The 57,671-nt window shown below is 45.4% G+C and carries 45 protein-coding genes and 3 pseudogenes; 25 read left to right on the top strand and 23 right to left on the bottom strand.

Annotated features, from left to right (window positions below; genetic code table 11):
* The first annotated feature begins 199 nt into the window (after positions 1-199).
* Positions 200-787: a leucyl/phenylalanyl-tRNA--protein transferase gene (aat, locus tag ACLGGO_RS14495; RefSeq protein ID WP_446419832.1), complete on the top strand. Its 588-nt coding sequence runs from the start codon at positions 200-202 to the stop codon at positions 785-787.
* Positions 768-956: a hypothetical protein gene (locus tag ACLGGO_RS14490; RefSeq protein ID WP_446336853.1), complete on the top strand. Its 189-nt coding sequence runs from the start codon at positions 768-770 to the stop codon at positions 954-956. Before aat ends, ACLGGO_RS14490 begins: the two co-directional genes overlap by 20 nt.
* Positions 957-1,168: 212 nt before the next feature.
* Here ACLGGO_RS14490 and ACLGGO_RS14485 read toward each other — a convergent pair whose 3' ends face one another.
* A complete protein-coding gene (locus ACLGGO_RS14485) occupies positions 1,169-3,316 on the bottom strand; it encodes a polyribonucleotide nucleotidyltransferase (protein WP_446336854.1) in 2,148 nt (715 codons plus the stop codon).
* A 325-nt stretch (positions 3,317-3,641) separates the two neighbouring features.
* On the opposite strand from ACLGGO_RS14485, the gene ACLGGO_RS14480 reads away from it, so the two are divergent.
* Entirely contained in the window at positions 3,642-8,273 is a 4,632-nt protein-coding gene (locus ACLGGO_RS14480) for an SNF2-related protein (RefSeq protein WP_446419831.1), read from the top strand.
* A gap of 233 nt (positions 8,274-8,506) precedes the next feature.
* Positions 8,507-9,784 carry an FAD-dependent hydroxylase gene (locus ACLGGO_RS14475; RefSeq protein WP_446419830.1) on the top strand — a complete coding sequence of 426 codons (1,278 nt, stop codon included), beginning with the start codon at positions 8,507-8,509 and terminating at the stop codon, positions 9,782-9,784.
* A 72-nt stretch (positions 9,785-9,856) separates the two neighbouring features.
* Here the strand turns inward: ACLGGO_RS14475 and ACLGGO_RS14470 are convergent, their stop codons facing one another.
* From ACLGGO_RS14470 to ACLGGO_RS14460, 3 genes are all read right to left on the bottom strand, one after another.
* Positions 9,857-10,792, bottom strand: coding sequence for a circadian clock KaiB family protein (locus ACLGGO_RS14470; protein WP_446419829.1), 936 nt, complete (start codon positions 10,790-10,792; stop codon positions 9,857-9,859).
* A 117-nt stretch (positions 10,793-10,909) separates the two neighbouring features.
* On the bottom strand, positions 10,910-12,235 hold the full coding sequence (locus ACLGGO_RS14465; RefSeq protein ID WP_446419828.1) for a PilT/PilU family type 4a pilus ATPase: 1,326 nt from the start codon (positions 12,233-12,235) through the stop codon (positions 10,910-10,912).
* Positions 12,236-12,377: 142 nt separating this feature from the next.
* Positions 12,378-14,912: a DNA gyrase/topoisomerase IV subunit A gene (locus ACLGGO_RS14460; protein WP_446419827.1), complete on the bottom strand. Its 2,535-nt coding sequence runs from the start codon at positions 14,910-14,912 to the stop codon at positions 12,378-12,380.
* A gap of 135 nt (positions 14,913-15,047) precedes the next feature.
* On the opposite strand from ACLGGO_RS14460, the gene ACLGGO_RS14455 reads away from it, so the two are divergent.
* Complete coding sequence (locus ACLGGO_RS14455; protein ID WP_446336864.1) at positions 15,048-15,449, top strand: response regulator; 402 nt, start codon at positions 15,048-15,050, stop codon at positions 15,447-15,449.
* Between the two features lie 875 nt (positions 15,450-16,324).
* A pseudogene (locus tag ACLGGO_RS14450) lies at positions 16,325-16,414 on the top strand (response regulator); the annotation flags it as partial.
* A 144-nt stretch (positions 16,415-16,558) separates the two neighbouring features.
* Here ACLGGO_RS14450 and ACLGGO_RS14445 read toward each other — a convergent pair.
* From ACLGGO_RS14445 to ACLGGO_RS14435, 3 genes and pseudogenes are all read right to left on the bottom strand, one after another.
* Complete coding sequence (locus ACLGGO_RS14445; protein WP_446419826.1) at positions 16,559-17,452, bottom strand: tetratricopeptide repeat protein; 894 nt, start codon at positions 17,450-17,452, stop codon at positions 16,559-16,561.
* Between the two features lie 34 nt (positions 17,453-17,486).
* Positions 17,487-17,996: pseudogene (locus ACLGGO_RS14440) on the bottom strand (RNA-guided endonuclease InsQ/TnpB family protein); the annotation flags it as partial.
* 70 nt (positions 17,997-18,066) lie between these two features.
* On the bottom strand, positions 18,067-18,327 hold the full coding sequence (locus tag ACLGGO_RS14435; RefSeq protein WP_446419825.1) for a hypothetical protein: 261 nt from the start codon (positions 18,325-18,327) through the stop codon (positions 18,067-18,069).
* Between ACLGGO_RS14435 and ACLGGO_RS14430 the strand changes: the two genes are divergently transcribed.
* Both ACLGGO_RS14430 and ACLGGO_RS14425 read left to right on the top strand, forming a co-directional pair.
* Positions 18,314-19,756, top strand: a complete 1,443-nt coding sequence (locus ACLGGO_RS14430) for an efflux RND transporter periplasmic adaptor subunit (protein ID WP_446419824.1) — start codon at positions 18,314-18,316, stop codon at positions 19,754-19,756. The genes ACLGGO_RS14435 and ACLGGO_RS14430 overlap by 14 nt on opposite strands.
* A 310-nt stretch (positions 19,757-20,066) precedes the next feature.
* Positions 20,067-21,284: an ABC transporter permease gene (locus ACLGGO_RS14425; protein ID WP_446336868.1), complete on the top strand. Its 1,218-nt coding sequence runs from the start codon at positions 20,067-20,069 to the stop codon at positions 21,282-21,284.
* An 8-nt stretch (positions 21,285-21,292) separates the two neighbouring features.
* On the opposite strand, the gene ACLGGO_RS14420 is transcribed toward ACLGGO_RS14425, so the two are convergent.
* The gene (locus ACLGGO_RS14420) at positions 21,293-21,649 is read right to left on the bottom strand and encodes a hypothetical protein (RefSeq protein ID WP_446336869.1); all 357 of its coding nucleotides are present in this window, start codon (positions 21,647-21,649) and stop codon (positions 21,293-21,295) included.
* Between the two features lie 243 nt (positions 21,650-21,892).
* On the opposite strand from ACLGGO_RS14420, the gene ACLGGO_RS14415 reads away from it, so the two are divergent.
* Positions 21,893-22,657 (top strand): ABC transporter ATP-binding protein, encoded by a 765-nt coding sequence (locus ACLGGO_RS14415; protein WP_446336870.1) that lies wholly within the window; start codon positions 21,893-21,895, stop codon positions 22,655-22,657.
* A gap of 117 nt (positions 22,658-22,774) precedes the next feature.
* On the opposite strand, the gene ACLGGO_RS14410 is transcribed toward ACLGGO_RS14415, so the two are convergent.
* From ACLGGO_RS14410 to ACLGGO_RS14390, 5 genes are all read right to left on the bottom strand, one after another.
* Positions 22,775-23,641, bottom strand: coding sequence for a DUF4388 domain-containing protein (locus ACLGGO_RS14410; RefSeq protein ID WP_446419823.1), 867 nt, complete (start codon positions 23,639-23,641; stop codon positions 22,775-22,777).
* Positions 23,642-24,014: 373 nt separating this feature from the next.
* The gene (locus ACLGGO_RS14405; protein WP_446419839.1) at positions 24,015-24,554 is read right to left on the bottom strand and encodes a GTP-binding protein; all 540 of its coding nucleotides are present in this window, start codon (positions 24,552-24,554) and stop codon (positions 24,015-24,017) included.
* A gap of 11 nt (positions 24,555-24,565) precedes the next feature.
* Entirely contained in the window at positions 24,566-25,432 is an 867-nt protein-coding gene (locus ACLGGO_RS14400; protein WP_446360737.1) for a DUF4388 domain-containing protein, read from the bottom strand.
* 471 nt (positions 25,433-25,903) lie between these two features.
* A complete protein-coding gene (locus ACLGGO_RS14395; protein WP_446336873.1) occupies positions 25,904-26,326 on the bottom strand; it encodes a roadblock/LC7 domain-containing protein in 423 nt (140 codons plus the stop codon).
* Positions 26,327-26,559: 233 nt separating this feature from the next.
* A complete protein-coding gene (locus ACLGGO_RS14390; RefSeq protein WP_446419822.1) occupies positions 26,560-27,090 on the bottom strand; it encodes an orange carotenoid protein N-terminal domain-containing protein in 531 nt (176 codons plus the stop codon).
* A gap of 255 nt (positions 27,091-27,345) precedes the next feature.
* On the opposite strand from ACLGGO_RS14390, the gene aspS reads away from it, so the two are divergent.
* Positions 27,346-29,154, top strand: a complete 1,809-nt coding sequence (aspS, locus tag ACLGGO_RS14385; RefSeq protein WP_446419821.1) for an aspartate--tRNA ligase — start codon at positions 27,346-27,348, stop codon at positions 29,152-29,154.
* Between the two features lie 271 nt (positions 29,155-29,425).
* Here aspS and ACLGGO_RS14380 read toward each other — a convergent pair whose 3' ends face one another.
* The 4 genes from ACLGGO_RS14380 to ACLGGO_RS14365 form a co-directional block, all read right to left on the bottom strand.
* A complete protein-coding gene (locus tag ACLGGO_RS14380) occupies positions 29,426-30,730 on the bottom strand; it encodes a hypothetical protein (RefSeq protein ID WP_446336876.1) in 1,305 nt (434 codons plus the stop codon).
* Positions 30,717-30,869: a tetratricopeptide repeat protein gene (locus ACLGGO_RS14375; protein WP_446336877.1), complete on the bottom strand. Its 153-nt coding sequence runs from the start codon at positions 30,867-30,869 to the stop codon at positions 30,717-30,719. Before ACLGGO_RS14375 ends, ACLGGO_RS14380 begins: the two co-directional genes overlap by 14 nt.
* Positions 30,866-32,365: a thioredoxin-like domain-containing protein gene (locus ACLGGO_RS14370; protein WP_446419820.1), complete on the bottom strand. Its 1,500-nt coding sequence runs from the start codon at positions 32,363-32,365 to the stop codon at positions 30,866-30,868. The genes ACLGGO_RS14375 and ACLGGO_RS14370 overlap by 4 nt, the downstream gene beginning before the upstream one ends.
* A gap of 250 nt (positions 32,366-32,615) precedes the next feature.
* A complete protein-coding gene (locus ACLGGO_RS14365; protein WP_446419819.1) occupies positions 32,616-34,565 on the bottom strand; it encodes a hypothetical protein in 1,950 nt (649 codons plus the stop codon).
* 212 nt (positions 34,566-34,777) lie between these two features.
* Between ACLGGO_RS14365 and ACLGGO_RS14360 the strand changes: the two genes are divergently transcribed.
* The 4 genes from ACLGGO_RS14360 to ACLGGO_RS14345 all read left to right on the top strand — a co-directional run bounded on the left by ACLGGO_RS14360 (position 34,778) and on the right by ACLGGO_RS14345 (position 40,729).
* Positions 34,778-35,053, top strand: a complete 276-nt coding sequence (locus ACLGGO_RS14360; protein WP_446336880.1) for a hypothetical protein — start codon at positions 34,778-34,780, stop codon at positions 35,051-35,053.
* A 12-nt stretch (positions 35,054-35,065) separates the two neighbouring features.
* Positions 35,066-37,321 (top strand): photosystem I core protein PsaA, encoded by a 2,256-nt coding sequence (gene psaA / locus ACLGGO_RS14355; RefSeq protein WP_446336881.1) that lies wholly within the window; start codon positions 35,066-35,068, stop codon positions 37,319-37,321.
* A gap of 155 nt (positions 37,322-37,476) precedes the next feature.
* Positions 37,477-39,705 carry a photosystem I core protein PsaB gene (gene psaB / locus ACLGGO_RS14350; RefSeq protein WP_446336882.1) on the top strand — a complete coding sequence of 743 codons (2,229 nt, stop codon included), beginning with the start codon at positions 37,477-37,479 and terminating at the stop codon, positions 39,703-39,705.
* Positions 39,706-39,850: 145 nt separating this feature from the next.
* A complete protein-coding gene (locus tag ACLGGO_RS14345; protein WP_446419818.1) occupies positions 39,851-40,729 on the top strand; it encodes a hypothetical protein in 879 nt (292 codons plus the stop codon).
* A 17-nt stretch (positions 40,730-40,746) separates the two neighbouring features.
* Here ACLGGO_RS14345 and ACLGGO_RS14340 read toward each other — a convergent pair whose 3' ends face one another.
* Positions 40,747-40,959 (bottom strand): helix-turn-helix domain-containing protein, encoded by a 213-nt coding sequence (locus tag ACLGGO_RS14340; protein ID WP_446342930.1) that lies wholly within the window; start codon positions 40,957-40,959, stop codon positions 40,747-40,749.
* Positions 40,960-41,094: 135 nt separating this feature from the next.
* Between ACLGGO_RS14340 and ACLGGO_RS14335 the strand changes: the two genes are divergently transcribed.
* The 3 genes from ACLGGO_RS14335 to ACLGGO_RS14325 all read left to right on the top strand — a co-directional run bounded on the left by ACLGGO_RS14335 (position 41,095) and on the right by ACLGGO_RS14325 (position 43,722).
* A complete protein-coding gene (locus ACLGGO_RS14335) occupies positions 41,095-41,718 on the top strand; it encodes a Uma2 family endonuclease (RefSeq protein WP_446336884.1) in 624 nt (207 codons plus the stop codon).
* 253 nt (positions 41,719-41,971) lie between these two features.
* Entirely contained in the window at positions 41,972-43,063 is a 1,092-nt protein-coding gene (locus ACLGGO_RS14330) for an AAA family ATPase (RefSeq protein WP_446419817.1), read from the top strand.
* Positions 43,063-43,722 (top strand): DUF3226 domain-containing protein, encoded by a 660-nt coding sequence (locus tag ACLGGO_RS14325; protein WP_446336886.1) that lies wholly within the window; start codon positions 43,063-43,065, stop codon positions 43,720-43,722. The genes ACLGGO_RS14330 and ACLGGO_RS14325 overlap by 1 nt, the downstream gene beginning before the upstream one ends.
* Positions 43,723-43,759: 37 nt before the next feature.
* Here the strand turns inward: ACLGGO_RS14325 and ACLGGO_RS14320 are convergent, their stop codons facing one another.
* A complete protein-coding gene (locus tag ACLGGO_RS14320; protein ID WP_446419816.1) occupies positions 43,760-45,052 on the bottom strand; it encodes a hypothetical protein in 1,293 nt (430 codons plus the stop codon).
* A 237-nt stretch (positions 45,053-45,289) separates the two neighbouring features.
* Between ACLGGO_RS14320 and ACLGGO_RS14315 the strand changes: the two genes are divergently transcribed.
* The 5 genes from ACLGGO_RS14315 (at position 45,290) to ACLGGO_RS14295 (ending at position 50,262) form a co-directional block, all read left to right on the top strand.
* Positions 45,290-46,750, top strand: coding sequence for a hypothetical protein (locus tag ACLGGO_RS14315; RefSeq protein WP_446419815.1), 1,461 nt, complete (start codon positions 45,290-45,292; stop codon positions 46,748-46,750).
* Positions 46,731-48,635, top strand: a complete 1,905-nt coding sequence (locus tag ACLGGO_RS14310; RefSeq protein ID WP_446419814.1) for a dynamin family protein — start codon at positions 46,731-46,733, stop codon at positions 48,633-48,635. The genes ACLGGO_RS14315 and ACLGGO_RS14310 overlap by 20 nt, the downstream gene beginning before the upstream one ends.
* Positions 48,625-48,861 carry a hypothetical protein gene (locus ACLGGO_RS14305; protein ID WP_446419813.1) on the top strand — a complete coding sequence of 79 codons (237 nt, stop codon included), beginning with the start codon at positions 48,625-48,627 and terminating at the stop codon, positions 48,859-48,861. Before ACLGGO_RS14310 ends, ACLGGO_RS14305 begins: the two co-directional genes overlap by 11 nt.
* Positions 48,862-48,873: 12 nt before the next feature.
* Positions 48,874-49,524, top strand: a complete 651-nt coding sequence (locus ACLGGO_RS14300) for a hypothetical protein (RefSeq protein ID WP_446419812.1) — start codon at positions 48,874-48,876, stop codon at positions 49,522-49,524.
* A 105-nt stretch (positions 49,525-49,629) separates the two neighbouring features.
* On the top strand, positions 49,630-50,262 hold the full coding sequence (locus ACLGGO_RS14295; protein ID WP_446419811.1) for a Uma2 family endonuclease: 633 nt from the start codon (positions 49,630-49,632) through the stop codon (positions 50,260-50,262).
* 21 nt (positions 50,263-50,283) lie between these two features.
* Here the strand turns inward: ACLGGO_RS14295 and ACLGGO_RS14290 are convergent, their stop codons facing one another.
* Positions 50,284-50,496: a helix-turn-helix domain-containing protein gene (locus ACLGGO_RS14290; protein WP_446336892.1), complete on the bottom strand. Its 213-nt coding sequence runs from the start codon at positions 50,494-50,496 to the stop codon at positions 50,284-50,286.
* 128 nt (positions 50,497-50,624) lie between these two features.
* Here ACLGGO_RS14290 and ACLGGO_RS14285 point away from each other — a divergent pair, with 128 nt between their 5' ends.
* Together ACLGGO_RS14285 and ACLGGO_RS14280 are read left to right on the top strand one after the other, a co-directional pair.
* Complete coding sequence (locus tag ACLGGO_RS14285) at positions 50,625-51,095, top strand: hypothetical protein (protein ID WP_446419810.1); 471 nt, start codon at positions 50,625-50,627, stop codon at positions 51,093-51,095.
* Between the two features lie 224 nt (positions 51,096-51,319).
* Positions 51,320-52,078: a phosphoadenylyl-sulfate reductase gene (locus tag ACLGGO_RS14280; protein ID WP_446336894.1), complete on the top strand. Its 759-nt coding sequence runs from the start codon at positions 51,320-51,322 to the stop codon at positions 52,076-52,078.
* 309 nt (positions 52,079-52,387) lie between these two features.
* Here ACLGGO_RS14280 and ACLGGO_RS14275 read toward each other — a convergent pair whose 3' ends face one another.
* The 3 genes from ACLGGO_RS14275 to ACLGGO_RS14265 form a co-directional block, all read right to left on the bottom strand.
* Positions 52,388-53,116, bottom strand: coding sequence for a PEP-CTERM sorting domain-containing protein (locus tag ACLGGO_RS14275; protein ID WP_446419809.1), 729 nt, complete (start codon positions 53,114-53,116; stop codon positions 52,388-52,390).
* 192 nt (positions 53,117-53,308) lie between these two features.
* Positions 53,309-54,634: a DnaJ domain-containing protein gene (locus ACLGGO_RS14270; protein WP_446419808.1), complete on the bottom strand. Its 1,326-nt coding sequence runs from the start codon at positions 54,632-54,634 to the stop codon at positions 53,309-53,311.
* Positions 54,635-54,872: 238 nt separating this feature from the next.
* A complete protein-coding gene (locus tag ACLGGO_RS14265; RefSeq protein WP_446419807.1) occupies positions 54,873-56,774 on the bottom strand; it encodes a S9 family peptidase in 1,902 nt (633 codons plus the stop codon).
* Positions 56,775-57,437: 663 nt separating this feature from the next.
* On the opposite strand from ACLGGO_RS14265, the pseudogene ACLGGO_RS14260 reads away from it, so the two are divergent.
* Positions 57,438-57,593 (top strand): annotated as a pseudogene (locus ACLGGO_RS14260) (NF041680 family putative transposase); the annotation flags it as partial.
* Between the last annotated feature and the right edge of the window lie 78 nt (positions 57,594-57,671).

Here is a 57,671-nt window from a genome sequence, read left to right as displayed (position 1 = left end):
TACAGTACGGTGAATCACAACTTGCTATTAAGCAAACATAAATTGTTTAATTTGTCAACCTCAAAAGAGATGATGTGAGGAGCATCATTGAAAAATATTATTTTATTTTTAAGCATAGCGAAATTATGTCCGATCAGGAAAATTTTAAACTGAAGTTTAGCGGTTCAAGAACAGGGACTCTCAATCGAGTTCGATCACCATGGAGTTAAATATTCCGACAATAATCCAAGGATATGCTCAAGGCTATTTTTTGATGGCGGATGAAACCCGATCATTAGGGTGGTACTCCAGTCGCCAGCGAGCAATCATTCCCTTAGACGAGCGGTTTCGCTATCCCAAATCACTACAGCGGGTTTTAAATCAGAAGCGGTTTAGCACGACAATTAACCGAGACTTTAAAGGCGTTGTTGCCGGTTGTGCCAATCGGGAAAGTACCTGGATTTCTGCGGAACTCCAGGAAATTTATTGGTTACTTTATCAGGAAGGTTGGGCGTATAGCTTTGAAACCTGGCAAGGAAATGAGCTAGCGGGTGGGGTTTTAGGGATTGTAATTGGCGGCGCGTTTATTGGCGAATCCATGTTTTACCGGATTCCGGAAGGCTCAAAGGTGGCGTTAGTTAAGTTAGTCGAGCGGTTGCGATCGCGCGGCTTTTTGTTGTTTGATGTTCAAATGATGAATCCTCACTTATCTCGCTTTGGCGCTTGTACGATAGAGGAGCAGGAATATCAGGTGCTACTGCGACAGGCGTTGCGACGGCGATGTTATTTTGATCGGATTCCGGTGTGAATTTTCAGGGTATCGAGAATCGGAAACAGGGAACCGGAATCGGTTATTTAATCAAGGAAAACAGCTAGAGGCGTTAATCGAAGGATTACGGGCGGGGATACCACTCAAGCCGGTGAATGAAGCTAAAGCGGATACATGGATAAAGGTTTTAACGGTACTGACTGGATAAGAGTTTTAGTCCATTTTAATGGACTTAAGCTGGATGCTGCTGACTTAAGGTTGGTGGGCAATGCCCACCCTACTCAAGTCAGAATCGAGCTGACTGGATAAAAGTTTTAGTCCATTTTAATGGACTTAAGCTTTCAGCCAAGAACTTGAGTTCTTGGCGGATGCTGCGGCTTGCTGACAATTGATTTAACGTTCAGCTAACTCCAAAACCATCTAAGTTGTCGCTGCTGCACGCGCTGCGGCTGCTTCATCGGGATGAATTCCCAAACGAGTCAGATTAATCCGACCTTTATTGTCAATTTCTCGCACTTTGACAATCACTTCATCGCCAACAGCAACCTCATCTTCGACCTTACCCACACGATAATCTGCCAGTTGGGAAATGTGAATCATTCCCTCTTTCCCTGGTAACACTTCCACAAACGCACCAATGGGAATAATCCGAGTCACGCGACCGGCATAAACATCCCCTTCTTCTAAGCGACGAGTCATCCCTTGAATCAGGGTAATGGCTTTCTTTGCCTTTTCTCCTTCAACAGCAGAAACCGTAATCGTGCCATCATCATCAATATCGATTTTGGCACCAGTTTGTTCCGTAATTCCTTTAATCGTCTTACCGCCAGGACCAATCACCAACCCAATCAGGTCAGGATCAATCTTCATCGTCAGTAAGCGTGGGGCAAAAGTAGAAAGATCGGGGCGGGGTTTGTCAATCACCGCTAGCATCTTTTCTAAAATGTGCAGTCGCGCCGGTTTAGCTTGTTCAATCGCTTTGGCAATGGTTTCCATGGGCAGACCGGTGATTTTCATGTCCATTTGTAAGGCAGTAATCCCAGTATCTGTTCCCGCGACTTTAAAGTCCATATCGCCCAAAAAGTCTTCAATCCCTTGAATATCGGTGAGAATCCGGACTTCCGTGCCTTCTTTAATCAATCCCATCGCCGCACCACTGACGGGTTTGGTAATCGGAACCCCTGCATCCATTAACGCTAGCGTCGATCCACAAACCGAACCCATCGAGGTTGAACCATTGGACGAGAGCACCTCCGATACCACCCGAATCACATAAGGAAACTCATTTTGCGGCGGTAATATGGGAATAATCGCCCGTTCCGCTAACGCCCCATGACCGATTTCCCGGCGTCCCGGCGATCGCATGGGTTTGGTTTCCCCCACGGAAAAGGGCGGGAAGTTATAGTGGTGCAGGTAACGCTTCTCTTCTTCTGGATTGAGATCATCCAACATTTGAGCATCCCCAGGCGTTCCCAAGGTCACCGTAGACAGCACTTGAGTCAAGCCTCGGTTAAATAAACCACTCCCATGGACACGGGCGGGTAATAAACCCACCTTACAAGACACCGGACGTACCTCATCCAGTTTACGCCCATCAACACGCACACCGTCTTCGACAATTTGCGATCGCATCAGCTTCTTGGTCAAGCCTTTGAATACACTACTGAGCAATTGAGAATCAGCGGCGGCGACGCGCAAGGGGTCATCTTCTGGACGTTGTGCGATCGCACTCAGAATTTCCTTTTCCTTAATCTCGTCCAAGGCTTCGTCGCGACCGTGCTTATCTAAGTCAAACTGAGACAATACCTGCTTAATCTGTTTCGTGGCGCGATCGCGGATAAACTCTTCCAGTTCCGATGAGGTTTCTGGCGCTTGTACTTGGGTCATCTCAATCCCCAACTCTTTGAGCAGGTTTTGCTGAGCTGCAATTAAATCCTGCACCGCTTCGTAGCCAAATTCAATCGCCTCAATAATATCCCGTTCTGGCAGTTGATTCGCCCCGGCTTCCACCATAATCACGCCTTGGGGAGAACCCGCGACCACCAAATCTAGATCACCGTTGTCGATTTCGCGGTAAGTTGGATTAATAATGAAATCATCTCCAACTAGCCCCACCCGTACTGCTGCCATGGGACCATAGAATGGAATTTTCGCTTGCAGTACCGCTACTGATGCCCCAGTTACCGCCAACACATCCGGTGGCACTTGTTCATCCATGGACAAGGTTGTTGCTACGATCTGAATATCATCGCGCAGCCAACTGGGAAACAAGGGGCGCAACGGGCGGTCAATCAGACGGCTGGTAAGTGTTACTTTTTCCGGAGGACGCCCTTCTCGCCGCAGAAAGCCACCTGGAATTCGACCGGCTGCATACAGTCTTTCCTCGTAGTCCACTAATAAGGGGAGAAAATCGATGCCTTCTCGACCCGCTGAGCGAGTCGCCGTGACTAAAACCGCTGTATCTCCTGATTCAATTAGTACAGTTCCCCCAGCTTGGGGTGCTAGTAGACCGACTCTTAGCCGAATATCCCGTCCATCAAAGGATATTGATTTGTCTAACTCTACCATTTGGTTCGTTACCCTTCTCTGTTTATCATGTTTTTTTCTCTGTCGCAATCCTAGCATTTATGGAATAATGCTGCTTTGATAAGGGTTTTGAGTTTTGAATTTTGAGTTTTGAATGTCCCAGATGTGCCATAGCCCGTCTGAGTTTTGAGTTCAGTAGGGGAGGGTTTCACTATTATCGTTTTTTCCCTCACAAGAGATTCGACTAAACCCGCCCTGACTGAGTGCGAGAGTGGTGAGTGCGAGAATTGCTGCCTCACACCCATCCTTTAAAATTGGACAAGTAGCAATTGATAGTATTGGATTCTATTTTCATTTTTCTATAAACATGGCAATTTTACATGGTAGTTGGATTACTCGCGAATCTAATAATTATTTATTTATTTGGGGAGAACGGTGGCGTCCTTTAGCCTCCGTGGACTCTGCTGCCAAGAATCAGATTATGCCCCATCCCTTTGGGATGACACAGGCGGAGTTAAGGGAATTTTTACGCGATCGCAGCCTAACCATTCCTGAACCAGAAACGGGAAAAAGCCAAGCCGACGCTGAGAGTGCGATCGCTTCTTGGCAAACCCACCTGCTAGTTTTACCCACTCACCCCACAGCTTCTAAGACATCAGCCTACCCGCTTCTTTCTGCCCAACTCCCCCCTACAGACGAGACAGACTCCTCATCCCTAGAACTGCAAAAATGGTCTGTCAGTGGATACCGTCTCACCCCCTCCGCCGCCCTACCCTTTCTTCAATCTCTACCCTTAGGAGGATTCAACGTCTCCGATAATTACGTCGGATCAGACTTACGGTTTTGGACTCATGTCTATCGCTGGAGTTTAGACTTACTAACTCGGTGTAAATTTGTACCAGGACTCTATCGTCAGCCCAACGACGAAGCCATCGCTTACTGGCAACCCCTCCTCGACAGTGCTACCGATCAAACTCGCTTAGCCGAGTTTACCCAATCCATGCCCTTAGCTTGTCAAGCGTATGAGGATAATGTAGAGACGTTGCATGCAACGTCTCTACATCCCCAATCCCTAATTCTGAACTTTTTACGAGACGCCATTAATACTCAGGTGAAAAATTGGGTAGAGTCGCTATCACCCCCAACCGCTACCTCACCCCTACCCGAATGGCTGCAAGCCCTCTGTAGCGACAAGGATAGCCTAAAAGTCGAACCGATGGCGATCGCACGTTTGGATACTGCATTGTCCACTTGGACAACATCTATCCAACAGCACCTGGTTACCCCCACCACCCAAGATTTAACCCAAAATCTCTTTCGCACATGCTTAGTATTACAACCCCCTGAACCCGATGAAACAAACTGGCGGCTTGACTATTGCTTGCAAGCCATGGATGATGCTGACTTATTAGTCGATGCCAAAACAATTTGGCGGCATCCTGTCGAACAATTAGACTATCACGGGCGAACCATTGAACAGCCCCAGGAAACCTTACTTAAAGGATTAGGGTTAGCCTCTCGCCTCTATCCCCCCCTAGAAGCCAGCTTACACGAACGCTGTCCCCAGTTTTGTGAACTCAACCCCGTCCAAGTATATGAATTTATCAAAGCCAGTGCATGGCGACTGCAAGACAGTGGCTTGGGCATTATCTTACCCCCAGGATTAGCCCCCGGATCAGGGGAAAAACGCCTCGGTATTAGTATTACCGCAGAAGCGCCTAAATCGAAGAAAGAGGAACGTTTGGGTTTACAAAGCCTGCTTAAATTTAAGTGGGATTTGGCAATTGGTGATACTAAACTCTCCAAATCAGAATTCCAGCGCCTGATGTCACTCAAATCCCCGTTAGTTGAAGTCAATGGGGAATGGATTGCTCTACAACCTGCGGATGCGCGGGCGGCGCACACCATTCTGACAGCATCAAAGGAAGATATGAGTCTGTCAGTAGAAGACGCCTTGCGACTGGCGACAGGAGATACCAAAACATTAGGAAAACTGCCTGTTGTTCACTTTGAAGCATCCGGGGCGCTGCAAGAATTAATTACCAATCTCACCGGAAATCGCACGATTGAACCCATTGAAGTTCCCCAAGACTTTAACGGCACATTACGCCCGTATCAACTCCGAGGAGCCAGTTGGCTTGCATTTTTAGAACGCTGGGGGTTAGGTGCTTGTTTAGCGGACGATATGGGATTGGGAAAATGCGTCGCGCCTAGTACATTAATTTCCGTCAATGGAACAGTTATCCAAGCTGAAGATATTTGGAAACAGTATGCAACAGAAGCGGAATTTGATGGGGAGGGATTTTGGAGTCAGCCAACAGAGTCGTTACTGATTAATGCCATTGACTCACAAACCCATAAAATGACCACCGCTCCCATTCAGCGTCTCTATCGCCAGCGAGTGCAGGAAAAACTACGCACCGTTAAGCTTAAAGATGGAAGCCAAATTACGATTACCTATCGTCATAAACTCTTAACCAATCACGGTTGGACGACTAATTTTCAGGTGGGGGATTACGTCTGTGTACCTGCCAAAATGATTTGGCAGGGGCAACCCGAAGATCCGGATTTTGTCAAGTTTCTGGCTTGGCAAATTGCCGAAGGATGTGAAGGATGTGAGCAATCGGATCGAGCAAGGGTCAACATTTCGCACAAAGACAAAGACTGTTTACAAGACTTACTCCAGATCTTCCAAAAAATCGGTCAGCGGTACAACATAAAAATCAATAACCCTAGCATTTGTACCTACCCGAATCGAGTGCCAGATCTGCGAATCGATAGCCAAGCCTACCGAGAATTCTTACAAACCAAAGGATACAGTTGGGGGATGCGATCCGATAGTAAATCTATCCCAGATTTTATTATGCAGGCAGATCTAGATACGGTGAAGATCTTCCTCCAAAACTATTTCGATGCGGAAGCGTCTGTTATTTCTCAGATGCGGAGTATTGAAATCAGTACAGCTTCCCCTTTACTGATTCAACAACTCTCTGTATTACTACGGCGCTTGGGAATTTGGTTGCAGATTACACCACAACACAAACGAGAAACCAATGGCAAATCTCTTCTTCACACTGACTCTAACGATTCCCAAACCGATGAAGTACAGATGACCGTAGGGACACCATCCTTGCGCCCTGACAAATCTACTATATCAGACAGAAAATCCGTATATATTTGTACAATTGGTGGAAATTCAGTACGTCGATTCTTACAAGTAATTGGATTTAATTGTCCAGAAAAACAGCGGAAACTGGAAGAAATCTGTAAACCAGAAACCTGGCGACTGGAAGTCGCAGCTACACAAACAAAGTCCGCCTACGCGGACTGGATTATAGAGGTAGATAACCAGAATTTAGTCTCACAACCCTTTTCACGGGCTAGTCGAGAACGAGTGATATCAAGTCTTTCTGAACAGTTCTCATTGACTTCTACCTTGCCACCTTCCTCCTTACCTTCTGCCTTCTGCCCTCTGCCCTCTGCCTTCAAAAAGCTTTCTGCTTTATTCTCATCAGAATACTTACAAAATATCCTGGATCAAGACGTTTTCTACTGTCAGATTCAGGACATCGAGGATATCGACTATGAGGGATGGGTGTATGATTTTGAAGTCAGCCACCATCACAACTTTGTGGCAAATAACATTCTTTGTCATAACACAATTCAAACCATTGCCTTTCTGCTTCATTTAAAAGAACAAGATGTTCTGGAATCGCCTACATTATTGGTGTGTCCCACATCGGTACTGGGGAACTGGGAACGGGAAGTGAAAAAATTTGCTCCTACTCTCAAAGCCATGGTTCACCACGGTGATAAACGGTCAAAAGGCAAGACATTTGCTAAAGCGGTTAAGAATCAGGATTTAGTGATTACCAGTTATCCATTGGTGTATCGAGATGCCACAACTCTAGAAGCTGTATCTTGGCAAGGTGTCGTATTAGATGAAGCGCAGAATATCAAAAATCCAGGGGCGAAACAGTCGCAAGCCGTGCGAAAACTACCGACGGAATTTCGCATTGCCTTAACGGGGACACCTGTGGAGAACAGATTGTCGGAGTTGTGGTCAATTTTAGATTTTCTCAATCCCCAATATTTAGGCGATCGCCAATTTTTCCAGCGGCGGTTTGCTATGCCGATTGAGAAGTTTGGCGACAGGGGTTCGTTGCAAACTTTGCGATCGTTAGTGCAACCTTTTATTCTTCGCCGTCTGAAAACTGATAAGACGATTATTCAGGATTTACCGGAAAAACAGGAGATGACGGTATTCTGTGGACTTGCAGCAGAACAGGCAACCCTTTATCAGAAATTGGTGGATGAATCATTGGTAGAAATTGAAGCGGCAGAGGGAATTAAGCGCAAAGGGTTAATTTTAACCTTGCTGATGCGACTCAAGCAAGTCTGTAATCATCCTGCCCAATTATTAAAAGAGAAAACCTTAAAAGATGCTAAGCGTTCTGGGAAATTACTGCGTTTACAGGAAATGTTAGACGAAGCAATTTCTGAAGGCGATCGCGCTTTAATTTTCACCCAGTTTGCTGAATGGGGTAAGCTGTTGCAACCTTATTTGGCAAAACAATTTGATCAGGAAATCTTGTTCCTCTATGGCGCAACCCGCAAGAATCAACGAGAGGAAATGATTGACCGTTTTCAAAATGACCCCGAAGGACCCCCGATTCTGATTCTTTCATTAAAAGCGGGGGGAACTGGACTGAATCTGACCCGGGCAAATCACGTTTTTCACATCGATCGCTGGTGGAATCCGGCGGTGGAGAATCAGGCGACAGATCGGGCGTTTAGAATTGGTCAAACTCGTAATGTGCAGGTGCATAAGTTTGTCTGTACAGGGACGTTGGAAGAACGGATTAATGACATGATTGAAAGTAAGAAGCAGTTGGCAGAACAGACAGTAGAAGCGGGTGAAAACTGGGTCACGGATATGGATACTGATCAGTTGAGATCGCTGCTATTGCTTGACCGCACAGCGGTAATTGATGAGTAGGAGAGGTGTGCGATCGCGCGTTGTCGGATAAGTAACCCTACTGGATCACATCCTGGTAGAATCACAATGTGACCTATTAGGTTTACATTTTGCCGCAACTAAACCGACGAAAGTCGGGGCGGGTTTAGTCACTTATGGGTGCAACCGAAACGATAATGGTGAAACCCGCCCCGACAAATGCACCCGCAACTTGCCCTCTTCAGCTATCCGCGTCAAAATGAAGAAAAGTAAAAATGCTTATCATTTCGATACATTCTCTGAAAATGACGCAAGAACAGGCATACAATCAAACCTTTGACTACGATCTGGTCATCGTTGGCGGCGGTATTGTCGGCGCAACCTTCGCCTGTGCGTTGAAAAATTCCGGGTTGCGGATTGGATTGATTGAGGCAAAACCCAAGTCAGTCGCCGTAGCCAGACGGCAAGCTTACGCCCTCTCGCTGCTTTCTGGGCGCATTTTCCAAGGAATTGGGGTTTGGCAGACTATTCAGCCGCAAATTGCCACCTATCGGCAAATTCGCCTCTGTGATGGCGATTATCCCAAATTTGTGCAATTTCACCCCACCGATTTAGGTACCCAGGATTTGGGGTATGTGGGCGAACATCGTCCCCTGCTTACGTCGCTGTATGAGTTTTTGGCAGATTGTCCGACTGTAAGCTGGTTGTCTCCAGCGGAAGTGGTTGATGTCAAGTATCAAGCCTCTGGGGTAGAGGTTACGGTAAACGTGGATGGAATATCTCAGCAGTTGCGATCGCGCTTAGTTGTCGCCGCTGATGGTTCGCGATCGCGTATTCGTACAGCCGCCGGAATCGGGACAAAAGGTTGGAAATATTGGCAATCCTGCGTCACCGCCCGCATTAAAACCGAGAAATCCCATAATGATACCGCCTTTGAACGTTTTTGGGAGAGTGGTCCGATGGGTGTACTTCCTCTGGCTGAAAATCGCTGTCAGGTGGTATGGACAGCCCCTCACGCCGAAGCCCAACAGTTAAAAGACTTAAATGAAAAGGAATTCCTCGAACTTCTAGAATACCGCACGGGCGGACTTTTGGGGCATTTAGAATTAGATAGCGATCGCATTGTCTTTCCCGTACAGTTAATGCAAAGCGATCGCTACACCCAGCACCGCCTCGCCCTCATTGGCGACGCCGCCCATTGTTGCCATCCTGTGGGTGGACAAGGGCTAAATATGGGCATCCGAGATGCCGCAGCCCTTGCCCAAGTCATACAGGAAGCCCATCAACAGGGTGAAGATATCGGAGACGAACAGATCCTCAAGCGCTACGAACAGTGGCGCAAAAGTGAAAATCTAGTCATTTTAGGCTTTACTGATTTCTTAGATCGAATGTTTTCTAATAACTGGTTGCCTATCGTTACCCTACGTCGCCTGGGATTATGGATGTTGCGTCATCTGTATCCCGTTAAATGTTATGCTCTGCAATTAATGACAGGTTTAAAGGGACGCACTCCTCAAGTGGCTAATCTTAAATCTGGGTCAACTTCAGTTTAATCAATAAAAATAAAAACCAAGAACGTATTGTGAATTAGCTTAACTATGTTTCTCTCACACAAAATTCAGTTTTTATAGTTTAGCTTCTGGAGCAATAAGTACACGTAAAATACTTTCCAAGTTATTCAAATCTCCAACAATACGTCGGACAGGGGGGGGCCAAACTCTCAGCAGTGTGGGAGTCGCTGAAATTTGATTGGCTTCCGCTTGTTCAGGATGTTTAAATACATCAATCACTTTTAGAGTGTAAGGATGTTGTAGGGATTGCTCGATTAACTGATGTAGTTTTTTCAGGATATGTTCAGTTGATCCACTGTGTCCAGATACAAATAAGCGCAAGACATAACTAGGGGTAGTTAAGGGTGTAGATTGAGATTCACTAGGATTCGATTCCCTATCTGATTTAGAGGATAAGAGAGGATCAATCCCTGTAGACGGTGGGTGGGAGGATTCTTGCCACGACGTTTGTTGAATCGTCCAACGTTCTGGTATAGACCAAGCATAACTCTGAGGAGATTTGATCAGGCTTGAATCGTGATCATGCCTAGAATTAGCATCAGACAACTGTTGTGTACATTGCTCCGGGCGATCGCAACGGATAATCAAATCGTGATCTTGCCACAGTTGGGGAAAGCGATCGCGATATGTCTCCAAAACTATTGGATCACAGCACTCTTCCCGCCAAGGCGCAACTTGCCACACCACGTTCCTGACACCAAACACAGCATTCAGCAATGCCTGATGATGCTGGATGGGCGGATAAAGTTCTGCTGACGTTCGCATCTGTTGGGTATAAGGATCGAGCCAGCGATCAATTGTGCCAGTATATCCCGGCACTAAAAAATGGGGCGGTTCCGGTAATCCGAGCATTTCTTGCAAACTCGCACACAGATGCAAATGCCAATGCTCTTGTTTACTCGGATCAATGCCATAAATTAAATCTCCCCCTGGTGTAAACAGAGCAATACCCTTAAATAACTGAGAAAACGAGCGTTGAATCTCGTTCATTGTTGATTGTTGATTTTAAATTATGGGCAGGTAAAGGCAGCGGATAAGATGAGAGTTGCTTTCCCCTGCCTTGTCCTGACATATAACAAATGCCAAATGATAAATGGCAAATGATAATTAAACACGACCCCGTAACATCATCGCCATTTCGTTTTGAGTCGGCGACATTTCTAGGGCAGTTTCTTCGGTGATACGCCCTTCCTGATAAAGGTTAAACAAGGACTTATTCATCGTCATCATGCCGTCAAATTCATTAGCCGCCATCAGTTCGTGAACTTCCTCATATTCACCCTTGCGGATATAATCCCGAATCGCTTCTGTATTAATCAGAATGTCGTGGAAGGCGGCACGTTTACCATCAGTGGTGCGACATAACCCTTGGGCAATGATTGCCACCATTGATTCAGCAAAAGCGATACGGATGGCGTGTTGTTCTTCTGGATTATAAAGATTGAGAATCCGTTCAATGGTCTTCACCGCACTGTTCGTGTGCAGCGTTCCCATAACCAAGTGACCCGTCTGAGCGGCTTTCAGCGCTGTGTTAACGGTACCTCTATCCCGCATTTCCCCCACCAGAATCACATCCGGATCTTCCCGCAAGGAGGCTTTTAAAGCGTTGTCAAATTGGAGGGTATGAGCGCCGACTTCCCGCTGTTTAATTAGGGCTTTTTGGCTTTTGTGAACAAATTCAATCGGGTCTTCAATCGTAATGATATGCTTCGGCATCTCCTTGTTCATGTAGTCAATCATCGCAGCTAGCGTCGTTGACTTACCTGAACCGGTTGGACCTGTGACCAAAATCAGACCCTTGTGGTAATGACAGACATCCCTGAGAATTGGAGGGAGTCGCAACTGCTCCATTGTCAGAATCTTGAGTGGAATCAAGCGCATGACTATTGCAGGTCCAGTCAGGGAGTCGAAGATATTAATCCGCACCCGGGCAAAGTCATACTGTGCTGCACCATCAAACTCGAGTTCGTTTTGGAAACGGCGAATTTCTTCATCCGTGAGGATTTCCCGCAACCAACTCATAAACGTCGCTTGATCAGTTACAGGATACTCTGTATGTTCCATTTCCCCTCGGTTTCGCATCCGAGGGACTTCACCCACACCAACGTGAACGTCAGAAAATCCCTTGTCATAAGCCTCGCGGATAAGCTGGGCTAATGTTGGCTGTCCGGGAGCAAGTCCCGCACTCGGTGGTGGTGTCCGGGGTTTAGCGCCGGGTGAAGCTTGACGAGAACTGGGTGCTGTTTTAACGGCGGTAGGAGCTGATGCAGATTGACCCGCTTTGGGCGGCATCGGCATCGTTTGAGAGGGCATCGCTTGCGTCGCACCTGGGGGAGCTTGCCGGGGAACTGCCCCCCTTGGCGGTGGCGGTGGGGCTGGAGGAACGCGGGGTGGGGGGGGTGGCGCAATCGGAGGTCGTTTTTGATCGGTCATGGTTGGACTACCACTCTACAACTTAAGTTGAATTTTCTATACTGGTGCTGACAGCTATTTACCCCCTACTATAGAACTATATCTAGCCGATCGAAAAGTTTTCTGTTGTTAACCCTTGAGACACAGAAGAAGCAGTGGACTTTCACGGGAGGATTTCTGTCACGGTGATAATTGTTTCGTCGGACTTGAGTTTAACCAAGCGATCGCCACACCCATCTTTGCCGGACAACTTTACAGATTTTAACGATACATTCATGACTTGATTATCACTGGTTAGCAAAACAGCCGTCTCTGTTTGAGAGGCGTTGACTAATCCGATCAACCGATCCGTCGATGTTTTAAACTGAAGGGCTTGAGTGCCGAGATCCCCGCGTTTGATGCGCCTGACTACATTGAGTCCTAGGCGTTTGCCATAGCCTTGCTCAGATACCAGTAAAAGATTCTCGTTGGGAGCGATCGCCACACATCCAACTAATTGCTCCCGACGCCGCAGTCGCAACCCTTGATTTCCTTGGGCTGTACGCCCCATAATCGGCAAATTTTCGTCGTTAATTTCAAAGCGTAATAAGCGCCCACTACTGGTGGCAATAATCAGATCATCATTGGGTCGAGCAAGGCTAACATAGGCAAGAGAATCCTCCTCTTTGAGTTTGATCAGCGTTAAACCCCGTGCCGTTAGGTTAAGTAACTCTGTAGCGGGAAGACGCTTAACTCGCCCCTGTTGCGTGAGCAAAATCAGGCTGAGAGATTCGGTGAGTTCTAGGGGTCGAAAATGGGCAATAACAGTTTCGGATTGAGCCGCATCGGGGAGAAGACGAGTCAAGGGGATGCCTTGCTTGCGTCCGGCGGCTGGCGGGATATCTTGCACTTTCAAGGGGTAGGCTTTCCCCCCACTGGTTAGGGTGGCAAATTCTGACTGGGTGGTAGTTTGCTGCGTCTGAACCACAAAATCGTTCCCATCTTTTATCGAGGGTTGGGATTTGGGATCAGGTGCCGAACGCAGTCGCTGTACATGTCCTTGATAGGTAAACTCCAGAACCGTTTGTTCGGCTTCCGTGTCGCTAGGACTCGGCGATGGGGATTTTGAGGTAGAGGTTTTAGGGTTCTGTGACGTTTGGCTTCCCTTACTGGTCTGTTTTTCCGATTTTGGCTGTTTTGGTTCTTTGAGAGATTTCGGCGATCGGATCTTGGTGCGACGTGGATCAGCGTATTTGCGTTTGAGCGATCGCAACTCTTTTTTCAGGGCTTTGAGTAATTCATTTCGGCTACTGAGTAATCCCTGGAGGGTTTCAATTCGGGTGGTGAGTTCCTCAAATTCAGTCTGAAGTTTTTGCCGTTCTAACCCCGTGAGGCGGCGCATCGGCATGGCGAGGATGGCATCAGCTTGACTCTCACTCAGGTTTAACTGCTCTTGAAAACGAGTTTTGGCGGTTGTGCCATCAGCCGCATGGGTGAGGATTTCAATAACGCGATTGAGTTGTTTCAAGCAGATCAATAACCCTTCCACCAGATGACGCCGTTGTTGTTTCTGGTCAAGTTCATAAGTATATTGCCGAGTCAGGGTTTGTTCACGGAACCTTAAAAATTCTTCCAGACATTGCCGTAGGGGTAGCTGGCGGGGCTGTCCATTGACCAATGCCAGCATAATTGCGCCAAAGTTACTTTGTAGGGGAGTTTGTTTATAGAGGTGTTTGAGAACATCCCCAGGATGAGCGTCCCGTTTGAGTTCCACAACCACCCGCATCCCCCGGCGATCGCTTTCATCGCGCAAATCGGCAATTCCCTCTAAGCGTCCATGGTTGACCAGATCGGCAATTTTTTCAATCCAAGCCGCCTTATTTACTTGGTAGGGTAATTCGGTGACAATGAGCGCCGTGCGGCGATGACGGCGAGTGCGACCCACTTGAATCTCTTCCACTTTAGCGATTCCCCGCACTGGAATAATGCCCCGCCCACTGCTATAGGCATCCCGAATTCCCGACGTATCGATAATTTCACCCCCCGTGGGAAAATCCGGTCCTGGAATTAATTTCCACAATTTCTCATCCGCCAGATCCGGGCGATCAATCAAAGCGATTAGCCCATCCACAATCTCGCCCAGATTATGAGGAGGAATATTGGTTGCCATGCCAACCGCGATGCCAGAGCAACCATTGAGCAGTAAAATGGGTAGTTGAGCGGGTAAAACCACTGGCTCTTGTTGAGAGCCGTCGAAATTATCGATAAAATCAACGGTTGCCTCGCCAATTTCTGATAGGAGGGCTTCATGACTAATGGGAGACAGCCGCGTCTCTGTGTAACGCATGGCAGCCGGTGGGTCGTTATCCACCGACCCAAAATTGCCATGACCCCCCAATAGTGGATAGCGAGTGGAAAAGTCTTGGACCAAGCGCACCATAGCATCGTATACAGCTTGATCCCCGTGGGGATGATATTTCCCCAAAACATCACCCACTACGCGAGCGCACTTGCGGTAGGGTCTATCGGGTGTTAAACCCAATTCGTACATGGCATACAAGATACGCCGATGCACGGGCTTTAGACCGTCGCAAACGTCTGGCAGGGCACGCCCAACGATGACACTCATGGCATATTCAAGATATGACTGTTGCATCTCTGCATGGAGGGGCGTGGGAATAACTTGACCAGTCGCCAGCAGATTCAACTGTTTTGCCATGAGTTCTGTTTCCTAATTTCTAACCACAACGAGATGAAAATTTGATTTTTTTGGTGGCAACATTGCCCAGTCCCTGTCAGACTGATGATTAAACCGCACTTTTGTTGAAAAGACGACTTTCTTGATGCAACGCCCATGAAAACCGTTCTGATTGTAGAAGACGATCCCATTAATCTTCGCGTTTTTTCTAAAATTCTCACGAAGCGGGGTGGCTTGAATGTCAAGGGAACCGAAGATGTAGAGGAGGTCATGAAAATTGCCCACGCGGGAGATGCAGATATTATCTTGATGGATGTTTCCCTGGCTCACAGTGTTTACCAGGGTAAGCCAGTGGACGGCATCAAGATTACCCAGATGCTCAAAGCTGATGCTCAAACCAGCAATCTGCCCATTATATTAGTCACGGCTCATGCTATGGAAGGCGATCGCGAAAACTTCCTTAAGCAAAGTGGTGCTGATGGTTATATCTCTAAACCTGTTGTGGATCATCAACAGTTTGTCGATCAAATCCTGGCACTTCTGCCTAAAGATGATTAGTCAAACCTGAGTGAAAGCGACGCCTCCAATAACCAATCTTCGGATCGGGACATCAATCCTCTGTAACTGGGTGCTGACATTGCCGAAAAACTGGAGTCTTACTAAAGTACGTATGTACTGTACCACAACAGTTTCGGCAAAATACAGAGGATGAGAAAGTTTAGCTTTTTTGCCGGAAGCCCCACACCATACCTGTAATCAGGTTGGCGTTGGGATGGATAGGCGGTCAATCGATGGGGTTCAATACCCCGGAGATTGACAACTTTCAGATCAGTTCACGGTAACATCTGACTGGGTTCTCTATGTTGCTTTGCAAAATCTAGCTAGGTGTTCATATTCCCTGTCTGATACTCGTGTTGTCACTTGGTGCATAGTTGTCAATCTGATTTCAAGATGCTACTATATCATTGTACAGGTTAATCAATCACAGCTAACCGCTGCCTGTACACCGAACCAAGACAACCACCGAATATGGGGTTGGGTTCAGAAACAAGCTACTCGTAGTTGCATCTGTGGACGGGTAAAATTTATGCAGCTACATTGGGTGAACAAAACTTTGTATTGTTCCGGCGCGGTGGGGCATCCCGTGTCGTTAATAAAGCCAAGAGTCTCCTAAGCAATAGCCGGATTGTCTTGGAAGCTTACACCGTAATCTTTGATTCGGTGTAAGAGATGTCACAACCCTTGCTATCGGTTCCCGTTGATACCATCCCCTAATACCGAGTCGTTTTCAATCCTAGTCGATCAGAGCTACCGGGAACAGGGGGGGTAGGGGAAGCCGGGATAGAGAACTTGGTCTGTATTGCCCAGTCCCTATCAGACTGATGATCACATCGCACTTTTGGGGAAAAGATAATGTTCTTGATGCAATGCCTATGAAAACCGTTCTGATTGTAGAAGACGATTCCATTAATCTTCGCGTTTTTTCCAAAATTCTCACGAAGCGGGGACCCTTCTTGGTAGAGGACGATTAATCCTTTGTAACTGGGTGCTGACATTGCCGAACCACTAGAGTCTTGCTAAATACCACAACCGTTTCGGCAAAATATAGAGGATGAAAAACTTCAGAAAGCTTGCTATCGGTTTTGTTTATTCACTCAAATTTTGATTTAAGGGGTAACTTCCACTTGTACAGGAACATTGCCACTAGGGGCAATGGTTGCCTGGATTCTGGGGTTTGCCAAGAATTTTTGAGTATCAGAGATCAGACGTTCCCCCCAAAGATTTTCCTTGAGGAACTCTAAATCAGCATAACGCTCATCTGAGCGGAGGGCAGTTTCCCCTAGGGCAAGTCCTCTGTCTTGCTCCCCTTGGGTATAAAGTGCTACCGCTATAGCCAGCTTTGGTTCAGCGGCTTCTGGATCAATCGCGATCGCAGCTTGCCATTTCTCAATCGCGCCAGCCACATCTCCCTGCTCATACTTGACCAACCCAATATTATTGATTGCGGGCCACACGGGCCACGTATCGCTGGTTCCCTGAGCAGCAGCTTTTTGGTATGCCGCGATCGCCATTGGATACTGATCCAGCATATAGTAGGCGTTGCCTAAATCAAACAATGCTTCGGGAACATCAGATTCTAGCTTCAAACCAGCTTCTAATTTGGAGACAGCTGTCCGATAGTCCCCTTTCTGAAAATAGGTATTTCCCAAGGAGAAGAGAACACCAGCCTCTTCGGGTTTCAAGGATTGAGCCTTAGAAAGCGCCTCAATTCCCTCATCCAATTGCTGGTTTTGTACATACAAGGTTCCCAAAATAAACCAAGTTTCAAAACTATTGGGGGCAAGCTGAGTTGCTAGTTTAGCTCTAGACAATGCTAGATCGTATTGCTGAAAACGGGTAAGCTGAACGGCATCCTGCGCTAGATTCAAGCCTTGCTGCTCTAATTCCTCAGCATCGAGCTGTAGAGTATAGGGCAGTAGGGCTTGGGCGGATACAGGAGCAGGTTTGCTCAACCAAGCCAGCAGAACAAAAATGGGCAATAACAGAATACGTTTGAACACGGCGGAGTCTCAAACCACAATAAGGAATCTTCAGCTACGGTGACATCCTCCGACGATGTAATCTTTGATTCATCGTCGGCTTCCCAACCTCACGATTGGGCATTGCTCCCCTACGCCAGTTATCTAGGCACATAACCCCCGACACCTCGACTTGAGAGCCAATTTCTTGCTTCTCCAGAGTCCCTGGATACGTTTCTATTCCACGATTACAGATTTCTTGGGCAGCCGCCACATCACGATCTACTTCATAATGGCACTCACGACAGTCATGGATTCGGTCTGAGAGTTCTTTGCTGACCGTGATTCGGCAATTCGGGCAAGTCTGAGAAGTTCCCCGATGGTCTACTTCTCCCACAAATACCCCTTGTTTCTTGCCAACCCACTTGAGGATAGAGCGAAACTGCCCAAACCGGGCGTCAATCGTATGCTTCCCTAAAAAGCCCTTGACCATAATACGCCAATCAATGTCTTCAACAAAGATAGTATCCGCCATAGCGCAGAGTTTATGGGCAAGCTTAAATTGATAATCTTTCCGCTTGAAAGCTTAGATTCTACCACATCTATTTTAAGTCGTAAATTTGACATCCCCACCGCCCTGCAAGGACGGTGATTCCCTACCAGTCAAACAGCGATAGCTGAATGTACTCAAGGGTGGGGTCAGTACGGTTAGTATGGAAATAAAGGAACTTGAACGGCTTAGACGGGCGTCGTTGACGTAGCACCAACTGAGATAGCCAAATCGGTGCAACGGAAACAGATGATTGATTGTTTGTTTTTGCGCCTTGCGAGGAAAATAAGTGTTCACTCCTTAAAAGCAAAAACTCTGCTGTAGCAGATTGATGGGGAAACCTGACACAGACTATGGGTAAAGTCAATAATCCTCTCCCTTGGATAATGGGAATCATCACAGCCAGCCTTCTTGTCGCGGGCGGTGCTGGATATTGGGTGATTGCGGCAAAACCAGCCAAAATTAACCTTGATGAACTGACTGTGCCAGTGGATGTGCAGGATTTAGCGGTGAAAATCAAAGCAAATGGCACGGTACAACCGATTCAAACAGTCAACCTCAGTCCGAAAACGTCGGGTCGTTTGGTCAAGCTGGAAGTCGAACAAGGGGATCAGGTTGACGCGGGAGATGTGGTTGCGGTAATGGAGCAAGACGATGTTAAAGCTCGCTTTTTAGGAGCTAGAGCTGACCTACAGCAGGCACAAGCCCGTCTCGCTGAAGCCAAAGCTGGTCCTCGTCCTGAAGAAATTGCCCAAGCCAACCAGCGATTTCAGCAAGCACAAGCTCGTTTGGCTGAAGCTCTCGTCGGTAATCCTAGAGAAATTGACCAAGCCGTTGCTCAAGCCCAAACTGCCAGTTCTCGCTTAGATTTAGCCACAGTACGAGTCCAACGGTATAAGTACTTGGTGGATGAGGGGGTGGTATCCCAAGATCGGTTCGATGAGGCATTAACTGAAGCCCGCACCGCTAAAGCCCAGCTTGAGGAAGCCAAACAACGCTTAGCCCAAGTCCGCAATACTAAAAACACTGAGGATGAAGCTAGCCCAGAGATTGTGCAGCTCAAAGCGGCGGTCAACGAAGCTGGTTTCGCTGTGCAGCAACTGCTCAAGGGAACTCGCCCAGAAGAAATTGCCCAAGTCGAAGCTGCAGTAGAAGCGGCGAAAGCCCAAGCCCAAGCTGCCTACATCCAACTACAAGACACGATTATTCGTGCGCCTTTTCCGGGAATTATCACTCAGAAATATGCCACGGTTGGCGCATTTGTCACGCCGACAACCTCCGCATCGAGTACGGCTTCAGCTACATCCACATCAATCGTGGCATTAGCCACCCAACAACTGGAAGTTTTGGCTGCGGTTCCCGAAGTTGATATTGGCCAAATTCAAGAAAAACAGCCGGTACAAGTGAAATCAGATGCGTTTCCGGATCAGGCTTTCCGAGGTCAGGTGAGGCTGGTTGCCCCAGAAGCTGTTGAAGAGAATGATGTTACAACTTTTCAAGTGCGAGTTGCCCTGGCACCCGAAGCGCAAGAGAAATTGCGCTCAGGTATGAATGTTGACTTGACTTTTTTAGGGGAACCCATTATCAATGCTCTGGTTGTTCCTACAGTGGCGGTTGTGACTCAAAAGGGCAAAGATGGGGTGATGGTACCTGATTTTGAAGATCAGCCTAAGTTTAAACCTGTCACAGTTGGAGCCACGAGTGAGAAGAAAACTCAGATTATCCGTGGATTGAGAGAAGGAGAACGGGTGTTTATTGATTTACCTAAAAACTATAATCCTGACGAAGAAGAGTAGGGGAAATGTGGAGAAGTTTAAGGGTGACCAAGATCGCTAATTGCCAATCCGTCTTTGTTACCTCTTTGATCTGTTCGTCTTCCGAAAAACCCTCTCTAGGTAAACATTGTAGGGGTGACCCGCAATACCCAATCAACATTACCTAACCCTTAATTTTACCGGGTCGCCCCCCGCAGGGTATCGGTAATTATCTGACACTGCATTTAGACAGGGGCGAGTCGATATAGGTTAATTCTTACACCGCCTACTATGTGCAGCGACTCGCCCCTACAACCACGATAATCCTATAATGACCAATGACAAATGACCAATGGATATTGTAGAAAGCATCAAAATGGCATCCACAACCTTGATGGCAAACAAGCTACGCAGTAGCTTAACCATGCTAGGTATTATCATTGGGAATGCCTCCGTGATCGCGATGGTGGGGATTGGACAAGGAGCGCAAAAGCTAGCTTCTGAACAGTTTGAAGCTCTCGGACCCAATGTCCTATTTGTGATTCCTGGCTCTCGTGAAGCGCAACAGACAACGGTTGATTTTCCCAAAACATTGGTTTTGGAAGACGCTAAGGCGATCGCGACTCAAGTCCCAGCCGTTGCGGAAGTTGCCCCGCAAATTAATCTGAGATATTTAATCACATACCGCAATCGCAATAGCAATTCGTTGGTGACAGGAACGACCCCAGAATTTCTATCTGTTCGTAGCTTTAATGTTGCCAGAGGACGGTTTTTTACCGATATTGACATTAAACGCAATAACCAAGTTGCCGTTCTGGGTTCTGAAATCGTCGAAAAAATATTTGGCTACCAAGATCCGATTGGTCAATCGGTACGGATTAAAGATGTTAGCTTTGAAGTAATTGGGGTGATGGAATCCAAAGGTACTTTTTTGGGAAATAACCAGGATGATGCGGTGTTTATCCCTCTGAGTACGATGGCGAATCGATTGCGGGGACGCACATCTCCTTACGGCGTCGAAGTTAGCTGGATTGCTATTTCTGCTAGGGATAGAAATAGTATTAGTGCGGCTCAGTTTCAAATTGAAAACTTACTGCGGCGACGTCATAAAATTGTGGGTGAAGATGATTTTGGCGTTCAAACTCAGGAAGATATCTTACAAATCGTCAATACGGTGACAGGTGCATTAACGATCATGCTCGCCGCGATCGCAGCTATTTCCTTAGTTGTTGGCGGTATCGGCGTGATGAACATTATGCTGGTGTCAGTTAGGGAACGAACCCAGGAAATTGGACTGCGGAAAGCCGTGGGTGCTAGAGAACAGGATATTCTAATTCAGTTTATGATTGAGGCAATCATTCTCTCTGCCGCCGGGGGGATAATTGGAACGGCAATTGGTGTGAGCGGCGTTTTGCTTGTCGGTGCTGTAACGCCATTAAAAGCCGGAATTTCCCCCATGGCTATTCTCGTGGCTGTCAGCGTGTCTGGAGGAATTGGCTTATTCTTTGGCGTTGTTCCCGCCAGACAAGCAGCGAAACTTGACCCAATTGTGGCGTTGAGAAGTGCTTAGAAGTTCTACTAGTTTACTAAAAACACTGGAAATTCGAGAACATGGAAATACATCAGTGCCAATACAACTAAGGTGTAAACCGTTGACGTGCCAAAACCAATAAGTAAATCTTTTTTAGAATTCCGTCGCGTTTGCTCAAAAAACATATCTGTTGCCCCCAGTTGCATCATTAAGATTCCTAGAATGTTTGAGAGCCAGTAACCAACAGCGGTGAGCGGTAAGAACAAATCAGGAAAAATCCAACTGAACAGATAGGCAAAAAGGTAGGCAATGGGCATATTAAAAAATAAATCATTCCACCAAGATAATGGTGAGAGCATATAGCCAATTCCCATTAAAAATCCACCTCTAAATTTTTTTAGCATTGAATTTACCCGGTCTATCTATAGCTTTGATGAAATATCACGATTATAAAGGAAAAATACTATTTAGGCTTTTGTTATTCCGTAATTGTCTGATCAATGACAGATTGGGGCAGGGCGGGTTTATCAATATCTGGGTTTCCGGCATCCGATAGCGGTAAAACCCGCCCCTACAAACCAACTTATTATTTTTCTCTTCCTTGTCCCCCTGACTCCACTTGTCTTATTTATTAACCGTAGGACTTTATGCACGACTCTATCAATTTTCCATCATCCCTTCAGTCAACGTCAGTTGAGCCACCCATCATTATTCGTCTAGAAAATATCTCTAAGGTTTATGGTACGGGTAACACAGAAGTCAGAGCCCTCAGTCAAGTGAATCTAACCATAGACAAAGGTGAATACTGCTCAATTATGGGGGCGTCGGGTTCGGGCAAATCAACCGCCATGAATATTATCGGCTGTCTTGACCAACCCACGTCTGGACGCTATTACCTTGATGGTGTGGATGTTTCTCATCTGGATAATGATCAATTAGCTGGGATTCGCAATGTCAAGATTGGCTTTGTGTTTCAGCAGTTTCACCTCCTACCTCAACTTACCGCCTTGGAAAATGTGATGTTGCCTATGGTGTATGCTGGCATTTCCCCCCAAGAACGCCGCGATCGCGCTATGAGTGCTTTAAAGCGGGTGGGATTGGAAAACCGCCAGTTGAATAAGCCCAATCAACTGTCTGGCGGACAACAGCAACGGGTAGCCATTGCCCGCGCGATCGTGAATCAACCTGTATTACTTTTGGCAGATGAACCAACAGGGGCACTGGATTCTCATACAACGGCTGAAGTTATTAGTTTATTCAGTCAACTCCATGGGGAGGGAATTACAGTGGTGATGGTAACTCACGAACCGGATGTCGCTCGTTTGACTAAACGTATTGTTTGGTTTCGGGATGGTGAAGTTATTCATTCTGATTTGACTCCAGAGGAAATGATCCAAGTGGCAACGGCATAGTCACTCAAAACTCGTTCAGAGCGGGTTTAGTCGCATCTAGGTGAAACCAAAACGATAGTAGTGAAAGTGAGTTCCTACACAAAACCATGTTCCCTTGAGCGAATCGCAGGTTACAACTTAAGTTCCAACTGATATTGGTTTGGCTTTATTGTTACGCAAAAAACTCATAAAATTTTGTACGAAAGATTGACTGAGTGTTTGGATTTCGGATTCTTCCGTCAATTGTGCGGGTAAGGGTTCAACGGATTGAGTGGGTAGATTTCCTACTAATAACGGTACTTCTTCGGCTAAACCTACTGTGATCAGGGCAAAAGCAATTTGCTGAATTTTTTCTATCGGTAGTCGTAGTTCCCTGGCGATCATTTTGAGAGAAACCGTCCCTTTTGTATACTCCCAAATCTGCCATTCGATCGGATCGAGTCGGTAATGGAGTTGACTTGTCTTTGTACTGATTAAACCGCTATTGGGATCAGGTAATTTATCGGCTAAGGTATGCCAGTGTCGCAGAACCCGCAATCCCATTAATGTGGCTTCGGTGGCGGGTATACTTAACCCCGTCATTTCTCGTCCAGGTAAGAGTACATTCTGCTCAAATGTAAATTGAGCATCTTTGAGTTGAAACATGATACCAATTTGCTGTAAAACCTGAACTTGGAATAACTGTTTGAGATGTTCAGTTTGCAAAACTCCTTGATTTTTGAGGCACAATCCCAGGGGTTTTCCAGTTGGACAGCACCATTGGATTAACTTGGCTACCACACGATCGCTAACCCACTTGTATTGCTTAATCAGTGCAACTAAACCTTGACTATCCAAGCGATTAGCCGCCGCAACAATACGACCTTGGTAGACCCATATATAATAAGGAATTGCTGGGCTGGCTAAGGCGGCGCGTAATGTGAGTAACCCAGTTTTTTTTCCTTGTTCAATTAAATGAAAAACTTCGGGAAGGGACAAATCAGATAAGTAACCTGTAATCGCCATTGTTTTAGATAGTTTTAGAATCAAACTTTAAAGAACACAATCACAGACTTCAATCAGGCATGACTGGTTGAATGTTAGAAAAACTAGCAAAATTTAATATTTTTTTAATCTTATCACAAGTTAACAATTATTCACATTAGCCAATAGTCTGAATTTTTGCGATTTATAACCTATGGAGGATGCGATGACATTCTCCCAGAGGCTCACAGGATCAATCATGATTTACAAAAATGGGATTTGCCTTCTGTTTCTTCTGGCATTGGGATGCTTGTATCTAGAACAGAGTGCCCTTTCCCATTTGATTGGATTATTTAGTTTTTATCTGTACTGTAAAAGATTTTTAGTAAAACTATTGAACCTAAAAAAATACATACTATGTTTTTGTTTTGACAGCACAGTTTAAATAATGTTCAATTAAGATAATTAGAGTATCAATAACAGAATCTTTCTCATTCGCATTTAAGGTGACGAAAGGCGGACGAGTTTTTTCATCCACAAAACCTAGAGCGATCGCGACATTTTCTTCAGACCAAGCGCCTTCACAATCCCTGTGGGTCAAGCCAATTAGCATTGGAATATCTACCCTCTGTTTCATAAACGCTAGCAGCTTACGGGCTAAGCGAAAATCGCTGGGTCGGTGAGCATCAACTAGAATGATATAAGCATGGGCTTTGCGAATCAAGATATCCCACATAAAATCGAAGCGAGCTTGTCCCGGTGTACCATAGAGGTGCAATGCCATTTCTGGGGCAAATTGTAAGCGTCCAAAATCCATCGCTACAGTTGTTTTCTTCTTGATGTCAGTGGTTTGATCGGTTGAGACTCGATCCGTATCGACTACGGCAATCTCGCTAACTGAGCGAATGAAGGTGGACTTGCCAGCACCCACAGTACCTGTCACAACCAGACGCATAATTTCCACCGTTACTTGCTGCTCCTCAAGAAACCCAGCAGGTTTTGCATAAAGGAATGACTAACGCCAGAGACATTATCCTCCTTACCGCCGTGATTTGTTCCAGCAGCTACAGGCTCTAGTACATCTTCTGCCATTGCTTTAGAACGAGACAACGCCGTCATCATTGGGACTTCTTGGACTAAACCCACGCTGATCAGTCGGAATGCCGTTTGTTGAATTATTTCTATGGGTTGTTTGAGCTGAGTTGCCATTGTATTCAGAGAAATCGAGCCATTCGAGCGCTGCCAAACTTGCCCTTCCACCGAATCCAAGCGAAGATGACGCTTACCAATCACCACCCTAGACAGGGCAGAGGTTGGTTCTGGCAGTTTGTCTGCTAATAATACCCAGTCTCTTAACACTCGTAAACCCATCAGCGTGGCTTCGGTGGCGCTGAGGCTCAAGCCAGTCATTTCCGTGGTGGGCAAAGTCGCTTTAGTATCAAATTTAAATCGAGCCTCCCTCAACCTAAATAAACCACAGACTTGCCTTAGCACTTGAGCATGGAACAATAGTCTGAGTTGTTCCGGCGAAAGAAACGATTGAGTCTTTAAATATAAACCAATCGGAATATTTGCTGGACAACGGTTCACCTGCTCTCGCAGCACTTCCGGGCTAATCCAACCTCGTTGTACAATCATGGCAAGCAAGCACTGGTGATCCAAACGATTGGTCACCGCGACAATGCGACCTTGATGTAATAGCACATGGCGTACCCGTTTCTCTTGATTGTCTGTGTGAAATCGCAAGGTCAGCAATCCAGTTTTGCTGCCTTGATCCAGAAATTGAAATAGTTCGGGGAGAGAAAACTCCGACAAACAACTTGTAATTGCCATTACTTGTTCACTACTGTCTAAAAAATTGTCAAAAAAATAGGCAGCCTTTAGACTTATTGTCTTAGGTCTGAAAGCCGAATTGAAGAATAATCAATTTTTTGTTACTTTTCTTAGATAAATCATAAATATCTTTATGATCTATAGTAATCTATAGTAATCGTGTTATCCTTACCTTGGCAACATCAGTCAAAGGGCAACGGGAGCAATCAGAATAAGTTTACACTGACTGATTCAAGATTGGGTGTCGATGCTTAGGATTCTTTCGGTTTCAATGAGTTGTCTGCCAGCAGCGCTTTAGCTTACCTCACCGACTTGATGGCTCTGGGATTGAATCTCTACCCCGATTTGAGCTTAAACTCAAGTCTACACGGCATTCTGAACAAACTCTTCGGTTGGTGAACAGAGCATCCCACCTCGTCACAGCCATGATAGAGGTAGGAGATCAAGTGCAGTTCCCGTCGTAGTCATGAATTATTCGGCAACCTGTGATTGAGTGTCATAAGCTCCTGATATTTTCCGGATCGGATCAAGCGCTGCTTTGAGCTCTGGGATCACACGTTTAATTTCCAACAAAAGTACACCTTGTTTCGCCGCTTTGCTGGCTAAAACGAGTAATACAGCATATTCGCCGCAATTGGTCAAAATACCATAGCCGCGATCGCCCTCCACGTAGATACGATCAAGATAGCCTCTGGACAACTCTGATCCAATCCGCTCTCCCAACGACAGCATCGCTGCTGACATTGCAGAAACTCGTTCTTCGTCCATCTCATTGGGTAAGCTTGAAGCCAAGGGTAGCCCATCGGGAGACACCAGAGCTGCTCCCTGAACCTCACTGGTGCCAGTGACAAAATTTTGCAAAATGCTCTCAATTTTCGTCGTGTTAATGGTCATTGTCATCATCCTCGATAAGTCTGGGTTTGAGCTGGTGAGACAGTCAAAGGGTATGAATACTATCAGAACTATCCATTATTCAAGTATTCAACTCTATCTCACAATCGAACTTATCACGGACTTTTTCGGATGAGGAGACAAGGGAGCAGGGGGAGATGGGGGTTCTGTAGGAACCGATTTTACCAATCACGTTCTGTCGATGTCGGATAGGGGGCTTGGGAACCAAGCCCCTACTATAAACTGGGGGTTTTTCCCGTTTCTTCCTGGCTGGGAACGGGTTGAACAGGGCTATAACCCATATCTCCAGCGACTTGGCGTAGGCAGGAGATTTGTCCCTCGAAATCTAGATTTTCGATTTGGGATAGAATCCGATTTACCTCTGGACTCGCTTTATAGTTGCGGGGGATATCGACAACAGTATCACCCATTCCTTGCGCCCATGCGTACCAGGCTAACAATTGGTTATTTTCACTCAATGCCCCGTATGCCCGTGATACTTGTGTATCTTCACGATTGACAATTTCTCGCATGGCGGCTAGCTGCTGATCATCGGAAAGGTTAAAGAAGTCTTGCATCAGTTGGGGGGAGATTTCCGCATCAGCCGCCGTGGGTGCAGCCGGTGTGATCGAATCGCCCATTTTTTCGTAGATGTAGTAAAGTAACGCTAGTTTGTCATCTGGACCCAAGCCCTCAAATGCTTGGGCTACGTTTTTCGTCTCCTGAGAACGGGCAGGGGTTACACCAGTCGGTTGAGTAGAAGCCATATTTTTTATTTCCTCTGTTACAACAAAATATCTCTACTCTTATGTTTACCAAACTTTACAAACCGGGATCGCCCTCCGATCGGTAGAGTTTGCTTAAGATCTGTGGTGGGATCGGCATCTTCCTCTATCCAGAGATGATGAAGTTGGTTGGAAGACACAGACAATGACTGCTGAATGCAGGATAATGGGCAAAGCTTTCACATTTTGTTACCTTAGACGTTCCTCTCTGTCAAAGCACTTATTTTTTCATCGGCTATGCGGACTCATTATTGCGGCGAATTGCGAAGTAACCATGTTGGTGAAACCGTTACCCTGTGTGGTTGGGTAGATCGGCGACGTGACCATGGGGGGGTGATATTTTTAGATTTGCGCGATCGCACGGGTATTGTGCAGATTGTTAGTGATCCTCAGCGCACGCCGGATTCTTATCCGAATGCAGAAGCCGTGCGGAATGAGTATGTAGTGCAAATTACTGGGCGTGTGAGTCGGCGTCCAGAGGATTCGCTCAATCCTAATTTATCCACGGGTGAAGTGGAAGTGTATGCGGATCAGATTAAACCGTTGAATACGGTTCGTAAGCAGTTACCGTTTCAGGTTTCCACTGCTGACGCCGAAACCGTGCGGGAAGAATTGCGCCTCAAATATCGGTATTTGGATATTCGCCGCGATCGCATGCGCCAAAATATAGAATTGCGCCATGAGGTGATTAAGGCGATTCGCCGTTATTTAGAAGATGAGCAAAGCTTCATTGAGGTGGAAACCCCCATGTTAACCCGTTCCACACCGGAAGGGGCGAGAGACTATTTGGTGCCCTCTCGTGTAAATCCAGGAGAATGGTACGCATTACCACAATCGCCGCAATTATTCAAGCAATTGTTGATGGTTGCCGGATTAGACCGTTACTATCAGATTGCCCGTTGCTTTCGGGATGAAGATTTAAGGGCAGATCGTCAGCCGGAGTTTACCCAGTTGGACATGGAAATGAGTTTTATGTCCCAGGAGGAGATTCTCCAGCTTAATGAAGGGTTGATCTGTCATATCTTTAAAACAGTAAAAGGGATTGAGGTTCCCCGACCTTTTCCCCACCTCACCTACACTGAAGTCATGGAACGCTACGGTACGGATAAACCCGATACCCGCTTTGGCTTGGAATTGGTAGATGTCTCAGAGTTGCTGAAAGACTCTGGATTTAAGGTATTTTCCGGTGCAGTAGCGGCTGGGGGTAAGGTAAAAGTATTACCCATTCCTGGCGGTAACGAAAAAATCTCCAACGTGCGGATTAAACCCGGTAAGAGTGGTGACTTATTTAACGAAGCCGCCGCAGCAGGCGCTAAGGGTTTAGCTTATATTCGGGTGCGAGACAACTGGGAAATTGACACGATTGGGGCGATTAAAGACAATCTCACTGAGGAGGTGAAACAGAAACTGCTAGAGATGACAGGGGCGAAACCCGGTCATTTACTGCTGTTTGGTGCGGGTGATACCGACGTGGTGAATAAAACCTTGGATCGCCTGCGCCAGGTATTGGGTCAAGAGTTGGGACTGATTAACCCGACGAAAATTAATTTACTCTGGGTGACAGATTATCCGATGTTTGAATGGAATGCGGATGAGAAGCGCTTAGAGGCAATTCATCACCCCTTTACCGCGCCCCACCCCGATGATATCGATGATCTGAAAACGGCAAGGGCGCAAGCGTATGACTTAGTGTATAACGGCTATGAAGTCGGCGGTGGCAGTTTGCGGATGTACCAACCCGATATTCAGAGACGAGTATTCGACGCGATCGGCTTGTCGCCAGAAGAGGCTCAAAATAAGTTTGGTTTCTTACTGGAAGCCTTTGATTATGGCGCACCTCCTCATGGCGGAATTGCTTATGGGTTGGATCGGTTGGTTATGTTGTTAGCGGGGGAAGAATCGATTCGGGATGTGATTGCTTTTCCCAAGACGCAGCAAGCCAGTTGTTTGTTAACGGAAGCACCCGCCCAAGTGGGAGATAAGCAGTTGAAAGAATTGCATGTTGCTTCCACATATAAGCCGAAGAAAGCGTCTGGGGTAAAGTAGTTAGTTCGTTTTGGCAATAGTGTAGAGACGTTGCATGCAACGTCTCTACATTTTTGGGTGGGAATCAATCAAAACGAATGACAAAGTAACCCCTTTTACCACGGCGGCGATTTTAATCGCTGCTACACAAACAAAGTCCGCCTACGCGGACTCAGTATAGCGAGGGTGGGAAACCCAGATTCAGTATGCCAAATGACGTAGCTTGCTTCTTTTCGGGAGCGAGTATGACAAATGACAATCCCGACCGTTAAACCTGTGCTGACTGACCGAATTACAATTCTTCTTTGATCGGAGAAATAGGCAAATACTTCTCAATTATCTCGCCTAAGCCTAACCCCAAACAACCAAACCCCATGCCCAACATGATAATACTTAACTCGGCACTGTGAAAAAAAGCTGCGTCTGGTTTCGTCAGGGTCAAGATCAGCATTGACAATGCCGACAAACCACTGATGATTAATGCCAGTCGGACACTACTCGCGGCGAACGTATAGCGTCCAGTTTCAGCGACGAGGTAAGCCGCAAAGGGAACCCAAACGGTTGCTACATATAGGGCATAAAATAAGACAATTAAACTGATAATTGCACCGCCTTTCCAGGCGACGGCTAATCCTAAGACTGTATTGATTATGGAAACGAGTAGCCGATTTAGTTGAGAATCGGGAATCAACTCAAAGTCCAAAACTACCTTAGTCTGCACCCGCAAAATACTACTCCCGACGCCTAAAGCGGGTACGATTAACGATAAAATCAACAACTGTCCCCCCCATTGAGTAGCGCCTCCACCCAGCCATAATAAAATCCAAGGAATTATTTCTTTTCCATCAATATCGGTGGGCAAAATTCCAGCCCTTTGGCTAGCAATCACCACCGCAGACGGTAATAATGCCAGAAATAGAAATAATATAGCCGCCAAGATACAGCCCAGATAGAGGTTGCGTAAATCCTTAGCTTGCACGACAAATTGGTGATATTTCATATCAATTAACACCAGCAATACTGTCGATAAGGAGATGCCGATTAAAGAAGGAGGACTCATCTGCTGTAGTGCGGGGATGAAATCTACCGGGGCGTGTAAATAGAGGGGAACGGCGTGCAATTTCGCGATCGCGTACAATAATGCCAGGATATTGAATCCCAATAATCCCCGGCACAGCCAACTGGCTTTCTCAATTGGGAGTAGAGAAGAGAGCAGAAAGACCAAGGCTAAGCCTAGCATACTGGTCTGCACGGGTACATTTAAGACTTTGAGGATAAATGCGCCAGCAATAATTTGCACCGCAAAAATCCCAATTAGCGATAACCAGGACATGGTTCCCACCAGCACTTTGACGGGATGTCCGTAGCGGTTTCCCAGTAGTGTCCAGATTGGTTCAACTGACCGCCAATAGAATCGAGCAAATCCCAGGAGGATAAGGGTACCGAGGGCGATGGAAATCGGATAGAGGCTACCCGCCCAACCCAAGGTCAAGGCTTTTTCGGCAGTTCCGAGAACAAATCCCAAACCATAATGTGCCGATACCAGTAAAGCCGCGAGAGAAAAGAATCCGAGTTGTCGAGTTTCAGTGTGATTCACAGATGACAAGAAAATAAGTCATAGCGGCTAAAATATGTCCCCGATCGCGATAAGCTTCAACATAGTCAGGATCGATCTGGATAGTTTGGCTGTAATCTGCGATCGCGCCTTGATAATTAAACAGTATGTCAAAACTCAACAGATCTGATACCCGCTCAAATTTAAAGTGGTCACCTCTAACGTACCTAAATCAACGCAACGGATGACATGATTATTCGTGTCAGCAATATAGAGACGAGCCGCGATCGCACTGACTCCAGAGGGCTCGGCAAACTGCGCCTCATGACTCTGACCGTCTCGGTGTCCCGCTTGTCCGTTCCCTAACAAAGTCTGACAGCTACCCGTACTCGGATCGACGCGCTTAATTTTATGATTATAAGTATCGGCGACCCAGAGGTAATTTTGGGTATATTCTACCCCTAAACAGTGCTGGAGTCGTACCTCTGACTTTTGACCATCGCGATCGCCAAATTCAAACAGTTCACCACTGCCACAAATTGTCCGCACTGGTAAATTATTAATCAGACCCACTCCCCGAATCGAACTCACCTCACTATCAGCAACGTAGAGTTCTCGACCATCGCTGGTAATCCCACTGGGTTGAGCAAAGGCGGCTTCATGGAGTGACCCATCTAGACAGGCTTCTGCACCTGTCCCCGCATAAGTGCCAATCTCACCCGTTTCAAGCTGCATTTCCCAGATTTGGTGGGAACCCGCCATCGCAATCAACAGGCGATTATCAATTTTTTCAATATCCCACGGTGAATTCAATGCTGTTTGTAACCCTAAGCCGCTATGGGGTTGAATCTGGCGACTTTGCTCTCCAGTACCCGCAACGGTTTCAACTTGCTCAGTTTCTAGATGAATGCATCGCAAGCAATGATTTTCCGTATCCGCCACGTAAAGACGTTGATTGTTGGGATCTAGCGTGATACCTTGAGGAGCAAAAAATTGGGCTTCGGCAAAAGTGCCATCCGTCAATCCTGGTTTACCTGTACCAATAATATTTAATACCTCACCTGCCAAATTACTTACCACAATCCGATGATGACCCGAGTCAGCAATAAATAGGCGATCGCTAAATTCATCAGCAAGGACTTTTCCAGGAAATGCTAAGGGATTGGTGAGGGGGTGTCGCTGTTTTTCCAAGGTGAAATGAAGTGGCTGCATCGTTATTGTGTCTTTTTGCTGGTGTTTCTGGATCAGTTCCTCAATAAGTTGATCGAGAACTGCTCGATTTCCTTCCCCCGCCACATCTCTAATCACATAACCTTCAGGGTCAATCACGACTAACGTGGGCCACGCCCGAACTGCATATTGCTGCCACAGATTAAAAGTAGAGTCTACAACAACGGGATGCTCGACATTGTAGCGAAGAATTGCCTGACGAATATTTTCCGCGTCTTTTTCGTTATCAAATTTAGATGAATGAATACCAATAACGGTAAGACTATCTTTATATTTTTGTTCTAAATAGTTTAAGTCTGGCAGAACATGGAGGCAGTTAATACAGCAGTACGTCCAAAAGTCAAGAATCACTACTCGCCCTTTTAAATGCTTCAGGGAAAGTGGGTGATTTGTATTGAACCAGATGCCGTCTTGGGGAAGTTCTGGCGCTCGAACCCTTGGGGTCATGCGATTTTCAGTGATTGTTGATTGTTCATTGTTAATTGTTTATTGCTCAGATCCTAACCTAACGTTCACCTTCCGTTTTCCCAGGGTGTGTAGGGGCGGGTTTCACGACTATCTTTTCGGTTGTACCCAGATGTGGCTAAACCCGCCCCGAATAAGGATGCGGGAGCTTTTTTTGCACGGGGGAGACCCAAGGATGCAGGATCTTTTGTTACAGGGGGGAAGCCAGAAGATGCAGGAGCTGTTATTCCCATTATTTTTCAATTAATTCGGGTAAGGTTGGTGGCAAGTCAGTGTTAGGAATGACGGGTTTAATTGTTGGGTTTGGCGAGGGAATTGGGGTTTCCTCTTCCGATGAAAGAGGTTCCGGAGGTAACGATTTATCGGGAGTTACCGATTTTTCTGTCGCCTCTTCTGGGGCGGTTTGGGTTGTCTGTGGGTTCGATTCTGTGTCCTCTGGAACCACCTGGGATGGCGGTGAGGGAGTTTTGAGTTTTGGAGTTACAGGTTTTGTATCCGCTTGAGGTTCCTCTGAGGATGTTTGGGTTTTATCGAGGGATGTGGATACTTCCGTTTCTAACTGCGATTCGGTTTCCTCAGTCATAATATCCGATGCTTTATCAGGAGTTGTCTGGGGTGGAGTTACAGGTTCTTTATCTGCTTGCGGTTTCTCTGAGGATGTTTGGGTTTTACCCAGGGGTGTAGATGCTTCGGGTTCTGGCTGGGATTCGGTTTCCTCAGTAACGATATCCGATGCTTCATCAGGAGTTGTCTGGGGTGGAGTGAAAAGTTCTGTCTCCGCTTGCGGTTCTGGCGGCGACTCCGTTTCCTCTGGCAAAACTTCAGGTTCAGGTGACGGTGTTTCTAGTTCTTCTGGTTGTTCAGTGGATGGGGTAGGAGATACTGTGGGTTTTTGGAATCGTTCCCTGATGTTTTGATAGAAGCGATTCAGAAAGCCACGGGCTGGGGATTTTTCTGTCGGTTTGGCTTCAGGAGTTTCCAAGTCTGTAGCTGAGGGGACGGTTTCATCTGGCGTAGCGGGTTCTACGGCTGTGGGAGATTCTTCCCCTGTCTTGGGTTCAGGTACTGGTATTTCTTCAACAGGTGTTTCGGATTCAGGGGCGGGAATTTCTTGGGGTATCTCTGGTTCAGCCGTTGGTTTTTCTTCAACAGGAGTGGGAGACACTAAAGGTATTGGTGTTGGCTCTACCGTTGGCGGTGGAGTGGGTGCAGGTGTAGGTGTGGGTGTTGGTGTGGCTTGAACTTTATAGTTGGGATCGATAATGCTACGGGCGACTTCAGCAGAAAGCTCGTTCCGCATTAATTGGGATAGGGTATCATTGCCCCCTGGCTGGTAACTAATTAGCCGCGCTGTGTTGTTGTAAGCGTTTTTAACTGGATTTCCTTGATCATCCAGAAACTCTAACTGCACCCAGTTTTTACCGGGTTTAAAGCCGTTGAGATAAACGGAGTGCCAACGATCTAGGGTAAAACTTTCACCATTGATGGTGACGCGAATTTGCCAATCTACTATCTCGTCTTCTGGGTTTTCCTGGGCGACGAGGTGGAGTGGAGCATTAGTCACATAGAAGTCGAGCAGGATAGGCTCAGCACCATAGCTACCTTTGGGACGGCTATAGGTTAATAGAGGAAGGTTAGACGCCGGATTATTATCGTCAGTTTTGGTAAATAGGTGAAATGTGGTCTGAGCATAAGCGCCTTCATTTTTAAAGCTTTCATGCCAAGGACGAGCCGCAAAAACTCTCAGAGTATGGGTTCCGGGGGATAAGTCCTCAAAGACAAAGGGTTTTTCTATGTCGTAAACCGGAATATAGGGCTGATTGTCAAGAATCAGATGCAGATGAGAACCCATGTCTAATTCCGGGTTTTTGAACAGGGGCAAGTCTTGCACCTGCAATTGTACGGAGACGGTGGTGTCTTGAAGAATTTGATCCGGAGTGGGACTCAGGATGGTGACTTGAGGTTGATAGGTTTCTAGGCGGCGATTCAGTTGCTGAATGACTGGGGGCGGTGCGACTTCTGATAGTCGTACCACTGGCTCGATTGGCGATGGGGCTTCATCTTCAAGTGGTTGTAACGTCTGTGCGCTTCCGCCACATGCCACGAGTCCCGCTATAAGCACCACCACCAGCAAGACTGAACAAATTGCCCTCACTGTTTTCCACCAGAGATTCCTAGCCAACACACCATCTCCTCAACTAATTCTGCTCATTAGGAACTATAGCGAACAATGGCTCATCCTCTACTGATACTGATGGATGAGGCAGATGGGGAACAAAGGGGCGCAGGTGCAGGGGAAATAGATTTCTGAATCAACAAATGACGTAGCTTGCTTCTTGTCGGGAAGCGAGTATGACGAATGACGGACGAATCTGAGATTAAATCCCTCAATTGTTGAGTTTTGTAAAATTTACCGACCACACCCTTGACTTTTTGGGGAGTTTACTTACAGCAAAACCCAAAGTAGACCTTGATTTGCTGAAATTTGAATTTTTGTTAAGTGCAGCCCAAGACTTCCTCCAGCAAGACCTATCATCAACAAAAGAGTATCCCCTGAATTTCAAAGGGGATATCGTTTTTCCAGGAAAGTTACGCACAAAAGCGGTGCTTTCCGCTAAATTGATAAAAAAGCAAACTTCCTTTGGGATATTTCTTGTTCCTTGTATATAGAGGAGACTCCTGATGACAATCAGCCCTCCTGAGCGGGACACGAAGGCAAAGGTAACGGTTGATAAAGATCCAGTTCCTACTTCATTTGAGAAGTGGTCTAAACCTGGTCATTTTGACCGTACCCTAGCCAAGGGACCAAAAACCACTACGTGGATTTGGAACTTACACGCGAACGCTCATGATTTCGATAGTCATACCAGTGACCTAGAAGATGTATCGCGCAAAATTTTTAGCGCTCACTTCGGTCACTTAGCGGTTATTTTTGTCTGGTTGAGCGGCATGTATTTCCATGGCGCTCGGTTTTCCAACTACGAAGCTTGGCTTACTGATCCGATCAATATCAAGCCAAGTGCTCAAGTGGTATGGCCCATTGTGGGTCAAGACATTTTAAATGCGGATGTCGGTGGCGGCTTCCACGGCATTCAAATCACGTCAGGATTCTTCCAAATCTGGCGTGCATCTGGAATCACAAATGAATTCCAACTCTACTGCACCGCTATTGGTGGTCTAGTCATGGCAGCCCTGATGCTGTTTGCTGGCTGGTTCCACTACCACAAGCGGGCGCCTAAGTTGGAATGGTTTCAGAATGTAGAGTCCATGATGAACCACCACTTAGCTGGATTGTTAGGTTGTGGCGCATTAGGTTGGGCGGGTCACCAGATACACGTCTCTTTGCCGATCAACAAGCTACTCGATGCTGGGGTTGCTCCTAAAGATATTCCCCTGCCTCACGAGTTCATCCTGAACAAGAGCTTGATGGCAGAGTTATATCCCAGTTTCGAGCAAGGGTTGAAGCCGTTCTTCACCCTGAACTGGGGGGTATACTCGGACTTCCTAACCTTTAAAGGTGGCTTAAACCCAACGACGGGTGGCTTGTGGCTCTCAGATACCGCGCATCACCACTTAGCGATCGCGGTTCTGTTCATCATCGCCGGTCACATGTACCGGACGAACTGGGGCATCGGTCACACCATGAAGCAAATTCTAGAGAACCACAAAGGTCCATTCACTGGTGAAGGACACAAAGGTCTCTACGAAAACCTGACTCGGTCGTGGCACGCCCAACTAGCCATTAACTTGGCAATGCTGGGTTCGCTGACCATTATCGTGGCTCACCACATGTACGCGATGCCTCCGTATCCGTACTTAGCCACAGACTATGGTACACAGTTGTCCATCTTTACCCACCACATGTGGATTGGGGCATTCTGTATCGTTGGCGGTGCGGCTCATGCGGGGATTTTCATGGTGCGGGACTACGACCCAGTAGTTAACCAGAATAACCTTCTGGATCGGGTGCTCCGTCACCGGGATGCAATTATATCTCACCTCAACTGGGTGTGTATTTTCTTGGGCTTCCACAGCTTCGGTCTGTACGTTCACAACGACACGATGCGGGCTTTTGGTCGTCCTCAAGATATGTTCTCCGATACGGGAATCCAGTTGCAACCGATATTTGCCCAGTGGGTACAAAATATCCATACCCTAGCGCCTGGAGGAACTGCACCTAATGCGCTAGAACCCGTTAGCTATGCCTTTGGTGGCGGGATTGTCGCAGTGGGTGGCAAAGTGGCAATGATGCCAATTGCGCTGGGAACGGCGGACTTCATGATCCACCATATTCACGCTTTCCAGATTCATGTCACCGCACTGATTCTGCTCAAAGGTGTGCTATATGCCCGGAACTCTCGTTTGATTCCTGACAAATCTGCACTCGGCTTCCGCTTCCCCTGCGATGGTCCAGGTCGGGGTGGTACTTGCCAAGTATCGGCTTGGGATCACGTCTTCCTTGGTCTGTTCTGGATGTATAACTGCATCTCGATTGTAATTTTCCACTTTAGCTGGAAGATGCAATCTGATGTGTGGGGAACAGTCGCACCAGATGGTACCGTGTCTCATATCACGGGCGGTAACTTTGCCGCTGGCGCAATTACGATTAACGGTTGGTTGCGTGACTTCCTCTGGGCGCAAGCCTCTCAGGTGATCAACTCCTACGGCACAGCGTTGTCAGCTTATGGCATCCTGTTCTTAGGCGCTCACTTTGTTTGGGCATTCAGCTTGATGTTCCTGTTCAGTGGTCGCGGCTACTGGCAAGAGCTGATCGAATCCATCGTTTGGGCGCATAATAAACTAAAAGTGGCTCCAGCTATTCAGCCTCGCGCTCTGAGCATTATTCAGGGTCGGGCTGTGGGGGTAGCTCACTACCTCCTAGGAGGAATTGTCACCACTTGGGCATTCTTCCTGGCGCGAATCCTAGCAGTCGGATGACGGCTGTTTGAATCCAAAGCACTATAAAGCAAGACACAATGTCTTGCCTGTCTAGACCCTATCCCAAACTGGAACTTCGGTTCCAGGGGGTCACAAAAGACAGAAAACGAGCAGCAAAAGCATAAGTCTCTGTAGGATTTCCTAAAGAAAGACAGATGGCAACAAAATTTCCGAAATTTAGCCAGGATCTCGCTCAAGATCCGACTACACGTCGAATCTGGTACGGAATTGCCACCGCCCATGACTTTGAGAGCCATGATGGCATGACGGAGGAAAATCTTTATCAGAAGATTTTCGCCTCTCACTTCGGTCATCTTGCAATCATTTTCCTGTGGACTTCTGGCAGTCTGTTCCACGTCGCCTGGCAAGGCAACTTTGAACAGTGGATTAAAGATCCACTCAACGTCCGTCCGATCGCTCACGCGATTTGGGACCCTCAATTCGGTCAACCGGCTGTAGATGCGTTTACTCAAGCCGGTGCGTCTAACCCTGTTAATATTGCTTACTCTGGGGTGTACCACTGGTGGTACACAGTGGGGATGCGGACAAATGGGGATCTGTATCAAGGGGCATTATTCCTCTTGGTGCTATCTGCCGTCTTCCTGTTTGCAGGTTGGCTGCACTTACAACCCAAGTTCCGTCCTAGCTTGGCTTGGTTTAAAAATGCTGAGTCTCGCCTAAACCACCACTTAGCGGGTTTGTTTGGGGTGAGTTCCTTAGCATGGACAGGTCACCTGGTTCACGTTGCGATTCCCGAAGCTCGGGGACAGCATGTTGGCTGGGATAACTTCCTGTCCGTCAAGCCACACCCAGCGGGTTTAGGTCCGTTTTTCACGGGGAACTGGGGCGTTTATGCCCAGAATCCAGATACGGCAAACCATATTTTTGGTACCTCTGAAGGCGCCGGATCTGCGATTCTCACCTTCTTAGGTGGGTTCCACCCCCAGACCGAATCCCTGTGGCTGACCGATATTGCTCACCACCACCTAGCGATCGCTGTCTTGTTTATCATTGCAGGTCACATGTACCGGACGAACTTCGGTATTGGACACAGCATGAAAGACATCTTGGCAACGCACAATCCCCCACCGGGAACCCCGTTTGGTGGCATGTTGGGTGAAGGTCACAAAGGAATCTACGACACCTATAACAACTCGCTGCACTTCCAGTTAGGCTGGCACTTGGCTTGCTTAGGGGTAGTGACCTCGCTGGTGGCGCAACACATGTATTCGCTGCCGCCTTATGCCTTCATGGCGCGGGATTATACCACTCAGGCGGCGTTGTATACTCACCACCAATATATTGCTGGCTTCTTGATGGTTGGAGCCTTCGCCCACGGAGCAATCTTCCTGGTGCGAGACTACGACCCCGAAGCGAATAAGAACAATGTGTTGGCACGGGTATTGGCTCACAAGGAAGCAATCATCTCTCACTTGAGCTGGGTTTCCTTGTTCCTCGGATTCCACACCTTGGGTCTGTATGTTCACAACGATGTGGTTGTGGCATTTGGGACTCCTGAGAAGCAAATTCTGATTGAACCAGTTTTTGCACAATGGATTCAGGCGGCTCACGGGAAGCTGCTTTATGGATTTGATACGCTGCTATCTAATCCTGATAGCATTGCGACTACAGCGTGGCCCAACTACGGGAACGTTTGGTTACCCGGTTGGTTAGATGCGATTAACGATGGTACGAACTCCCTGTTCCTGACCATTGGTCCTGGAGACTTCTTAGTTCACCACGCGATCGCACTCGGTCTGCATACCACCACTTTGATTTTGGTCAAAGGTGCGTTGGATGCCCGTGGTTCTAAGCTGATGCCGGATAAAAAAGACTTCGGCTACGCCTTCCCCTGCGACGGTCCCGGTCGTGGCGGCACTTGCGATATCTCCGCTTGGGACTCTTTCTATCTAGCGATGTTCTGGATGCTCAACACCATTGGTTGGGTGACCTTCTACTGGCACTGGAAGCATCTGGGAATATGGCAAGGCAACGTAGCCACATTTAATCAGAACTCAACCTATCTGATGGGTTGGCTACGTGACTACCTCTGGCTGAACTCCTCTCAGCTAATTAACGGGTACAACCCGTATGGCACGAATAACCTGTCGGTTTGGGCTTGGATGTTCCTCTTAGGACACCTGATCTGGGCGACTGGTTTCATGTTCCTGATTAGCTGGCGTGGTTACTGGCAAGAACTGATTGAAACATTGGTTTGGGCGCACGAGCGCACGCCTCTGGCGAACCTGGTTCGTTGGAAGGATAAGCCAGTTGCTATGTCCATCGTTCAAGGTCGTGTGGTTGGTTTAGCTCACTTTACTGTGGGGTATATATTGACCTACGCGGCGTTTGTGATTGCCTCGACTGCGGGTAAGTTCGGTTAGCGAACTGAAGCCTTGTAGGTAATTAAATAAATCCCCTGCCTTCGGGTGGGGGATTTTTCCAGTTGGGGATTTTGTAGAATTGCATTGGACTGGTGCGTAAAAATATTTGTTTAAAAAAGAAGTGAATTTCAATAAAGCAAAGTATATGAAAATTATTAATAAAGATATTTTTTATGTTACCTCAGGTATCATTCCTCATCCAGTGGGTTGTCGAGGAATAATCAAAAATGAATTATCTGTTAAAATTTGTAGAAAATGGTCTATAGTCTATGAAAAGTACATTAAGTATATAGACTATTGGCAGCCAGGAATGATTCAGCCTGTTCAAGTTGATGAGAAGCTGTGGATTTGCAATTTGTGTAGACAAAAAGAATTGAGCATAGACTGTGAATCTGTAGGTAATGCGTTCACAAAGCTCAACCGATGGGCATCTGAACATGACTTGCAAATTTATATTCCCTACAGAATAGGGGATAGTAATTATGAATGGGTAGATTATGCCAAAATAATCAGGTCTAAATGTCCAGATTCAGTGATTTGCTACCCAAAATTATTTTTAAATCAGAGTTTGGATACTAATTATCAAGATATTTTAGAAAGCTTAATACCTGATCAAAACAATATAAGTATATCCACTATTTTAAAAATACTCAAACGAAAAATAAACGCCTTACCAACTCGACGCATTAGGGATAGTAATAAATCATTATTTTCTTCTTATACAGTTAGTAATACTCAATATATATATCTAGTTAGTTTAGATGGACTAATTCAGACAATTAATGTTTTTTTTAATGCCCTAAAAAAATTAGAAGAGAACCCAGAAATAAAAGTTTTATATCAAAATTTAATAGAGCTTAAATATGAATTTACTGAAATAATAAAAAGTCTTCCAATAAAAAAATTTAGTGATGGAGATCGCTGGGATCGTATAGCTCTTGGAGAGCTAATCGAATTTGAATATGATTGTGTTGATTTAGAAGATGTAAATAATGTGATAGAGCAATTACTAAAATCTATTTAGGACTTGCTCAATCGCGTCTACTCCTCCAAAATTTCAACCACATCCTCAATCATCACATCAAAGGTTCGAGCCAACTTATAAATCGCGGTAAAGTCTACCATTGACAACTCGGAACGGCGAGCATAGCTTTTGACTGTGTTGTACATCACGCCAGAACGATCAGCAACCTCCTTGAGCGTCCAGCCTTTCTCCGCCGCCAGTTCTCGAATTTTCAGCCTGACTAAACCCATACTTGACTATCGGTGCAATTGCACCTTATGATAATTCTGATATATAAAGCGATCGCTTTCCCAGTCTGACAAACCTAAGAGCGATCAAAATGCCTATCCTTGAGGCATCAACAATCAATTATAAAAGGTAATGGGATGAGTAACTTAATCACAATTGGAACGCAACCCAAAACGTTAACCTTCGAGCAATTCCTGGAATGGTATCCAGAGGACGGACGATACGAACTTATTGATGGGAAAATTTTTGAGATGCAGCCAACAGGTCAGCATGAAGATGTTACTGAATTTCTAGTCGAGAACCTCACAACTGTGAGTCGGAAACTACAACGGCGTTATCGTTTTCCTCGACGCGCTTTAGTCAAAGCACCCAGTTGGGAAACTGGATATCTTCCAGATGTTATCGTGGTTAACCGCGATGCCCTCCAGACTGAACCGTTGTGGGAAAAAGCGGCAACGATTCAAAACGGAAAATCTATTCCTTTGGTCGTGGAAGTGGTCAGTACCAACTGGGAAAACGATTACGCCCGAAAGTTGGAAGATTATGAGACAATGGGTATCCCTGAATATTGGATTGTTGATTATTTAGGACTAGGAGGTCGGCGCTATATTGGATCCCCGAAACGACCAACGCTTAGTGTTTACCAACTCGTTGATGGTGAGTACCAGGTAAGCCAGTTTAGGGAAAGGGAGCGTATTGAATCCCTAATATTTCCGGAGTTGGACTTAACGGCTGACCAGATTTTTCAGGCTGGGGAATAAACCAAAAACTTAGTGCTGACGGACAAATCATCATAATAAATGTGCGATGAGGTAATTGTGCGATCTCATGTAGATGAGGATGCTCCCACTAGAGGCTTGCCATAAAGCTTACCACTATTTCCCATGCGATCGCGTTTCCTGATGCTTCGGTAAATTCCAGAGTATTCCTCGCCTCATCATCACCCAGCTATGACCACAGTAATGATTAGCCTCTAAGATAAGAGATAATCACTGCTCCTTTAGCTAAAAGTTTATGTTACGTGATCTCACTATACAAAACTATCGCTGCTTCAAGAACTTTCATATCGATGGGTTAGCACAGGTTAATTTACTCGTGGGTATGAATAATTGTGGGAAAACTACATTACTGGAAGCGGTGTATCTATTCGTTAATCAAGGCAATCCTCAGTGTTTAGGATATTTACTGTATAACCGAGGTGAACTGGTTGATCGCTCCAGTTTTAGTCTGCCCGGTGAACCCCCGCGCCCTTTGTCTTACTATCAAATTAGCCATCTATTTTACGGTCATGCACCGAGCTTAAATTCAACAATCCGTTTTAGTTCAACCCAAGATAATAATTTACCAGTTGAAATCATTAGACAAAAAGCAGAGAACCCTAAAAATATAACTCCCTTTGAGTTGGTTGTTCGATTAAACTCAAAAGAGGTAACATATAATGTTCCTGTATATTCGGATGATTTAATCGAATATAGATTACTGACATTTCCTGGATTTCCCAATCAATATTATGGTTCATCGAAGCTAGAAGACAAATTCATAAATAAAACTTGGTTTATTCCAACTAATAATTTAAACAATCAGAATATATCTGATATGTGGAATGATATTACTCTCACACCAAAAGAAGATCAGGTAATAAACGCCTTAAAAATATTAGATGAAAACATAGAGCGAATTAGTTTTACAAACAAACCCAACTTCAACAGTGGCATTTTGTGTAAGCGTAGTAAAGAAGAATACCCAATTCCTCTCAGTAGCATGGGGGAAGGAATGCGACGCATTTTAAACTTAGCCATGGCAGCAGTGACAGTTGAGAATGGTGTCTTGCTGATAGACGAAATTGAAACGGGTCTATATTATGAAGCTCAAACTGATATGTGGAGATTTATACTAGAAGTAGCCCATGAATTAAACATACAAGTTTTTGCGACAACTCATAGTTGGGACTGTATCTGTGCGTTTCAAGAAGCTTTGGATGAATTAGATGATCCATCAATGGGCAAATTATTTCGATTGAGTCGTAAGGGTGAAGATATACGTCCGGTTGAATACGATTCTGAAAAGTTGGGTGTTGCTGTGCGTCAAAGTATTGAGGTGCGCTGATGCCCAAAAAAACAAAACCTCATCAGCTATTGGTTGAAGGAAAAAATGATCGCCATGTGATTTGGGCTTTGTGTAATCAATATCAGTTGCCAGAAACATTTTCTGTAGAAGTAGCGGAAGAAAAAGGGACAGAGGGGATAGAGGCACTTTTAGCTGGATTACCAGCTAGAATTGATGAACCCAAATTACAAACATTAGGAATTGTTGTTGATGCTGATCAAGATTTACTGGCACGATGGCAAGCTGTACGAAATCGACTTCTCAACAGTGGATATCAGACGATTCCGACAGTACCTCCCCCAAATGGCGGGGTGTATACACAACCAGACAAACCCAAAATAGGCATTTGGTTAATGCCTGATAATCAACTTCCTGGAATGTTGGAAGATTTTGTTGCCCATCTAATTCCTTCTGATGATAGTTTGCGTCCAAAAGCCGAGGCGATTTTGCAAGAGATTGAACAGTTAAAATTGAATCGTTACACGCCAATTCATCATCCCAAAGCCTTAATTCATACGTGGTTAGCTTGGCAGGAAACACCGGGAATGCCAATGGGACAAGCCATTACCGCACAGGTACTGAGTTATAATGCTGAAATCGCGACAAAGTTTGTTGAATGGTTAAAACGTCTATTTGAGTTAGCGGATACTTCAGAATGAATGTGGCAAATTAAGCGTTAATGACGAATGAAAAATGTCACGCATTCTTGACATTTTGTTCTGTCTCTTCTTCTGATTCATCTCTGACTTGGAAATACCAGTAGAGGTTGGCAACGGCTAAGTTTGAGGCTTTTTCCAGGTTTGCCGGGACTAAGGTTTTGTAACCCGCGATCGCAGCTTGCTGAGTGATGTACGTTTCCCACTCTCGACGTAACTTAGGTTTGATCATAAATTGCAGTTGGTTAAGCAAAGATTCGGGATGAGATTTTTGCTTTAAGTTCTCATAGAGTAGTTGTTCGGGGGGTTCTGCTAAAACGTTTAAATCTGCACTGGCGTCTGGGGTAGCTGTGGCGTCTGAGTTGCTGAAGTCGGCACTTTGAAGCAGTTTAACTTCGGATGGAGGAAGCGATTGCATCCAATCGACCTGATTTTGCCAAGACTCCAGTACGACTAAATCATGGTCATGAATTCGGGTGAGTTCAGGGAAGAGAAAATCTAACTCGTCTTCGGTATCACAGCGTTCAATTACAGTGAGGGCATCTTGACGGATTTTATCCTGGAGATGAGATAGGCGATCGCTGACGGCGGCTAACTCATTTTGCTGTTGATAAGAGAGTGCGATCGTCTGATCAATTGCCCAAGCACATTCGTGTCTTCGCAGTTGTCCGGCTGCACAGGTTTCGGATAATAGGCGAGGATTGTTATAGTCGCCTAATGCTTCTGATAATGTCTGCCGTGCATTGGCTAAGTCAGCGTTTCTGATACTTGTATCTTGGCAGGACATAGCAGTTTTCATCAGCCTGGTTGCTTCTAGAAACCGTCCATAAGCCTGAATTAAGACTAAACGATGCTGTTCAAATTTAATATCCTGGGCAACTTCGTCAATGTGTTGGATTATTTCTGTCCCTTGGTCTTTTAGAGCTTTTTTGAGGTCAATAAAGCCGTCTCGAACATCAAGCTTTAGTTGTTTTACGTCTTGCCTCAGTTTCAAAGTCTGCCACAGGTTCACGGCTGACAGTGCCACCGTCGCTACAGTTCCCACACCAATCACGGCTGTCGTAGCTTGCAGAACTCCCAAACTAGCTTGGACAGCTTGAAATCCTCGGTGCATTTGATACATCTGTCCTGCACTCATTGCCATCTGGGGAACAGCAACTAGCGGATTCAACGCAGCACCACTATTATTCAGGAGACTGACTGCATGACCAACAAACTGACCTGTTGCTGCATCTCTAGCTAAACCTATGGGTACTCCTGCGGATGTAAAGACTTGGGCGTACTTGCCAGCAGCAAGACCAGCCTGAATTACCGGGGGAAATTGAAACAGCATTGTTTTGCCTGAGTGGAAGTTCTTTTCTTAGAGCTTAACCTGTCGTATTAAGAAAAATCACTATGTTTATCGAAACTTTAAACACTTGGAGAGAAAACTAGGCAATACTAGAGTTAAGCCGATTCGCTCACAAAGATTATGGATACAGCGCTAGTTAGTCCGGAGGCGGTTGCTCTATTGTCGCGGATTACTGGGCAAAAGCTCAGTCAACGGCAACTCACTCCTCCCGTAATCTTCTTGGCAGCTTTGGTAACGGTTCTGCTGGGAGTGATGTTTGCCGATGGTACAGTTACTGATGAAGAGAAGCAACAGCTACAGGCGATCCTTGACAATTTAACTCCTTCAGAAAGCAAACTGCGTAAATTGGCACAACTCCTACTCAAGGGAGTTAAACAGCATCAGGTTTATAAAAAATTAGATCAATTGACGACACTGACAATCCCGCTTTCAGAAGCAGAAAAGCTATTAGTCATTAGCTTTGGCTATAAAATGTTAGCCAATACTAGAGGTATAAACTCTCGTGAAACAAGCTACTTGCAATCTCTCACCAACCAGCTAGGGGTTAATTCTAAATATTTAGCCGTTCTTGAAGCTGGATTCAGTGGACAAGAAAATATTAATCTAGAAGCCTTACAACAATTTCACTCTTTCCTCAACCCAGCTAGCTTTCAATCAATTGACCCCTTATTTGTTAATGCTGCTAGCTATATCCTAACCGAGTTACCTGCTATACCCCCGTCCCTCGGCAACCAGACAGTTAACAGTTATTCCCTGGAACTGCAACAATCTGCTACTAAAATCAAGGAATCCATTCAAGTCTGTTTAAATGAGCTGGATCAAGCTGAGACTGTTTGGAATACCAAGCCAAAAATTATTGAGGTGGCAAAGCAGGAAATTTTGGAACAGCTTGGGGAGTGTAGTGGGCGTGACATCAGAATCCGTCGTCTAGGAGAGCAGCGCAAGTTACAGGTGGCAGAGCAAGCTAAAAAATCTTGGGAAGAACGAATTGAACGCTTGAGAAAAAAATGGTTTATAGACGCTAAAGAGAAGCAGAAAAAATCAATTGGTTGGGGAGATAAAGATTATTTTATTAAGGATATAAAACAAGAAGTTGACCAATACAATCACCATATTGAGTCTCTAATCAAGGAAAAAATACTTCCAATTTACGAAGAATTTGATACTATTAACGTAGAATTGATTCAGCGATGTATAAATCTTATAAAACAACAAAAACAAATAAATTTGAGTACACAATTTAACTTTAATCTTGAAAAGACTAAAGTTAAATTCAGTAATCCGACAGCGCATTTGCCTAACAATACAAAAAATTTTAAAACTTCTATTAAGCCTGCTTTAGATGCTTTGGTAAATAAGGGTTGGGGTGATATTTCTTGGGAAGAGGTTATTAAGTTCAAAAATGAAAGTATTTCAATAGTCAATGATCTAGTTACTGCAATTTTTGATGATAGGGTTAAATTAGCGACTCAAGCTGTTACAGAAGCTATCTCAGTCTATGACGACTTTTTAGAGCGACAAGAGAGATATAAACAGGAGACACCAGAACAACGTGAGGCTGAAAAAGCTTGGATTGCCCAGAAACGTCAGGAACTTGAGCAGCTACAGAAAGATATCGATGCAATTCCCTCTATCAGTTTGAAAAATTTAGAAAATAATCATGATCTTGCCACAGAGTAAACCACAATATAGCATTCTCTCATTTTCTGATTTCCAAAAATACAAGGAAAAATTATCTGATGATATTTGCAGCCAATTGGATGAGATATTCAAGGATTGTCATCAACGAAATCATAATTTTTATCCTCTGCGATCAGAGATATTTCAATTACGGCAAAAATTACAATCTCAGCAATTCCGATTATCAATAGTCGGAGAGTTCAGTCGAGGAAAATCAACTCTAATCAATGCTTTAGTGGGTGAACAAATACAACCTGTTCGGGCAATTGCTTGTAGTGGAGCAATTACCGTATTGAAACATGGCTCGAAGAAGCGAATTGTATGCCATTATAAAAATGGACAAAAGAAAGAAGTATCTTTTGAAGAGTATCAAAGTTTAGCGACTCTTTCAAAAGAAGCAGCACGTAAACATCGAAGCGATGAACTAGCTCGTTCTCAGATCGAAGAAATAATCTTTGAACATCCCAATTTAGAGTTCTGCCAAAATGGTGTGGAAATTGTCGATTCTCCAGGCTTAAACGAACACCCAGAGCGTGCAGCCATTACTCAAAAATTACTGAAAAACACTGATGCAGTAATTTTTCTGACGTTTGCCTCAGCTCTCTTGTCTGAGACAGAACGCCAATTAATCGATGAGTTAAAGGAGCAACTTTCTGGAGGTAGCAAGCAAGAGCCTGCTAGGAATTTATTTATAGTAGTCAACAAAATGGATGAACTGGATTCTGATGAGGATCGGCAGGATGTAAAGGATTCGGTAGAAGAATTTGCTTATGGTGAATATCCCGTGTTGGCTGGGCAAAACCGCATTCATTTCATCTCAGCGAAAGCAGCACTAGAAGCTAAGTGTAACAATAATCAGAATGACTATATTGATAGCTTTGAGGAATTTACTAAATCCCTTGAAATTTTTTTAACTACTGAACGTGGTAATACTGAGCTAAATAAAGCTGTAGTTAAGCTGGGGAAAATGATTCAAAATGGGTTGTTTTTTTGGGAAGAATATGAAGTAAGCTTAAATCAAGAGATAAAAGAGGCTGAGACAAAAAAACAAGCTTTAATCGAGCAAATTGGTGAGTTGAGCGGACAAAGCGTCAGACTTGAGATTTTGATAAAAAAATGGATAACCGAGCTAGAAGTACCTTTAATAAATCAGCTAAAGAGTTCTTGGAATAAATGGATTCGTTTATCCTTATTTGATGATTTAAAGGAAAAGTCTAAGAAATGGGAATCTGACGGTGACGTAGTTTGGAAGCAAGAGGAAGTAGTTGAAGACTATACTGACAAATTTAAAGATAATTTAATAAATGCAATTATTGAGTGGGGTCAGCAAAACAAAAATAGCATAGATTTTAATCTTAAAAGTTTAGATGCTCGAATATTAAATGTATTAAAATCATTAGGCAATTCAAAACTATCTAGTATTAACCCTGAAAAGGTATTTCTTCAGCAACTTCCTTACGAATTTAAATTTAAGGTGGATAAAAAAGAAGGGTATGGCGATTTTTTACCCTGGATAGGTACTCTGTTTTTTGTTGGGCTTCTTTTTGGAAGTGATGATTCTATCCGGAATCAGATAAGAGAAGAAGTAATTCAAAAAGGTTTAGAGCAATTTCATAAAATTCAATCTACAATTTTTAATAAACTTCATGAAACTGTTACCATAACTTTTGAAACCCGAATTGAAGGAGTCAAAGAAATTATGACTCAAGCAATCGATAGTGTGCAAGCAGACTTAGATAACCAAGATAAAGAATACAAAGAAATACTTCGATCCTGTGAAGCTGAAAAAGCATGGATCTACCAGAAGCGTCAGGAACTTGAACAGGTACAGAATAATATTGATGCAATTATCCAGGATAAAAAGACCATTGAATATGAACACTAAACTCGTTGATTCTCTAATCCAAGTTATCCTATCTATCTCGAAAGAGGAGCGTAATTTACTTGAGGAAAAGCTGTTTTTTGAATCCTCAAGTCCTTCAACGGGTGACTTAATTCAAATGGCTCAAAAGGGTGGCTCCTTTAACTTCCTGTACGATGAACCCGATTTGTATAATCAAGGGAGATGGGGAACCCATATAATGTCTGTCAAAAAAGGAGATGTTGTTTGAGGACTGCTATTATTGTTAACACCATTTATTGAGCGTTGGCGAGCAGCCATCATTATGAGCAAAGCCAGGATTCTTGACCCATCCGAGAGCTATACCTTCAGTAAATATGCCCAATTAGCCTACGATAGCGCCGATATCCTAGCTGAATTCGGTGTTACCCTCAAAAATAGCTCGCTCCAACTTCCACAGCAGTTACCAATCGATCTACAACCACTAAGAACAGAACTGCAAGAAAATCTCACTTTGGTAGATCCTGTTTCCGAGATGGCTAGACGTAAAGCAATGATCTTTCCGATTCTCAAGACGATTTGTAAGTTCATTCAAGTACCACTCAAAATTGAATATCCTGTGCGAGTGAACAATTGGCTCAAAGGCAGTTTTGATTATTTCATTCCTACTGAACAAAATTTATTAGTCGTTGAAGCGAAAAATGCCGATTTAGCAAGAGGTTTTACTCAGTTGGCGGTAGAATTGATTGCTCTCGATCAATGGACTGATTCAACAGTTCCTATGCTCTACGGCACTGTAACAACAGGGGATACCTGGAAATTTGGTATTTTTCAGCGTCAAGAAAAAATAGTTCACAAAGATATCAACACATACGCCATTCCTAGCGATCTGAAGTTGGTGCTTTCTGTTCTATTTGGTATAAGTTTGAGTTAGGTGGAGATTGTGCTAGTTTCAGCATATCTTAGTGTTACTGTTTTTCCAATACAGTTAGGGTGACACAAATCGTTACAATAAAGGCAGTGGATTTTCGGAAAACCTATGACGGCAACATTGCTTGCGCCACCGGATGAAATTATTCACCTGTCGGGGATTAGCTGGCAGACTTATGAAACGCTGCTAGAGGAATTGTGCGATCGCCGCCTCCGCCTCACCTATAATCGTGGCAGTCTAGAAATCATGGCTCCTTCTCCAGAACACGAATTAAGTAAAACGGTTATGGGGCGCTTCGTAGAAACTCTAGCTGAAGAGACAAACCTCCCGATTTATCCCCTTGGCTCAACAACCCTCAAACGTCCTGAACTGAGTGGTGCAGAGCCAGATGAATGTTTCTACATTCATCAAATTGGTGCTGTTCGAGGCAAGAAACGGCTTGACCTAACTAAAGATCCAGCCCCCGATTTGGTGATTGAAATTGATGTTACGAGCAGTTCCCAAAATCGTCTTCAGGTTTATGCCGATTTAGGTGTAGCAGAGGTTTGGATTTATAACGGGGTAGCTCTGGTCATTCAAACCCTGCAAAATAGCACTTATATTACCACCAAAACCAGTCAATTTTTCCCCAATTTACCTATTCCAGAAATTGCTGATTTTTTACAACAAGCTCAAACAAAAGATTATTTGGAATTGGTTAGAGCATTTCGGAGTTGGGTAAGACGTAAAATGGCTGAATAATAAAGACTTATCTATGATATACTACTCCTCTAAAATCTCAACCAAATCCTCTACCATCACATCAAAGGTTCGAGCCAACTTGTGAATAGCCGTATAGTCTATCATTGCCAGTCCCGGTGAGCGGGCATAGTGTCTGACTGTGCTGTAGACTAACCCAGAGCGATCAGAGACTTCTTTTATAGTCCATCCTTTTTCTTGTGCAAACTCTCGAATTCGCAACCTGACTAAGCCCATACACTCTTGACAAAAGATAACATTCTATCGTTTAATTGGAGAGTCTTCAGGTAAAAGCGATCGCTCTCCGAGTCTGACAAACGCAAGAGCGATCGCCTCAATGTCCCATTAAATGGGAAGTACTTACTATGTTATCAACACATACCACAAAAACGCCCATCTTTGGAGCGTCAAAACTAAATTACAAATCCTCCACCCATCACCCCCTGGCACGATTCGTCACCGCAGAGACAGTTGCCTTGCTGTTTAACCTCTCTCCCGACGAGATTTATCGTATCGAATGCTGGCAGCATATCGTTTATGTTCACGGCAAAGGTTTGAGCCGATTTGTTAGCTACGCCGACTTCCCGCCAATCCTAGAAGCCGAACCCCCCACGCCTCAAGACATGGTTCGCTGGCGCAAGCGCTGGAAATCCCGAATTGCCCCTGAATTTTGGACAATATTCTATAGATATCAGTTCAACCGAGCCAAAAGTGAGTCGCAATTGCTCGCGTGGGGACAATTTGTTGCCCTTGTTAAAGGGTTGCTATCAACAGCCGCCCTACAACACCTGCGCCAAGCCTATCAGCTAGAACAATATTGGTGGCGTCACTTTTGAGAAAACACTGAATCTGATCGCTCTCCCTCAAAGATACAAAACTTAATTTTAGAGTCACTGAATTGTATCTAATTACATTGCCGTAGACAATTAGGCGTGGTAAAGTTCAATGTGGTGTAAAAGTACAGTAAACCCACCAATTTACCGTAGATTAACTCGGTACAATTAAATCACGGAACTGGAAAAAAAGACAGGACTGGCAGGAAGACTGGGAGTTTAGGGACATGGTAAGTGCGATCGCACAGAAAACTCAACTGGATATAGAGCGGGTCAATGGACAACTCATTGATGCCGATGCCACCTCAATGGTTAAATGGGCAGCCGAAACCTTTGGCGATGGTTTGGTGATGAGTACTAGCTTCGGCATCCAGTCAGCGCTGATGCTGCACCTAGTCACTCGCATCGTGCCTGACATTCCCGTGATTTGGGTTGATACAGGATATCTCCCCCCCAAAACTTATAGATTTGCTCAACAGCTAACTGAACAATTAAATCTCAACCTACAGGTATATCAATCGCCCATTAGTCCAGCCCGTATGGAAGCCCTCTATGGCAGACTCTGGACAAAAGATGATCCCGAAGCGCTGAATCAGTATGACTATATACGTAAAGTCGAACCCATGCAGCGAGCATTACAAGAGTTAAACGCAACAGCATGGCTAGCCGGATTGCGGGCTCAACAGACACATCACCGTCAGACATTGCGTCCAATAAATATCCAGTCTGGGATGTACAAAGTATTACCCATTCTTCACTGGAGTAGCCAAGATGTCCATGACTACATCACGGAACACAATCTTCCCTATCACCCCTTGCGGGAACTTGGCTATGCGACTGTCGGTGATTGGCACTCTAGCCGCCCAGTAACTGCGGAAGATCAGCACGAACGCGATACCCGCTTCCGGGGAATTAAGCAAGAATGTGGTTTACATCTACCACAGACTCAAGGTGAAGCCCAGAGTCTCGATTCCAGTTCGCTTTAAGTTGAGCTTGCTGATAGCCTCGTTCCCAGGCTCAGCCTGGGAATGCTACGGCGGAGGCTCTGCCTCCCGTAGTCGCGTCAGCCGCCAAGAGGACATTTCCAGGATGGATGCTGGAAACGAGAATTGGTAAGATGTGCTGATCCACTAACCTTGAATAAGGGCGGGTTTTGTTGTTCAGTTATTTCCGCAATAGCTGAGTGTAGTTCCTAAACCCGCCCCTACAATTGACAAACGTTCTGCTGAAACATCTCTACTTTTTCCCACCACTAATTGTTGTTACACCAAACAATGCTCTAGGGATTAGTTTGGTTAGATTTTGTTTGATTTTGTAGCCTTGCGGGAAGCCATACCGATACCTGCAAGTGCGATTAAGCCGATGATAGAAGTAGGTTCAGGGACAGACTGAGAGGGATTAACTTGATCTCCTGTGACTAAGATGTTATCAAATGACAGCAGTTCTGTTGATGCCGTAGTGTTAAGCTGCACTTTCACCTGTAATGTACTGCCATTACCGATCAATTCATTCACGGTTTGATTCGTGAAAGCTCCAGACTGGGTAATTAATTCAGCCGCTAGAAACTCGACATCATCCAATAAATATGAAATGATAAAGTAATCTTTTTCACCAATCGGGCTGTTTTCCTCGTGTTCAAAACTGGTATTACTAGCGAAAGCATCCAATGATAAAGCCAGGTTAGTAAATCCAGAAATGCCGAGTTCTGGACTGAGCCACGCTGGAAATAAGGGATCAGGATTGCCCCCAGAGGTACAGTTTACATTAGGACAACCTGCATTTGTATCACGAGCAGTGAAGGCTTCAGCCTCTACTCGGAAGTAATCATTTGAGTCAAACAGAGCCGCATCGTTTAACTCAATTGACCAATCCACGCCTACTACGTCTGTAGCCGCTCCGCCTGTTGCGCCTTTACCGTTTTGACCTGAGAAATCTTCCCCATACAAGGTAACGGCTTGTGCATTGTCAGGAACAACTATTACGCCGAAGACCAAACTTAAACTTGCCAATAACGTTTTGTTCATAATACTCATAACTGTTCTGTTTTCTAGCGTAGAGTTATCAGCTAAGCAAAGCAAGCGGATCAAGTTGGCTTCATCATCTTTTCATATAACCCAAACTGAAATCCGATGAAACCCTTTCCTGAAAGAGTTTCCCAGATGTCCCGTTTTACTGAGGTAGACTGTAAATTGACAGAAACTTTCCTGATCCCATCCTCAAAAAGACGCCATTCCCAGCATCGCCGTAAACGCCCAATAGGAAATCCAGCCACTGACTAGAACCATCACCGGAACAACTAGCGCGGCTGTCTTTTCCGATAAATTCGCGATTTGCGTGCAACCACTATAAAGCGTCAGAACCGTGTAGCAGGCTGTGAATACGGTAATAATCACCATGAGTTGACTAGGCATATAAGAGGAAATACCATTGGCGATCGCTAAAATACTTAATGGTGTTAGTGTCGCCCCAGCTAGGAAACTATCCCCCGCCAAACTACCGGGATGGCGCCGAATTAACCGAGCGATCGCACTCATCGCCGCTAGGATGATAAACGGGATCATCCCCACGCCGATTAAGGGAACCAGGGAGACGGAAACCATATCACGCCAACCCGTATAAATACCCCAGACAAAACAAGCATCAAAAATCACCGCCAATAGTAATCCTACCACCATGGCTCGTTGCGAATCGAGACGGGCAAAACTGGGCAATAGTCCCCCCATGGGATTGAGTAAAAAAGATCGGATTGTAAAAAACGTGTCCCTCAGTAGCCCCATTAGATAACCGAGGGGATTTCGTTTAGTGAAAACTCCCCGTTTTCCTGATGTTTGCTTCAGCGTTCGCAACGTTTCTTGAACTAACTGATATCCCGTTTTATCCCCTTGTTCACCTAATAATTGTGCCGCTTGTTTCAAATCCGCGATCGCGCCTGCAAATTCTTTTAAATCTTTATGGGCTAAACCTCGCTGATAATAAGCTTTAGCATGATTTGGACTATAGGCGATCGCTTGAGTATAAGCATCAATCGCCGCTTGAGTATATCCCAGTCGATAACGCGCTCTCCCCTGGTAGTAATAAGCTGGGGCAAACTGAGGATTAATCCTTAATGCTTGATTACAATCTTGCAGCGTTTCCCTAGCATTACCCAGTTTATAACACCCTGCGCCCCGTTCCACGTAAGCTTCCACAAAGCGAGGATTTAAGGAAATCGCTTGATTACAATCTTCAACCGCCCCCTGATAATTTTTAGCCAACGCCTTACTAACCGCACGCACATAGAAATCTTGAGCCGTCATTGACTCAGTTTTAGGCTGATTTGGCTGAGGTTGAATCTCTTCGTCATACTGACGCCGCTGTACCCCATCCGAAAGCACCTGATACGCCTCACAAATTACTTTAAATCTATCTGTGGCGTCTGGATTATCAGGATGCAAGTCTGGATGGTATCGACGAACGAGACGACGATAAGCTTTTTTGATCTCCTCTAGGGTTGCGGTGGAAGAAACGCCCAGAATTTGATAGTAATTACGAGAATCCTGCATCTGATTTTATAGAGACATGCCATGCTACGTCTGTTATTAAATGGAGTATTCAATAAATACTGTGACTACGACCATCCTTGCCAGTTATTCCTCCAATTTTATAAAATCTTCATTCCAATCCGCCCAATCCCTCTGCGTTCCTCTGCGTAAACCTCTGCGTTCCTCTGCGTTAAAAAAACATCATTCCATAACCGATTTAACCGAAAAGGGCGCAAGGCTTGCGCCCCTACCTTTAGATTTAACTAACAACCCCCGAATGACCCTTAATTTCGCCAATCGGTTCAAACCGTCCCTCTAAATATTTACTGAGAAACTCTTCTGCGATCGCGAAAAAGTGAAGCCGATTCTCTGGACGAGCAAATCCATGTCCTTCGTCCGTGTAAAGGGCGTATTCAACCGGTTTATTTGCCTTTCGCATCGCTTCGACAATTTGTTCACTTTCGGCTTGTTTCACCCGTGGATCATTCGCCCCTTGACCAATCAGTAATGGTTTCTGAATCCGGTCAATAAAAAACAAAGGCGATCGCGCCTTAAGAAACTCCTCCTCAGTCTCCAAATCCCCCAAGCGATGGGCAAACATGGCTTTCATGGGTGCCCAGTAGGGGGGAATACTTTGCATTAAAGTAACCAAGTTACTCGGACCCACAATATCCACCCCTGCTGCAAATACTTCTGGGGTATAGGCTAATCCCACTAATGTGGCATATCCACCATAAGATCCGCCCATAATTGCCACCTTATTCTGATCAGCAATCCCTTGGTCTACAATCCAATTAACGGCATCAATTAAATCATCATGCATTTTTGCCGCCCATTCTCGATTCCCGGCATTTAGGAACGCTTTCCCATAGCCTGTAGATCCTCGGAAATTGACTTGCAGCACCGCATAACCCCGATTTGCCAACCATTGTACCGTTGGACTATAGCCCCAAGTATCTCGCGCCCAAGGTCCACCGTGAACCAAAAGTACAGTGGGTAAATTTTTCGCCTCCACGCCAACGGGTGTGGTGAGATATCCGTGAATAGTTAAGCCATCTCGCGCTTGGTAGGAAATGGGTTCCATTGAGGCGAGTTGCAACGTTTCTAGTTCAGGTTGATTGCTAAACAGCAAGGTGTGAGATTTAGAGTCACGGTTATACACATAGTAATAAACCGGACCATTATCCGTGGCGTAGCCAATTAACCAAGTATCATCAGCTAAGGTGCGATTGGTGATAGCAAATTCACCCTCTCGGATTTGCGCGATCGCGTTAAAATCATCGGCAATACTTTCATCGAGGACTTGCCATTCCACTTTATCCTTGTAGAATGACACTGCCTGAATTCGGCGCTGAGTCGGATGGATAACCACACCGCCGATATCATACTGTTCATCAGCCGCCATTACCGTTTCTTGGCGGGAGGCTAAATCTAAAGCAATTAACCGTTGGGCATTAGCATCGTGTGATCCAGTAATATACAGGGTTTTGCCATCCTGAGAAAAGGTTACGGCAGATCCTTCATCATCGGGTCCCCAGTGGCGTAGTTGTTCCCAGGATTTATCGGAAGTCTCACGAAATAAAAGATCGGAACCGCCATCTGGAGTAGCTGCGATCGCGCCCCGAATCTGGAATTGAGCATCAGCTACCCAACTGACGATATTACCGGGGTTATCGGTATCAAATTCCACTGCCCCATTATTTAGATTAACCCGATACACATCAAATTTTTGGCGATCGTTGAGATTCATTCCCACCAAGATTTGATCGGGAAATTCTGGATCAAGGTCAATGGGTTGGGCTTTCACGCCTTGGAAGGGGGTTAAATCACGCACTAACTTAGATTGGACATTCACCAAGTAGAGGTGAAAGTTTTCGTCGCCGTCTGAATCTTGCAGATAAATAAGCTGGTTAGGATTATATGTCCAGACATAAAGGCGAATCCCCCGCTTTTGATCCGCCGTTAGCTGCTGATCATCATCTTTTCCCACGGTTCGCAACCAGACTTGCAACACATTCTTCTCATCCGGGGCGACATAAGCCAAATACTTCCCATCGGGGGATAGCTGAGGGCGGGTGCGATCGGGGTTCCCGAATAGGGTTTCGCGGGGAATTAAGGGGGGTAGTGCTTGAGATACTGAAGAAGTTGTTGCTGTTACCATCGTAGTTTACAGGTTCAATTGGTTTGGTTGTCTTAAGAGACACTGTAACGAATCTGGCGTGTTAGAAGCTACTTAGGGGTTTGTAGTTGCGCTGTCTTCGCCATAAACTTTGCATCGCCACAACAAACGCTTCAGGAGTGTAAACAAAGGGCGCAAGTCAGTTTAGGGCGCACGTCAGTTTAGGTTTAGGGCGCACGTCGGTGCGCCCCTACGGTTAATCCGAATGGAATTGAAAAGCGTACATTTTTATATCGCCGAAACCATTGATATACCGTAGGGTGGGCATCGCCCACCAACATACCAGTCAGTACCATTCCGGTTAATCAATGTCATCAAACTGTTTGAGAAAGGTTGCTATTTAAAGTTTTATCATTTGCCATTGTCGGGGCGGGTTTAGCCGCTTAATTTTGGTATCTACCAACTGGAGTTTAGACTAAGACAAATTAACCCAGCTAAGTAGTCGGACATACCACCTTCCCACAGCCTAATTTCTCGGTTCGCTATTTTCATTAATTAACAATTATTGAGAATCTGGCTTTTAAGTTTACCTGAGTGTAGAAAAAGCCTTTGACCCATTCGTAACGGGGAGTAATTTGGGGTATACTTAGGGTTGAAATGGGGAGATAATGAGAATTAACCAAAATTCCTCACGTCTCCCCTATCATGAACTATAAACGACTTGCATTATTTCGCCAAGAGGTCTATGAACTAATCAACTTGGCTAAGGATGCAACATTTGAGTTGATGGACGCGGTACTCACAACTCGACATGCCTACAGTTTAGCTGATTTTTCATTAAGCCCGTTTTTTCGGCGTCAATGACCGCGAAAACATGGTCAAAAATTTAAGCTGAATGACCCCTCGACTTGGTGGGAAGCCACTGAAACTATTGAGGTT

Source organism: Coleofasciculus sp., assembly GCF_046565525.1.
Classification (GTDB): Bacteria; Cyanobacteriota; Cyanobacteriia; order Cyanobacteriales; family Coleofasciculaceae; genus Coleofasciculus.
The sequence above is the reverse complement of the archived record's forward strand: the minus strand, read 5'-3'. Positions and strand labels throughout refer to the sequence as shown.

Excerpts from the sequence above, each read along its gene's own strand:
- ACLGGO_RS14455 (WP_446336864.1), top strand. The coding sequence starts at position 15,048 with ATGAAAACCGTTCTGATTGTAGAAGACGATCCCATTAATCTTCGCGTT.
- ACLGGO_RS14345 (WP_446419818.1), top strand. The coding sequence starts at position 39,851 with ATGAAAATTATTAATAAAGATATTTTTTATGTTACCTCAGGTATCATT.
- ACLGGO_RS14290 (WP_446336892.1), bottom strand. The coding sequence starts at position 50,496 with ATGGGCTTAGTCAGGTTGCGAATTCGAGAGTTTGCACAAGAAAAAGGA.
- aat (WP_446419832.1), top strand. The coding sequence starts at position 200 with ATGGAGTTAAATATTCCGACAATAATCCAAGGATATGCTCAAGGCTAT.
- ACLGGO_RS14410 (WP_446419823.1), bottom strand. The coding sequence starts at position 23,641 with ATGGCGATTACAGGTTACTTATCTGATTTGTCCCTTCCCGAAGTTTTT.
- ACLGGO_RS14405 (WP_446419839.1), bottom strand. The coding sequence starts at position 24,554 with ATGCGTCTGGTTGTGACAGGTACTGTGGGTGCTGGCAAGTCCACCTTC.
- ACLGGO_RS14475 (WP_446419830.1), top strand. The coding sequence starts at position 8,507 with ATGCTTATCATTTCGATACATTCTCTGAAAATGACGCAAGAACAGGCA.
- ACLGGO_RS14320 (WP_446419816.1), bottom strand. The coding sequence starts at position 45,052 with ATGCTGTTTCAATTTCCCCCGGTAATTCAGGCTGGTCTTGCTGCTGGC.
- ACLGGO_RS14265 (WP_446419807.1), bottom strand. The coding sequence starts at position 56,774 with ATGGTAACAGCAACAACTTCTTCAGTATCTCAAGCACTACCCCCCTTA.
- ACLGGO_RS14275 (WP_446419809.1), bottom strand. The coding sequence starts at position 53,116 with ATGAACAAAACGTTATTGGCAAGTTTAAGTTTGGTCTTCGGCGTAATA.
- ACLGGO_RS14460 (WP_446419827.1), bottom strand. The coding sequence starts at position 14,912 with ATGGCAAAACAGTTGAATCTGCTGGCGACTGGTCAAGTTATTCCCACG.
- psaB (WP_446336882.1), top strand. The coding sequence starts at position 37,477 with ATGGCAACAAAATTTCCGAAATTTAGCCAGGATCTCGCTCAAGATCCG.
- ACLGGO_RS14335 (WP_446336884.1), top strand. The coding sequence starts at position 41,095 with ATGAGTAACTTAATCACAATTGGAACGCAACCCAAAACGTTAACCTTC.
- ACLGGO_RS14340 (WP_446342930.1), bottom strand. The coding sequence starts at position 40,959 with ATGGGTTTAGTCAGGCTGAAAATTCGAGAACTGGCGGCGGAGAAAGGC.
- ACLGGO_RS14470 (WP_446419829.1), bottom strand. The coding sequence starts at position 10,792 with ATGAACGAGATTCAACGCTCGTTTTCTCAGTTATTTAAGGGTATTGCT.
- ACLGGO_RS14425 (WP_446336868.1), top strand. The coding sequence starts at position 20,067 with ATGGATATTGTAGAAAGCATCAAAATGGCATCCACAACCTTGATGGCA.
- ACLGGO_RS14280 (WP_446336894.1), top strand. The coding sequence starts at position 51,320 with ATGGTAAGTGCGATCGCACAGAAAACTCAACTGGATATAGAGCGGGTC.
- ACLGGO_RS14420 (WP_446336869.1), bottom strand. The coding sequence starts at position 21,649 with ATGCTAAAAAAATTTAGAGGTGGATTTTTAATGGGAATTGGCTATATG.
- ACLGGO_RS14395 (WP_446336873.1), bottom strand. The coding sequence starts at position 26,326 with ATGACCATTAACACGACGAAAATTGAGAGCATTTTGCAAAATTTTGTC.
- ACLGGO_RS14305 (WP_446419813.1), top strand. The coding sequence starts at position 48,625 with ATGAACACTAAACTCGTTGATTCTCTAATCCAAGTTATCCTATCTATC.
- ACLGGO_RS14485 (WP_446336854.1), bottom strand. The coding sequence starts at position 3,316 with ATGGTAGAGTTAGACAAATCAATATCCTTTGATGGACGGGATATTCGG.
- ACLGGO_RS14330 (WP_446419817.1), top strand. The coding sequence starts at position 41,972 with ATGTTACGTGATCTCACTATACAAAACTATCGCTGCTTCAAGAACTTT.
- ACLGGO_RS14465 (WP_446419828.1), bottom strand. The coding sequence starts at position 12,235 with ATGACCGATCAAAAACGACCTCCGATTGCGCCACCCCCCCCACCCCGC.
- ACLGGO_RS14480 (WP_446419831.1), top strand. The coding sequence starts at position 3,642 with ATGGCAATTTTACATGGTAGTTGGATTACTCGCGAATCTAATAATTAT.
- aspS (WP_446419821.1), top strand. The coding sequence starts at position 27,346 with ATGCGGACTCATTATTGCGGCGAATTGCGAAGTAACCATGTTGGTGAA.
- ACLGGO_RS14295 (WP_446419811.1), top strand. The coding sequence starts at position 49,630 with ATGACGGCAACATTGCTTGCGCCACCGGATGAAATTATTCACCTGTCG.
- ACLGGO_RS14270 (WP_446419808.1), bottom strand. The coding sequence starts at position 54,634 with ATGCAGGATTCTCGTAATTACTATCAAATTCTGGGCGTTTCTTCCACC.
- ACLGGO_RS14325 (WP_446336886.1), top strand. The coding sequence starts at position 43,063 with ATGCCCAAAAAAACAAAACCTCATCAGCTATTGGTTGAAGGAAAAAAT.
- ACLGGO_RS14390 (WP_446419822.1), bottom strand. The coding sequence starts at position 27,090 with ATGGCTTCTACTCAACCGACTGGTGTAACCCCTGCCCGTTCTCAGGAG.
- ACLGGO_RS14430 (WP_446419824.1), top strand. The coding sequence starts at position 18,314 with ATGGGTAAAGTCAATAATCCTCTCCCTTGGATAATGGGAATCATCACA.
- ACLGGO_RS14400 (WP_446360737.1), bottom strand. The coding sequence starts at position 25,432 with ATGGCAATTACAAGTTGTTTGTCGGAGTTTTCTCTCCCCGAACTATTT.
- ACLGGO_RS14415 (WP_446336870.1), top strand. The coding sequence starts at position 21,893 with ATGCACGACTCTATCAATTTTCCATCATCCCTTCAGTCAACGTCAGTT.
- psaA (WP_446336881.1), top strand. The coding sequence starts at position 35,066 with ATGACAATCAGCCCTCCTGAGCGGGACACGAAGGCAAAGGTAACGGTT.
- ACLGGO_RS14285 (WP_446419810.1), top strand. The coding sequence starts at position 50,625 with ATGTTATCAACACATACCACAAAAACGCCCATCTTTGGAGCGTCAAAA.
- ACLGGO_RS14370 (WP_446419820.1), bottom strand. The coding sequence starts at position 32,365 with ATGACCCCAAGGGTTCGAGCGCCAGAACTTCCCCAAGACGGCATCTGG.
- ACLGGO_RS14310 (WP_446419814.1), top strand. The coding sequence starts at position 46,731 with ATGATCTTGCCACAGAGTAAACCACAATATAGCATTCTCTCATTTTCT.